At 58.3% G+C, this 57,671-nt stretch carries 53 protein-coding genes, 2 tRNA genes and 1 pseudogene (2 of these 56 only partly in view); 5 read left to right on the top strand and 51 right to left on the bottom strand.

Going from position 1 to position 57,671, the window contains the following annotated elements:
• From B5F39_RS11735 to tpiA, 4 genes are all read left to right on the top strand, one after another.
• On the top strand, positions 1–1,422 hold the 3' portion of the coding sequence (locus B5F39_RS11735; protein ID WP_087367805.1) for an amylo-alpha-1,6-glucosidase. The gene continues 537 nt to the left of window position 1, outside the view; only the last 1,422 of its 1,959 coding nucleotides appear in the window; its start codon lies off the left edge, out of view; the stop codon is at positions 1,420–1,422.
• Between the two features lie 149 nt (positions 1,423–1,571).
• On the top strand, positions 1,572–2,591 hold the full coding sequence (gene gap / locus B5F39_RS11730) for a type I glyceraldehyde-3-phosphate dehydrogenase (RefSeq protein WP_087367802.1): 1,020 nt from the start codon (positions 1,572–1,574) through the stop codon (positions 2,589–2,591).
• 3 nt (positions 2,592–2,594) lie between these two features.
• Complete coding sequence (locus B5F39_RS11725; RefSeq protein ID WP_087367799.1) at positions 2,595–3,785, top strand: phosphoglycerate kinase; 1,191 nt, start codon at positions 2,595–2,597, stop codon at positions 3,783–3,785.
• A gap of 250 nt (positions 3,786–4,035) precedes the next feature.
• The gene (gene tpiA, locus B5F39_RS11720; RefSeq protein ID WP_087367796.1) at positions 4,036–4,821 is read left to right on the top strand and encodes a triose-phosphate isomerase; all 786 of its coding nucleotides are present in this window, start codon (positions 4,036–4,038) and stop codon (positions 4,819–4,821) included.
• 348 nt (positions 4,822–5,169) lie between these two features.
• On the opposite strand, the pseudogene B5F39_RS14720 reads toward tpiA, so the two are convergent.
• From B5F39_RS14720 to B5F39_RS11630, 18 genes and pseudogenes are all read right to left on the bottom strand, one after another.
• Positions 5,170–5,771, bottom strand: a pseudogene (locus tag B5F39_RS14720) (AAA family ATPase).
• A gap of 98 nt (positions 5,772–5,869) precedes the next feature.
• The gene (locus tag B5F39_RS11710; RefSeq protein ID WP_087367793.1) at positions 5,870–6,247 is read right to left on the bottom strand and encodes an HIT family protein; all 378 of its coding nucleotides are present in this window, start codon (positions 6,245–6,247) and stop codon (positions 5,870–5,872) included.
• 2 nt (positions 6,248–6,249) lie between these two features.
• Positions 6,250–6,645: a ribosome silencing factor gene (gene rsfS, locus B5F39_RS11705; RefSeq protein WP_087367790.1), complete on the bottom strand. Its 396-nt coding sequence runs from the start codon at positions 6,643–6,645 to the stop codon at positions 6,250–6,252.
• Positions 6,646–6,649: 4 nt separating this feature from the next.
• Complete coding sequence (locus B5F39_RS11700) at positions 6,650–8,026, bottom strand: LCP family protein (protein WP_087367787.1); 1,377 nt, start codon at positions 8,024–8,026, stop codon at positions 6,650–6,652.
• A gap of 3 nt (positions 8,027–8,029) precedes the next feature.
• Positions 8,030–8,668, bottom strand: coding sequence for a nicotinate-nucleotide adenylyltransferase (nadD, locus tag B5F39_RS11695; RefSeq protein WP_087367784.1), 639 nt, complete (start codon positions 8,666–8,668; stop codon positions 8,030–8,032).
• Positions 8,661–10,052: a GTPase ObgE gene (obgE, locus tag B5F39_RS11690; RefSeq protein WP_087367781.1), complete on the bottom strand. Its 1,392-nt coding sequence runs from the start codon at positions 10,050–10,052 to the stop codon at positions 8,661–8,663. Before obgE ends, nadD begins: the two co-directional genes overlap by 8 nt.
• A gap of 79 nt (positions 10,053–10,131) precedes the next feature.
• Positions 10,132–10,392: a 50S ribosomal protein L27 gene (gene rpmA, locus B5F39_RS11685; RefSeq protein WP_087367779.1), complete on the bottom strand. Its 261-nt coding sequence runs from the start codon at positions 10,390–10,392 to the stop codon at positions 10,132–10,134.
• A 26-nt stretch (positions 10,393–10,418) separates the two neighbouring features.
• Positions 10,419–10,730, bottom strand: a complete 312-nt coding sequence (gene rplU, locus B5F39_RS11680) for a 50S ribosomal protein L21 (RefSeq protein WP_087367776.1) — start codon at positions 10,728–10,730, stop codon at positions 10,419–10,421.
• Between the two features lie 269 nt (positions 10,731–10,999).
• Positions 11,000–11,437 (bottom strand): type II 3-dehydroquinate dehydratase, encoded by a 438-nt coding sequence (aroQ, locus tag B5F39_RS11675; RefSeq protein WP_087367773.1) that lies wholly within the window; start codon positions 11,435–11,437, stop codon positions 11,000–11,002.
• Positions 11,434–12,663 carry a shikimate kinase gene (locus B5F39_RS11670; RefSeq protein WP_087367769.1) on the bottom strand — a complete coding sequence of 410 codons (1,230 nt, stop codon included), beginning with the start codon at positions 12,661–12,663 and terminating at the stop codon, positions 11,434–11,436. Before B5F39_RS11670 ends, aroQ begins: the two co-directional genes overlap by 4 nt.
• Positions 12,663–13,814, bottom strand: a complete 1,152-nt coding sequence (locus B5F39_RS11665) for a bifunctional chorismate mutase/prephenate dehydratase (RefSeq protein WP_087367765.1) — start codon at positions 13,812–13,814, stop codon at positions 12,663–12,665. The genes B5F39_RS11670 and B5F39_RS11665 overlap by 1 nt, the downstream gene beginning before the upstream one ends.
• A 31-nt stretch (positions 13,815–13,845) precedes the next feature.
• Complete coding sequence (gene aroC / locus B5F39_RS11660) at positions 13,846–14,940, bottom strand: chorismate synthase (RefSeq protein ID WP_087367762.1); 1,095 nt, start codon at positions 14,938–14,940, stop codon at positions 13,846–13,848.
• A complete protein-coding gene (locus tag B5F39_RS11655; RefSeq protein WP_087367759.1) occupies positions 14,941–16,176 on the bottom strand; it encodes a 3-phosphoshikimate 1-carboxyvinyltransferase in 1,236 nt (411 codons plus the stop codon).
• The gene (gene aroB / locus B5F39_RS11650; protein WP_087367756.1) at positions 16,173–17,264 is read right to left on the bottom strand and encodes a 3-dehydroquinate synthase; all 1,092 of its coding nucleotides are present in this window, start codon (positions 17,262–17,264) and stop codon (positions 16,173–16,175) included. The genes B5F39_RS11655 and aroB overlap by 4 nt, the downstream gene beginning before the upstream one ends.
• Positions 17,261–18,109: a prephenate dehydrogenase gene (locus tag B5F39_RS11645; protein ID WP_087367753.1), complete on the bottom strand. Its 849-nt coding sequence runs from the start codon at positions 18,107–18,109 to the stop codon at positions 17,261–17,263. The genes aroB and B5F39_RS11645 overlap by 4 nt, the downstream gene beginning before the upstream one ends.
• Before the next feature lie 3 nt (positions 18,110–18,112).
• On the bottom strand, positions 18,113–19,129 hold the full coding sequence (aroF, locus tag B5F39_RS11640; RefSeq protein ID WP_087367750.1) for a 3-deoxy-7-phosphoheptulonate synthase: 1,017 nt from the start codon (positions 19,127–19,129) through the stop codon (positions 18,113–18,115).
• Between the two features lie 382 nt (positions 19,130–19,511).
• The gene (locus B5F39_RS11635) at positions 19,512–19,775 is read right to left on the bottom strand and encodes a metal-sensing transcriptional repressor (RefSeq protein ID WP_087367747.1); all 264 of its coding nucleotides are present in this window, start codon (positions 19,773–19,775) and stop codon (positions 19,512–19,514) included.
• Positions 19,772–22,393: a heavy metal translocating P-type ATPase gene (locus B5F39_RS11630; protein WP_087367744.1), complete on the bottom strand. Its 2,622-nt coding sequence runs from the start codon at positions 22,391–22,393 to the stop codon at positions 19,772–19,774. The genes B5F39_RS11635 and B5F39_RS11630 overlap by 4 nt, the downstream gene beginning before the upstream one ends.
• Before the next feature lie 240 nt (positions 22,394–22,633).
• Between B5F39_RS11630 and B5F39_RS11625 the strand changes: the two genes are divergently transcribed.
• On the top strand, positions 22,634–23,578 hold the full coding sequence (locus tag B5F39_RS11625; RefSeq protein WP_143330737.1) for a hypothetical protein: 945 nt from the start codon (positions 22,634–22,636) through the stop codon (positions 23,576–23,578).
• Between the two features lie 29 nt (positions 23,579–23,607).
• Here the strand turns inward: B5F39_RS11625 and B5F39_RS11620 are convergent, their stop codons facing one another.
• The 33 genes from B5F39_RS11620 to bioD form a co-directional block, all read right to left on the bottom strand.
• Positions 23,608–23,823: a hypothetical protein gene (locus B5F39_RS11620; RefSeq protein WP_087367738.1), complete on the bottom strand. Its 216-nt coding sequence runs from the start codon at positions 23,821–23,823 to the stop codon at positions 23,608–23,610.
• 68 nt (positions 23,824–23,891) lie between these two features.
• Complete coding sequence (locus B5F39_RS11615) at positions 23,892–24,707, bottom strand: MogA/MoaB family molybdenum cofactor biosynthesis protein (RefSeq protein ID WP_087367735.1); 816 nt, start codon at positions 24,705–24,707, stop codon at positions 23,892–23,894.
• A complete protein-coding gene (moaC, locus tag B5F39_RS11610) occupies positions 24,704–25,195 on the bottom strand; it encodes a cyclic pyranopterin monophosphate synthase MoaC (RefSeq protein ID WP_087367732.1) in 492 nt (163 codons plus the stop codon). Before moaC ends, B5F39_RS11615 begins: the two co-directional genes overlap by 4 nt.
• 4 nt (positions 25,196–25,199) lie before the next feature.
• A complete protein-coding gene (gene moaA / locus B5F39_RS11605; protein WP_087367729.1) occupies positions 25,200–26,180 on the bottom strand; it encodes a GTP 3',8-cyclase MoaA in 981 nt (326 codons plus the stop codon).
• A complete protein-coding gene (locus tag B5F39_RS11600; protein ID WP_087367726.1) occupies positions 26,171–28,084 on the bottom strand; it encodes a molybdopterin biosynthesis protein in 1,914 nt (637 codons plus the stop codon). The genes moaA and B5F39_RS11600 overlap by 10 nt, the downstream gene beginning before the upstream one ends.
• A complete protein-coding gene (locus B5F39_RS11595; RefSeq protein ID WP_158096039.1) occupies positions 28,075–29,313 on the bottom strand; it encodes a molybdopterin molybdotransferase MoeA in 1,239 nt (412 codons plus the stop codon). The genes B5F39_RS11600 and B5F39_RS11595 overlap by 10 nt, the downstream gene beginning before the upstream one ends.
• An 84-nt stretch (positions 29,314–29,397) precedes the next feature.
• Positions 29,398–30,045, bottom strand: a complete 648-nt coding sequence (locus B5F39_RS11590) for an SPOR domain-containing protein (RefSeq protein WP_087367719.1) — start codon at positions 30,043–30,045, stop codon at positions 29,398–29,400.
• A 42-nt stretch (positions 30,046–30,087) separates the two neighbouring features.
• Complete coding sequence (locus B5F39_RS11585; RefSeq protein WP_143330736.1) at positions 30,088–31,581, bottom strand: radical SAM protein; 1,494 nt, start codon at positions 31,579–31,581, stop codon at positions 30,088–30,090.
• A 35-nt stretch (positions 31,582–31,616) separates the two neighbouring features.
• Complete coding sequence (gene ftsZ, locus B5F39_RS11580) at positions 31,617–32,930, bottom strand: cell division protein FtsZ (RefSeq protein ID WP_087367713.1); 1,314 nt, start codon at positions 32,928–32,930, stop codon at positions 31,617–31,619.
• Between the two features lie 27 nt (positions 32,931–32,957).
• Positions 32,958–34,307, bottom strand: coding sequence for a cell division protein FtsA (gene ftsA / locus B5F39_RS11575; RefSeq protein ID WP_087367710.1), 1,350 nt, complete (start codon positions 34,305–34,307; stop codon positions 32,958–32,960).
• A gap of 107 nt (positions 34,308–34,414) precedes the next feature.
• The gene (locus tag B5F39_RS11570) at positions 34,415–35,263 is read right to left on the bottom strand and encodes a hypothetical protein (protein ID WP_087367708.1); all 849 of its coding nucleotides are present in this window, start codon (positions 35,261–35,263) and stop codon (positions 34,415–34,417) included.
• Positions 35,250–36,134, bottom strand: coding sequence for a UDP-N-acetylmuramate dehydrogenase (gene murB, locus B5F39_RS11565; protein ID WP_158096038.1), 885 nt, complete (start codon positions 36,132–36,134; stop codon positions 35,250–35,252). The genes B5F39_RS11570 and murB overlap by 14 nt, the downstream gene beginning before the upstream one ends.
• Positions 36,134–37,546 carry a UDP-N-acetylmuramate--L-alanine ligase gene (gene murC / locus B5F39_RS11560; RefSeq protein WP_087367705.1) on the bottom strand — a complete coding sequence of 471 codons (1,413 nt, stop codon included), beginning with the start codon at positions 37,544–37,546 and terminating at the stop codon, positions 36,134–36,136. Before murC ends, murB begins: the two co-directional genes overlap by 1 nt.
• Positions 37,547–37,570: 24 nt before the next feature.
• Positions 37,571–38,659, bottom strand: coding sequence for a UDP-N-acetylglucosamine--N-acetylmuramyl-(pentapeptide) pyrophosphoryl-undecaprenol N-acetylglucosamine transferase (locus B5F39_RS11555; protein WP_158096037.1), 1,089 nt, complete (start codon positions 38,657–38,659; stop codon positions 37,571–37,573).
• Entirely contained in the window at positions 38,634–39,794 is a 1,161-nt protein-coding gene (locus tag B5F39_RS11550; protein WP_087367699.1) for a putative peptidoglycan glycosyltransferase FtsW, read from the bottom strand. Before B5F39_RS11550 ends, B5F39_RS11555 begins: the two co-directional genes overlap by 26 nt.
• 3 nt (positions 39,795–39,797) lie before the next feature.
• Positions 39,798–41,171 (bottom strand): UDP-N-acetylmuramoyl-L-alanine--D-glutamate ligase, encoded by a 1,374-nt coding sequence (gene murD, locus B5F39_RS11545; protein WP_087367696.1) that lies wholly within the window; start codon positions 41,169–41,171, stop codon positions 39,798–39,800.
• A gap of 57 nt (positions 41,172–41,228) precedes the next feature.
• On the bottom strand, positions 41,229–42,242 hold the full coding sequence (locus tag B5F39_RS11540; protein ID WP_087367693.1) for a phospho-N-acetylmuramoyl-pentapeptide-transferase: 1,014 nt from the start codon (positions 42,240–42,242) through the stop codon (positions 41,229–41,231).
• A gap of 41 nt (positions 42,243–42,283) precedes the next feature.
• A complete protein-coding gene (murF, locus tag B5F39_RS11535; RefSeq protein ID WP_087367690.1) occupies positions 42,284–43,675 on the bottom strand; it encodes a UDP-N-acetylmuramoyl-tripeptide--D-alanyl-D-alanine ligase in 1,392 nt (463 codons plus the stop codon).
• Positions 43,675–45,177, bottom strand: a complete 1,503-nt coding sequence (locus tag B5F39_RS11530) for a UDP-N-acetylmuramoyl-L-alanyl-D-glutamate--2,6-diaminopimelate ligase (protein WP_087367687.1) — start codon at positions 45,175–45,177, stop codon at positions 43,675–43,677. Before B5F39_RS11530 ends, murF begins: the two co-directional genes overlap by 1 nt.
• A gap of 29 nt (positions 45,178–45,206) precedes the next feature.
• Entirely contained in the window at positions 45,207–46,898 is a 1,692-nt protein-coding gene (locus B5F39_RS11525; RefSeq protein ID WP_087367684.1) for a penicillin-binding protein 2, read from the bottom strand.
• Complete coding sequence (locus tag B5F39_RS11520; RefSeq protein WP_087367681.1) at positions 46,885–47,292, bottom strand: hypothetical protein; 408 nt, start codon at positions 47,290–47,292, stop codon at positions 46,885–46,887. Before B5F39_RS11520 ends, B5F39_RS11525 begins: the two co-directional genes overlap by 14 nt.
• Positions 47,273–48,223, bottom strand: coding sequence for a 16S rRNA (cytosine(1402)-N(4))-methyltransferase RsmH (gene rsmH / locus B5F39_RS11515; RefSeq protein WP_087367678.1), 951 nt, complete (start codon positions 48,221–48,223; stop codon positions 47,273–47,275). The genes B5F39_RS11520 and rsmH overlap by 20 nt, the downstream gene beginning before the upstream one ends.
• Positions 48,220–48,660, bottom strand: a complete 441-nt coding sequence (gene mraZ / locus B5F39_RS11510) for a division/cell wall cluster transcriptional repressor MraZ (protein ID WP_239391240.1) — start codon at positions 48,658–48,660, stop codon at positions 48,220–48,222. The genes rsmH and mraZ overlap by 4 nt, the downstream gene beginning before the upstream one ends.
• Positions 48,661–49,036: 376 nt before the next feature.
• Entirely contained in the window at positions 49,037–50,005 is a 969-nt protein-coding gene (locus tag B5F39_RS11505) for a mechanosensitive ion channel family protein (RefSeq protein ID WP_087367675.1), read from the bottom strand.
• Between the two features lie 150 nt (positions 50,006–50,155).
• Positions 50,156–51,133 (bottom strand): peptidyl-prolyl cis-trans isomerase, encoded by a 978-nt coding sequence (locus B5F39_RS11500; protein WP_158096036.1) that lies wholly within the window; start codon positions 51,131–51,133, stop codon positions 50,156–50,158.
• A 111-nt stretch (positions 51,134–51,244) separates the two neighbouring features.
• Complete coding sequence (locus B5F39_RS11495; RefSeq protein WP_087367669.1) at positions 51,245–53,707, bottom strand: ATP-dependent Clp protease ATP-binding subunit; 2,463 nt, start codon at positions 53,705–53,707, stop codon at positions 51,245–51,247.
• Positions 53,708–54,226, bottom strand: coding sequence for a UvrB/UvrC motif-containing protein (locus B5F39_RS11490; protein ID WP_087367666.1), 519 nt, complete (start codon positions 54,224–54,226; stop codon positions 53,708–53,710).
• A 12-nt stretch (positions 54,227–54,238) separates the two neighbouring features.
• Positions 54,239–54,724 carry a CtsR family transcriptional regulator gene (locus B5F39_RS11485; protein WP_087367663.1) on the bottom strand — a complete coding sequence of 162 codons (486 nt, stop codon included), beginning with the start codon at positions 54,722–54,724 and terminating at the stop codon, positions 54,239–54,241.
• 336 nt (positions 54,725–55,060) lie between these two features.
• Positions 55,061–55,726 (bottom strand): nucleotidyltransferase domain-containing protein, encoded by a 666-nt coding sequence (locus B5F39_RS11480; RefSeq protein WP_158096035.1) that lies wholly within the window; start codon positions 55,724–55,726, stop codon positions 55,061–55,063.
• Positions 55,727–55,814: 88 nt separating this feature from the next.
• Positions 55,815–55,890 (bottom strand) — tRNA-Glu (locus tag B5F39_RS11475).
• Between the two features lie 7 nt (positions 55,891–55,897).
• Positions 55,898–55,973, bottom strand: a tRNA-Lys gene (locus tag B5F39_RS11470).
• Positions 55,974–56,048: 75 nt separating this feature from the next.
• A complete protein-coding gene (bioA, locus tag B5F39_RS11465; RefSeq protein WP_087367659.1) occupies positions 56,049–57,389 on the bottom strand; it encodes an adenosylmethionine--8-amino-7-oxononanoate transaminase in 1,341 nt (446 codons plus the stop codon).
• On the bottom strand, positions 57,379–57,671 hold the final stretch of the coding sequence (gene bioD, locus B5F39_RS11460; protein ID WP_087367655.1) for a dethiobiotin synthase. Its footprint extends 409 nt past the window's final position; the window shows 293 of its 702 coding nt (coding positions 410–702); its start codon lies beyond the right edge, outside the window; it ends in the stop codon at positions 57,379–57,381. Before bioD ends, bioA begins: the two co-directional genes overlap by 11 nt.

Raw genomic sequence — 57,671 nt, 5'->3', positions numbered from 1 at the left:
CACACGAGCCGCGTATCCGCCACTTCCGGCACGTGGTCGCTGAAGCCGCTCTGGTTCGAGAACCTCATCTACGAGCAGGACGACCGCATCGACACGCCGTCCGTAGACCATCTCTGGTCGCCCGGACTAATCTCGAACGAGCTTTCGGAAGGAGACGTCCTCTACGTGGTTCTTTCGCAGGAGCCGCAAAGCTTCACCGAGAAGCAGCTTGCAGAGATGGAGCGCGAGGCTGCGGCGCGCTTCGAGGATATCCTCGAACAGGCGAACATCCCCGCCAACAACAGCGCGGAGCAGGACATGATAGTCTCGTCGTACCACCTCGTCGACGACCGTGAAGACAGCGTGGCGCCGATATACACCGGCTATCCGTCAGTAGATACGAAACCGCGCGACACCTTTATAGCGCTGCCGGGCCTTCTGCTGGCGACCGGACGCGAGGAAGCCGCGCTCAAGACTCTCAAATACTGGCTGACAGCCGCCGAGAAAAACGGCTGGGTCATGCCGGAGCGCGTTTCGGCGTGCGGCTGTTCGTTCGAGAACGGCGGAGCGGACAACGGGCTCTGGTTCGTCTACGCCGTGGGCAAATATCTCGCCCACGTCAAGGGCGCCGGCTGCGAAGCCGCCGCGCTCGCCAAGGGCGTTCAGGAAATCGTCGACCGTTATCTCAACGGCGTTCCGCAGCTTGACATCGTCTGCGATTCCAACATGCTGCTGAAGCTGACCGTATCCGACACCGCGCGCCACTGGATGGGCGCAGTCGCCGGCGGCGAAACCGTCGTGACCCGCAAGGGCTACCTCGTCGAGGTCAACGCGCTTTGGTACAACGCGCTGAAGACCGCGGAACAGCTCACCGGAGACAAGCAGTACGGAGACGCGGCGGAGAAGTGCGCGAAGTCCTTCAACGACACTTTCTGGAGCTTCGACATGAACGGACTCTACGACTGCGTAGACCCAGAGACTTTCAAAACGGACAATTCCATCAGGCCGAACCAGATACTCGCGGCGTCGCTGCCATACAGTCCGCTCTCGCCCGAGACGGCGCAGAAGGTGATCCGCCTATGCTGGAACGAGCTGTATACCACATACGGGCTCCGCACGCTCGATCCGCGCCACGATAAATTCAAGGGGCGCTTCGAAGGCCGCCTCGACCAGCGCATCAAAGCCTGCTATCGCGGAATGGCGTGGCCATGGCTCCTCGGGCAGTTTATCACGGCCTATTTGAAATATAATCCAACAAGAAAAGACCTCGGATGGATATTCATCCGTCCCTTCACGTCGCACCTGCGCCACGGATGCCTCGGCGGCGTGGCTCAGCTTTTCGACGGAATGATGCCGTACCGCCCGCACGGCGACGTGCTGAGCGCCGCGGCTCTAGGCGAGCTTCTGCGCGTGCTCCACGAAGACCTTGAAACGGAAGAGTAAAGCTTAAGAAAAACTTCGGCTTCACACCACTTCCGGCGGTTTGACCGACAGCGAAAAAAGCGTCAAAATCACCGAGGGAGGGATAAAAGCGTTTTTGTCCCTCCCCGGTGAATATAACGAAGATATACCTATAAGGAGGGTATTTTGTTATGGCCAAGTATAAGGTTGCAATCAACGGTTTTGGACGTATCGGACGCCTCTCGCTACGCGCTTTCTTCACGAACGGGAAGGAAAACGAATTTGAGATAGTCGCGGTCAACGACCTTACTCCGCCTTCTACGCTCGCGTATCTGCTTAAATACGACTCGGTATTCCGCCGTTTCCCGGGCGAAGTGACTGTCGACGGCGATTACATTGTAGTAAACGGTCACCGTATCAAGGCGCTCGCTGAGCCCGATCCCTCGAAACTCCCGTGGAAGGAAATGGGGGTGGATCTCGTTATCGAATCGACCGGACGCTACACCGACGCGAACCAGGCTTCGGCACACATCGCCGCCGGAGCGAAAAAGGTCATAATCTCCGCTCCCGCGAAGAACCACGACGCGACGATAGTCATGGGCGTCAACGAAGAGATTTACGACCCCGCGAAGCACAACATAATCTCCAACGCCTCGTGCACTACGAACTGCCTCGCGCCGGTCTGCAAGGTCCTGCAGGACAAGTTCGGAATCAAAGAAGGACTTATGAACACAGTCCACGCCTATACCAACGACCAGAAGACGCTCGACTTCCCGCACAAGAACCTCTCGCGCGGAAGAGCGGCGGCCCTCTCAATCATCCCGACGAGCACCGGCGCCGCCAAGGCTATTTCCGAAGTCATCCCCGAGCTCAAGGGCAGACTCAACGGCTTCGCGCTCCGCGTTCCGACGCCCGACGTTTCGGTCGTAGACCTCACAGTAATGCTTGAGAAGCCGGCCACCGCAGACGACGTGAACGCCGCGATGAAGGAAGCCGCGGAAACGTACCTCAAGGGGATTCTCGAGTACGAGCCAGAAGACCTCGTGTCTATGGACTTCGTAGGCGACACCCACTCGTCGATATTCGCGCCGCGCCACACCATGGCTATGGGAGACAGGATGATAAAGCTGCTCTCGTGGTACGACAACGAGTGCGGATACAGCAACAGGGTAATAGACCTCGCGAACTACATCCTCAAAAAAGGACTGTAACCCATGCGCCTGAAGACCTTTTCTCCCTCGGACGTTGCGGGTAAAAAGGTTCTGGTCAGGGTGGACTTCAACGTCCCCCTGGCCGGCGGCAAAGTCAGCGACGACACGCGCATAAAGGCTCATCTTCCGACTCTGACGGCGCTGCGCGAAGCAGGTGCGAAGATTGCGCTCGTCTCGCACCTCGGACGTCCCAAGGGAACGGTCAACCTCAAATATACCCTAGAGCCGGTCGGCGAGGAACTTGCGAAACTGACGGGCTGGACTGTGCGTTTCGTACCGGACTGCATCGGCGAGAAAGTTGACGAAGCCGTAGCCGAATGGAAGGACGGGGAAGTGCTTCTGCTCGAAAACGTCCGCTTTCATCCTGAAGAGGAAAAGAACGACACTGATTTCGCGAAGAAGCTCGTGAAGGACTTCGACGTTTTTGTAATGGACGCATTCAGCGCCGCGCACAGGGCGCACGCTTCGACGCGCGCGGCGGCGGAGCTGATACCGTCGTTCTGCGGAAAGCTTATCGAGCGGGAAATAACGATGCTTTCTGCGGCGCGCGACAACCCGAAAAAACCGTTCGTACTGATCCTCGGCGGCGCGAAAGTTTCAGATAAAATAGCCGTCGTCGAGAATATGCTCAAAAAAGCAGACACTATACTGATAGGCGGCGGAATGGCCTTCACCTTCCTAAAAGCGCAGGGACTCGAGATAGGCAAATCGCTCTGCGAAACGGAGAAGCTCGACTTCGCGGGCAAAATGCTTGAAGAAGCGAAGACGCTAGGGGTGAAAATCGTACTTCCGGCCGACGCCGTGGTCGCCCCGGAATTCAAGGCTGACGCCCCGTCGAATGTAGTACCGGCGGACGCGATTCCGCAGGACCAGATGGGGCTCGACATCGGCCCGCAGACGGCTGAAATCTTCACGAAGGAGATACTCTCAGCAAAAACGGTCCTGTGGAACGGCCCGATGGGCGTCTTTGAGATGCCGGCGTTCGCGAAGGGCACAGAAGCGGTTGCGAAAGCGCTTGCCGATGCGACGGCGAAGGGCGCGCTTACAGTGGTCGGAGGCGGAGACTCCGCCGCGGCGATAGCCCTGTTTAAAATGGAAGACAAAGTCTCCCACGTATCGACTGGCGGGGGAGCAAGTCTTGAATTCTTCGAGGGTAAGAGCCTGCCCGGTATCGAGCCTTACGTCATCGGGTAAAGTAAACAAACATAAACGCCTTCATCACAAGTGGGGGCGTTTATTTTATATTTAACGTTATTAAAATTATATGACAAGCACAATGTTACACATTACGCAGCGGCTGCGGAGCGCAGAAAGACGAGACCTGAAATTCATGGTCTGGAAAGGGCAGTGGGACAGGTCTCCTTTTCCGCGCCAGAGACTTAGTGCAGCGGGAACATTTTTCTGACAGTAAATATGTTGACTGGATTAAATGGAGGAATTTCAGATGCGCAGGAAATTTATAGCCGGAAACTGGAAGATGAACCACGGCCCGGCGGCGACAAGTGAATTTTTTAATAAATTCACAGCCGAGCTGAAGGAGGCCGGCGACGTTCTGGAAGCCGCCGCAAAAGGAACGGAAGAAATAGCTCTGTTCGTCCCTGCCGTGTCCCTCCTTACGGCGGTAAACGCCGCCAAGGGAACGCCCGTAATAATAGGCGCAGAAAATATGCACTGGGAAAAGAGCGGGGCCTTCACCGGCGAAACCTCCGGCCCTATGATAACCGAGATAGGCGCTACGCACGTGCTCATAGGACACAGCGAGAGGCGCCATATATTCCGAGAGACCGACGAAGAACTCAATAAAAAGGTACACGCGGCAATAGAATGCGGCCTAGTCGCAGTGCTCTGCGTAGGAGAGACGCTTGAGGAGCGAGAGGGCGGCAAGGCCTTCAACGTTATAAAGAAACAGTTCGCCGAAGGGCTCAAGGGAATAGACGGGGATACGCTCGCACGCAAAATGATAATAGCTTACGAGCCTGTGTGGGCGATCGGCACAGGAAAGACGGCGAGCGACGCAGACGCCGAAGAAGTATGCGGCTTTATACGCAGACTGGCTAAGGAGAGCTTCTGCGAGAATACTGCAGATGAGCTGATAATCCTCTACGGAGGCAGCGTCAAAGCAGACAACACGAGAGGCATAATCTCGCAGCCAGACATCGACGGAGTTCTGGTAGGCGGCGCGTCGCTAAAGGCGGACAGCTTCATGCAGATCATAAAGAACGCTTTATAACGGCGCGAGATAAAAACATAACATGTGTAATATTATATGACTTCAAAATCATAAAATACAATACTTTACTTTAAAATACTGTAATAATCAACACAGAACCCCTCTCGGAAATACCGAAAGGGGTTCTGTGTAACATAACATAAATTATAGGACATTATTATAACGCGCTCCCCATTTGCCTGCGCTTAAAAGAATTGGTTGTTTCAAAAGAGGTTTTCCGGAGCTTAGGTCCCTGTCTTTATAGCCCATGTGTCCGCGCACCTTTCTGGCCGGGCCGCCGTAATAGCAGAATACAGCGCTGTTTCCGCACATTAACAGAATTTACGCCAGCTTTCAAAAACGATGTCGTCAAGTCAGCGCCGTCATGATGCCAGCGCCGTTGAGAAACGCCGCAAGCTTTTCCAGCTTTTGCAGATGCGTCTTTTTATCTATTCTTTCTTTGATTAATGAAACGGTCTCGTCTATGGAACGATTTGTCGTGTCGATTACGAATCTCTCATAATCTCCCAGACGGCAGAACTGTTTCCACATTATTTCCACAAGCTCGGCATTGGTCTTTTTATTCAGTTTGGAACGGCCGACGGCGCGCTTCATAGTTTCTATCCTGCCGGCCATCAGCACGACGTAGTGTACTTCGTATCCGAGTGCGTCGGCCTGTGTCCACGGGGCTGAAAACCACGGTCCGATTATACCATCCACTATTACGTCATATCCTCCGCGCGCGAAGCGTTTCGCAGATTCTAAAAGAGCCTCCGTTACCACAAGGTTCTGTCCGTTGGATTCCGGTAAGTGCGCGGTACAGCCCCCTTGCGCATGTAGTGGTAGAAATCGTCGCTGTGCATACATCATATAGATTCTGCGAGCTCCGATTCATCAGCAACGATCGAATCCACCGTTGTTTTTCCCGTCCCCGGCGCTCCCGTGATGATGACGATGCGTCCGTCGTTCATACATTTCACCGCTTTTCATTTTGTTCTTACGATAAATCCGGCGAAATTTATCGCCGGATTTATCATGTCCGATAATTCTGATAACGTTAGGTATTTTTCTATTCGATGTGGGGCATTTTTTCCGGGATTACGCCGCGCACTCCGCCGAGAGGCGATTTCGTGTCGCCCTTGTAGCGCGGAATTAGATGCATGTGGACGTGCATGACTGACTGCCCAGCGCATTCGTTGCAGTTTACGCCGAAGTTGTATCCGTCCGGAGAATATTTCTTGTCAAGCAGCTTCTTGCCCTTGTGAAGCAGGTCGTGCATCGCGAGTTCTTCTTCCGGCGTTATGTCGAAGTAGTTCTGAACATGCCGCTTCGGTATGATGAGCATGTGCCCTGGATTGACCGGCATAACGTCGAACACGGCGTACGCGAGTTCGTTTTCCAGCACGTGGTCCTTTAAGTCTTTTAATTTGCAGAATATGCAGTCCATGATTATTCGTCCTCGTCGAAGAATCTTTCGGTCGGCGCGTCGCCCCAAAGAGAATCGAGCCTGTAAAAGTCGCGCCCTTCGCGGCTCAGTATGTTCACGATCAGTGCGCCGGCGTCAAGCAGCGTCCATTTCGTGCTGCTCTCCCCTTCCACTCTGTACGAAAGCCCCATCTCGTCCAGAGCCTCCATCGCCGTGTCCTTCAGCGTCCTTCCGTGAAGTTCGGAACGCGCTATCGCGACGATGAATATATCCGCGAAGCCTGAGACCTCGCTCAGGTCGTGCGCCGTGACTTCAAGCGCGTGCTTGTCGGTCAGCGCTTTTATAAGCTGCATATATGGTGCGCAAAAATTTTTCGTCTCCGCCATAGCTGGCTTCATCTCCTTTTTCTGTCGTTCCATTGAATTATTGCCCGCCGCTGATTTTTACCAGCTCGTCAAGTAGTTTTACTATGCGGCCGTAATCGTGTCCAGCTATAAGAGAGGCATAGAAAGCCTGCTGTCCGGGCCTCACTAGGCCGCTCGGTATCTCAAGCAGCCTGCCCATGAGCTTCGCCGTCTCTTTGACGCTTTCCGGCGCGTCCGACGGATAGACTATGTTGCTGTACCGGTAGTCGAAATGTTTGGCGTTTCCTGTATGCACTACGTCCACGCCTATTTTTTGCAGACGCGTAGAGAGCTCGCCCGCCACCCCGCTCTTGCCGGTCCCGTTTAGCACCGCTACGGATTCCGGCATAGACTTGACTATCTCGGCGAGCTGCTCGGCTGTCATCATATTCTCCGCCGCTTTCGCTCCGCCGGCGGTCTGAGCGGATTCGCTCTCTTCAGCCGGAACGCGGTCGCCTGACTCGGCTTCGGTCTGTTCGCCCGTCAGCTCTGCCAGCGGCGCGTTAAGGAAGCGCTTCGCGTCGCGCACGTCGCCTATCCAGTAGCTGAGTCCGTCTATGGTGGCGGGAGTTCCGCGCAGCGTCGAGAAGAGCATCTTGTCCCGCCCGACCTCGTTCTGAATGAAGCCGGCGAGCTGGAGAGCGAAAGACGTCGTCATGTCGGTCCTGAATATTTTCATCGCCTGCGCCGCGAGCTCGGGAAGCCTAATTATTACACGCGGGTCGTAAGCCTTTTTAAGCATCGCCTTGAGGAACTGCTGCTGGCGTTGTATGCGTCCGATGTCGCCGAGCGCGTCTTTTCTGAACCGCACGAATTGCAGGGCAGTTTCTCCGTTGAGCGTCTGGAGCCCGGGCTGTATATTTATATCGAGTTTACCGGCCCTGTCTACGTAGCGCATGCGTTTCGGAACGTCTACCTCTACCCCGCCGAGCATATCGACGAAAGCCGGGAAGCTGTCGTAGTCCACTATTACGTAGTAAAGTATAGGCTCTCCGAGATAGTTGGACACTGTCGCGCGCATCAAGTCCTGCCCGCCGTAGGCGAAGGCGTGGTTGAGCTTCTGCGTGCCGTGGCCCGGTATCATGACGCGTGTGTCTCGCGGGAGCGAGAGGATGCGAATGTCTTTGTCGTCTATATCGACGGTTATGAAAAGTATTGTGTCGGACCGCCTTGAGCCCTCCACGTTGTCCTCGCCCATCAGCAGTATGTTGAATTTGCCCTGTGTTTCGAGGGCGTCGTAGGACGCGCTGTTCTCCGCCGATTTCTTCGCTTCGTCGATCAGCGTCTCTCCCTTTGAATTCCACGCCGTGTAAAGGCGCGCGCCGACTCCCGCCGCGAGCGCGACGGCTCCGAGCAGGATGGCCAGTATTACAGTTTTTGCCGCAGAACGCCTCAAAACCTATTCCCCCGTATTATCCCGATAGAGTGATTTTTTTCTTATGAACTGCTCCACCGGCTGCGGCACCATGAAGCGTATGCTCCTGCTGCGCCGCACGCGCTCCCTAAGCTCCGTGCTCGAAATGGCGAGCAGCGGTATCTCGAGAGGTATTATCTTTTCTCTGAGCTCCGGCGGTATCTCTTCCATTCTCTTATGTGTGTATCCGTAGCGGCTTACGGCGACGAATTTGCACATCGCCATTATTTCTTCAGGGTTTTTCCACGACACGATGTCGAGCACCGCGTCCAGCCCCGTTATGAAATAGAACTGAGTCCCGGCGTATTCAGGCATCGCCTTGAGCGTGCGCAGCGTATCGATGGTATAGCTGCTGCCTTCCCTGTCGATCTCGACGCGCGACACGCTGAAATAAGGGCAGCTCACTGTAGCGAGCTGTGTCATCAGGTAACGGTCCTCCGGCGACGTGACCTTTTTATTGGCCTTGTGCGGCGGGCGGCCCGTCGGGATAAACACCACCTCGGACAGGCCGAAGGCCGCGTGCGCCTCGTCGGCCGCCAGGAGGTGCCCGTAGTGTATCGGGTCGAATGTGCCGCCCATTATGCCGATTTTCCTGGCCTCTGTATTTTCCGGAATATTATTCATCTGCGTCTTCTTCAGCGGGGTCGAAACCGTCGTCGCAGGCCTCGTCCTGAACTGTGCTTCCGGCTTCGTCCTCAGGATAGTAATCGGGGTAAAAGTTGAATTCCTTATATCCGATGCTCACGAGGTCTCCCGGCTGGGCTCCCGCCGCCTCGAGAAGTTCCTCGACCTTATAGCGGCGCAGAAGCTTGGTGAAGCGTGCTACGTTCTCCTCCTGGCTGAAATCGTAGCGCTCCACGGCCTTTTCCAGCCTGTAGTGAAGGACTCGGTAGCCGCCTCCGTGCATCGCTATTATCTGTATTTTCATGCGCTTGCGGTTTGGCAGTTTTTCAGGCGCTCGTTCTTCCAGCGCAAAGAGCCTTACGTTGCTTTCCGGTCTCGGATGCTCGGCGGTGAACTTAGTGATTCTTTTTACGAGCTCCGGAATACCTTCTTCAGTGAGGGCGCTCAGCGTTATGAAGGCGACGCCTTTTTTCTCAAAATATTCCGAAAGACCTTTAGTCAATTCGGGAATGAACTCCTCAGGCACTTCGTCGAGCTTGTTGCCGGCTACGAAATACGGACGTTTTTCAAGCTCGGGGTCGTATTTCTTCATCTCGCCGCGCACCACTTCGAAATCTCCGATTATTGTGTCAAGGTCGCCGCTTTCTAGGCTCAGCACGTGAACCAGCAGCCTGGCTCTGTCGACGTGGCGGAGGAACTCGAGTCCAAGCCCCTTGTTCTCGTGCGCTCCTTCGATAAGCCCCGGTATGTCCGCGATAACTATTCTCTCGTCTCCAGTGTTGATGACGCCTAGGTTCGGAGACAGCGTCGTAAACGGATAATCGGCTATCTTCGGCTGTGCGTTGGATATCGCGGCGAGTATGCTCGACTTGCCTACGTTGGGCAGTCCTACGAGGCCTACGTCCGCGATAAGCCTCAGCTCGAGACGCAGCTTGACCTCTTCGCCCATCTCGCCTTGCTCGCAGAAGCGCGGAGCCTTCCGCGACGAGCTTGCGAAATAACGGTTGCCGCGCCCTCCCCTGCCGCCGCGCGCGGCGACGAAACGGTCGTGGGGCTCGACGAGGTCGGCGCAGCCTTCGCCCGTCTCTGCGTCGTAAATGAGCGTTCCGCACGGGACGTATATTATCTTGTCTTCTCCGGCTCGCCCGTTCCTCGCGGCGCCTTTGCCGTGGTCGCCGTTCTCACCCTTGATGTGGTGCATGTATTCGAGGTCGGCGAGTGTCTGAAGGTTCGACGTCGCCTCGAATATAACGCTGCCTCCGCGTCCGCCGTTGCCGCCGTCCGGGCCGCCGTTGGGCTTGAAGCGCTCGCGCAGGAAGCTCATACAGCCGTTGCCGCCGCGTCCGGCCTTGACGGACATAATCAGAGAGTCAACGAATTTCATCTGTTCACCTCTTATAATACCAGAAAAGGGGGCCTGCTCCAGCGAGGGCCCCCACTACAAAATCAAACGATGGATAATATTAGAGCGTTTCCTGCTGCTCGATCGTCACGTACTTGCGGTCGGCCTTCGTCTGGAAGCGTACCGTGCCCGGCACGAGCGCAAATATCGTGAAGTCGCGTCCCAGCCCAGTATTGCGCCCGGGGTGGTACTTCGTCCCCCTCTGACGGAGGATTATCGTTCCGGCGTTGACGAACGAGCCGTCTCCGCGCTTGATGCCGAGGTATTTCGGCTGACTGTCGCGGCCGTTGGTTGAGCTTCCCTGACCTTTTTTATGAGCCATAATTCAATATCCCCTTTACGTAGAAACTAACCGTTGATAGACTCGATCTGAACGAGCGTGTACTGCTGGCGGTGTCCGCGGAATTTGCGGTAGTTTTTCTTTCTGCGGTACTTGAAGACTATGACCTTGTCGTTCTTGCCGCTCTCGACGATCTTCGCGCTGACGGAAGCGCCCTCGACGTAGGGAGCCCCGATGACCGCGCCTTCGTCCTTTCCGAGAAGGATGACCTTGTCGAAGGTTACGACAGAGCCGTCCTCGGCGTGAATCTTTTCTACCTTGAACTTGTCGCCCTCGGAAACTCTGTACTGCTTTCCGCCCTGCTCAATAACTGCGTACATTTATCTGTTTACCTCCTCCGCTGTGTGTCAGGCAGCCCTTTGGACTTTTGAAGCCCGCACCAAGCGTATTCTAAAACTAGAAAATTATAGGGATAAAAACGCCGGCTGTCAATATTCGATGCACGGAGCTCATCTACGAAAGCGTGTCGCGGATGCGCGAGGTTTTTTTTGCGCACGCCTCCGCAGCGGCGTTTTACGGGCCGCTCGTCGAACGCGGAAAATTTACGGCGCTTTACTGCGCGGCGTACGCGCGCAAAACGCGGCGGGAATTATTTCCCGCCGTGTCTCTCCGCAAGATATTTTATCGCGGCGCGGTAGCCCTCAAACCCCATGCCGCTGAATCTTTTCTCGCATGCCATGCCGGCGTACGATATTTGGCGGAACGGCTCGCGCGAGTCTACGTCCGATATATGCACTTCGACCGCAGGAAGAGCGACGGCCTTGAGCGCGTCGAGTATCGCCACGCTCGTGTGCGTATAGGCGGCCGGATTGATGACGATTCCGTCCGTTTTGCCGAAGGCCGCCTGTATCTTATCGACTATCGCGCCCTCGTGGTTCGACTGGAAGAGCTCCGCTTCGACGCCGAACTCTGCGGCGCTCTCACGGATGAACCGCTCGAGGTCGGCGAAGGTATTTTTGCCGTAAATGTCGGGCTCCCTTATGCCGAGCATGTTGATGTTCGGCCCGTTTACAACGAGTATTCTCATAATCCGAGCCTCCTTATGATTTCGCCGGCGGCCGCCTGAGCGCTCGTCTCATTGTCTACGGCGGCGTCGGCCAGCGCTTCGTATATCGGCGCGCGTCTGCCGTACAGCTCCTCGATCGGAGTCGATTGAGAGACCGGCCGGCCCGCCGAGGGAAGTTCACCTATGTCGCGGCGGATATATACGATGAAGGAATTCTGACGCATCGCGTCGCGGTTGTCTTCACGAAGCACGGAGCCGCCGCCTGTCGCTATAACGAGCGAGGACTTCTTGGCCTCGCGGGCTATGACAGAGTGTTCGAGTTCGCGGAAGGCCTCTTCGCCGTCAGACGCGAATATATCGGGTATGGCGCGCCCGCTCTCCTTTACTATCAGCTCGTCAGTGTCGGCGAAGCCGCGCCCGAGGGCGCGTGCGAGCAGCTTCCCCACCGTCGTCTTGCCGCAGCCAGGCATTCCTATCAGCAGAATGTTCTTAGTTCGCTTCTCTATCAGAGAAGTGATCTCGTCAACTTTTTCGTCCGGTATGCTTCGTCCGAGAAAAAGCTCCGCCGCCGCCTTCGCCTGAGCGACGAGCATAGCCAGTCCGTTCGCGAAGCACAGTCCGCGCTTCTCCGCGTCGAGCAGAAGCCGCGTCTTCGACGGATTGTATATGATGTCGGCGACTGCCTCAAGGTGCGGGAACGGGTCGAGCGAAAGCGGAGCCGCCTCCACATTCGGGTACATGCCGACAGGAGTCGTGTTCACTATAACCCGGGCGCCGGCGTGGCGCTCGAGATTGCCGTAATTGTCTTCGCCGCCGCGTGAGACTACCGTCACGCTTCGCGCGCCGAGGTCGCCGAGCGCCGTCCTGACAGTGAGCGACGCGCCGCCGCTGCCGAGTACGAGCGTCTTCTTGTCCTTGACGTCGATTCCCGCAGTGCGCAGCATGTGGACGAATCCGTAGTAGTCCGTATTGTAGCCGCGCAGCAGCCCGCCAGTGTTAACTATCGTGTTCACGCTTCCGATGCGCGCGGCCTCAGGGGAGAGCCAGGCGCAGTACGGCATGACATCCTTTTTGTACGGGACGGTGACGTTCAGCCCCTTGAACGCGCCGCGTTTGAGGAAACCGGCGAGTTCGCCGCGCTTAAGCTCTATCAGGCGGTAATCGTAGTTCCCCAGCTCGCCGTGGATATAAGGGGAAAAGCTGTGTCCGAGCTTCTCCCCGATAAGGCCGTATCCGGCTTCCGCCATCAGCAGAGGACCTCGTTATAGGTGCCGAGATAGCGCAGATACTCGTTCTCGCTCTCGAGGTCGCGGAAAAGCTTCTCCATCTCGGGCGCGTAGACCGAGCATTCAAGGTCGAAATAGAACATGAATTCGGACTCGCGGTCTGGAAGCGGGCGGCTTTCGAGTTTGCGGAGGTTGATGCCGAGCGCGTAGAACTTCGACAGCACGTTGTAGAGCGATCCTGGCTTGTGCGGCAGTGTCATCATGAGCGACGTGCGGTCAGCGCCGGGATATACTTCAAGATTTTTTGAGATGCAGATGAAGCGCGTGTAATTGTTATCCTGATCCTGCACGTTGGCCTTCAGCACGTTGAGGCCGTACTCCTCGGCGCAGAAGCGCGACGACAGCGCCGCGAGGTCGGAGCGGTCGGATTCGGCTACCGTGCGCGCAGCGACTGCGGTGTTCTCGGCGACCGTAGCTTTGACGTTCTTCAGTCCGGCTAGGAAGTTTTCGCACTGGCTCAGAGCCTGGCTGTGCGAGAGCACCTCGCGGACGTCCTCGAGCCTGACTCCGTGCTTCGCGAGCAGGTTATGGCTGACCTTCAGCCTGACGGAGCGAACTATGTAGAAGTTGTGGCGCGTCATAAGGTCGTATATCGCGTTGACGGAACCTGCGGTGCTGTTTTCTATGGGCAGTATTCCATACTGGCACATCCCGCTTTCAACGGCTTTGAAGACATGTTCGAAAGTGTTGAAATAGAGGATCGTAGGCGCCTTGAAGAGGCTGTCGCAGGCTATCTGGGAGTTCGCCCCCTCTATGCCTTGGCAGGCGACTGTCGGACGCTGCGGAAAGAGCTTCGGCGTCATGTCGAGCGTCTTGCGGATGCTTTCGTATGTGCTCGACGGCACGCCGTTGCAGAAATTCTGGTAGGAGCGCGTGGTCGCCATGATTGTGCGGTAGACGGACTGCGCGTAGTCGGCGAGGTCGTCTCCGGCCTGCTGTCCGATCTTCGCGAGGACGGCGCGCTCGCGTCCAGCGTCGAGTACTGGGAGGCCCTTTTCCTTCTTATACGCGGCGATGTCTTTCGTCACTCCCATTCTTTCACGGTAGAGCTTGACTATCTTTTCGTCGATTCCGTCGATTTTCTCACGCAGTTCTTCCAGTTTCTTTGACATTTTGTATTTCCTCCTTGAAAGTTTCCATTTTTTATAATTTATCCGCGTTGCGTTCAAGCAGCGCGTCCAGCGCTACCACGGCTGCGGCGGCCTCGACTACCGGGACGGCGCGCGTCACGACGCACGGGTCGTGACGTCCGGTGATTTGAAGCTCTTCCTGCTCCATCCTGGAAAGCGAGACAGTTTTCTGCTTTTTCAGTATCGAAGCAGTAGGCTTGAAGGCGACGCGGAATATCACCGGCATTCCGTCGCTTATGCCGCCGAGGATGCCCCCGGCGTTGTTCGTCCGCGTGACTATTTTGCCGTCTTCGGCCGCTATCTCGTCGTTGTGCTCTGATCCGCGCATAAGCGCCGCGCCGAAGCCAGAGCCGAACTCCACGCCCTTTACCGCCGGAATGGCGAAAAGCGCCGCCGCGAGCCTGCTCTCAAGTCCGCCGAATATCGGCGAGCCGACGCCTGCGGGCATCCCCGTCACGATGCATTCTACCACTCCGCCTACGGAATCGCCCTCTCTTTTGGCTTTAAGTATCGCGTCGCGCATCCTCATCCCCGCTTCCCCGTCGAGCGTGGGAAACTGCGCGGATTTGACTCGGCCGAGGACTTCTTTCGATTCGCCCATAGGGTCGAAGCGCGCGTCCTCTATGCCGGCAATCGAGAGTATGTGAGCGCCTATCTCAACGCCGCGCCGCGACAATATCTGCGCGCAGATCCCGCCAGCTATGCAGAGCGGAGCCGTCAGCCGTCCCGAGAAATGCCCTCCCCCGCGTACGTCCTGGAAGCCTCCGTATTTTATCTGCGCCGTCAGGTCGGCGTGCCCTGGGCGCGGAAGGTCGCGCAGCTTGTCGTAATCTTTGGAGCGGGTGTCGCCGTTTCTTATGACGGCTGCCAGCGGCGCTCCGCATGTGACTCCTTCGTTCACGCCGCAGAGTATCTCGACCCTGTCGGCCTCGCGGCGCGCGGTCGTTTCGGCTCCGCGTCCCGGCGCGCGGCGTTCCATGAAAACGCGCAGCGCCTCCTCGTCCACCGCCTCGCCCGCGGGCAGTCCGTCTATCGTTACTCCAACGCACTCCGCGTGCGATTGTCCGAATATAGTTACGTGTATCTCTTTACCGAAATATGAGCTCATCTATATCTCCTCTATTGAGCCGCCGAGACGTTTGTACTCATCCCAGAAGCTCGGATACGATTTGTTCACGCACTCAGCGCCGTCGAGAACGACCGGCTTCTCGCATCTCGTCGCTGCGACCGCCGCCATCATCGCTATGCGGTGGTCGCCGAAGCATGACACCTCCGCGCCGCCGGCAAGTGAATCGGAGCCGTATATCGCGACGCCGCTCTCCTCCTCGACGGCGCGGCCGCCAAGCGCGTTTATGACCGCCGTCACCGACGCGAGCCTGTCGCTCTCTTTCATGCGCAGGCGCGCCGCGTTGCGGAACACCGTCACCGCGCCGCGTCCGCGCGCCGCCGCGGCTGCCGCCATCGGGGGCAGGAGGTCGGGACAGTCGGAAATGTCGAATTCAATGTCTGAAAGCCCGTCGCCGGACAGCCGTTCCGCCATAGCCAGGCCGTGCGCCCTGTCGCCCTGAGCCGAATCCATGTCCATGCCGCAAAGCTCGACTGACGAGCCGAGCAGATCCGCTGCGTTCCAGAACGCCGCCTGCGACCAGTCGGCCTCGACCGACGCGCTGAAAGGAATGTAATGCTGCCCGCCGCCGGCGAAATACCCGCCGTCCTTTTCCTTTATCGCTATTCCGGCCTTAGACTGTGAATCGACGGTCATCTCGACGTACGGAGCCGATTCGAGCGCAGTCGATGCGCGCAGAGACGAATCTCCCGGCAAAAGCGGCAGGGCGAAGAGCAGTCCGCTGAAAAACTGACTCGACACGTCGCCGCGCAGCGAATATCCGCCCGGCTCAAGCCTGCCTGATACTTCGAGCGACTTCGTGTCGTAAGAGAACGATATACCTTTTTCAAAGAACAGGTCGAAGTACGGTCCCTGCGGGCGTTTCATAAGCCGGCCCCTTCCGGTGAAGCGTCCGCGTCCGTAGAGAGCGAGCGCTATCGGGATGAAGAAACGCAGAGTCGAGCCGCTTTCGCCGCATTCGAACATCCGTCCGCCGTCACCCCCGCGTCCGGCCGTGCCTGTCACTTCGATAGTCCCCTCGTCCGTGTGTTTCCATTCCGCACCTATGCACTCTAGGCATTTGAGCGTAGCATTGATGTCGTCTGAAAAAGTAAGGTTCGATATGACCGAACGGCCGTCCGCGAGTGCGGCGCATATAAGCATCCTGTGCGCGGCGCTCTTGCTCGGCGGCGGCGTCACCCGCCCGCACAGCGAGCGCGGCGCTATTTTAAGCTTCATTCTGCGCCCCCCTGCGCCGCGGAGGCGAGAGATAGAAAGCGCTCGCGATCTATCGGGAAGATTTCGGCTTCGCCGAGCTTCTTCAGCAGAATGAGCTTCACGGCGGCGCCGGAGGATTTCTTGTCCACAGACACAGCCTCGCGCATGATCTCAGGCGGGCACTCTATAACTTCGGGCAGTTTATACTCTTTTAAAATCGAACGTATTTGTGTTTCTATATCACACGGCGTAACTCCAAGCGCGGCTCCGACGCGCGACGCCGATACCATGCCCGCCGCGACGGCCTGGCCGTGCGTCCATTTTTTATAGCCTCCCGCGAGTTCGTAGGCGTGCCCCAGCGTATGTCCGAAATTCAGTACCATGCGCGCTCCCGTGTCGCGCTCGTCTTCCATGACGAGCGCGCGCTTGATGTCGCAGCACGTGTAGATTATCTCTTCTATTTCATCCATCACGCCGGCCCTGCCGCCTAGGGCCGCGAGCCGGCCGAAAAGCCCCGCGTCCCTGATGCAGCCGTATTTTATTACCTCCGCCATGCCGTCTGAGAAAATCTTATCGTTCAGCGTCTCGAGGCACTCCGGATCTATCAGCACTGCCTTCGGCTGCCAGAACGCCCCGGCGAGGTTCTTCCCGGCCTTCAGGTCTATTCCGACCTTGCCGCCGACAGATGAATCGACCTGCGCCAGCAGCGTCGTAGGAACTTGTATGAAATCCACGCCGCGCAGCGCGGTGGCCGCCGCGAAGCCGGCAAGGTCGCCCACCACTCCGCCTCCGAGCGCGACTACGGCGTCGCTCCGCGTGAAGCCGAAGGACATCATATCCTCCCACAGCTCGCGCAGCATTTCCGGCGACTTCGATTCCTCGCCGGCCGGGACCGCGTGCAGGCGCACCTTGTATCCCGCGTTTTCAAGCGAGGCGACGGCGCGCTCGCCGTAAATTCCGCCGACAGTAGTATCCGTCGCCACGAACACGCGCCGCGCCTTCGGCATAAGCTCCGCGCACTTCGACGGCAGAGCGTCTAGGGCTCCGCGCCTTATCTCTATGTCGTACTCCCTGCCCGGGAGCGCGACCCTCAGCGTCCTCCCCTTCATCTTCCGGCCCTCTCTTCGCACTCGACGCCCTTCGCGAGAAGCGATGCAAGACGCCGCCCGTCAGACGCTTCGAGCGCTTCGCGATATTCCGACAAATGTTTTATCATCAAGTCTATCTCGTTCATAAGAAAATCCCTGTTGTCTATAAAAAGCTCAGTCCACATAGAGGGATTGAGCTTCGCGACTCGTGTCAGGTCTGCGTAGCTCCCGGCCGAATATCCGGCGTGCTCCTGCGCGCGAGGGCTCTTGACGTAGGCGTTGGAGACTACGTGGCACATCTGCGAAGTGAAGGCTATCATCTCGTCGTGGTGTTCGGCGGTCGTTATAGTGAACCTGCCGAAGCCCGCCGGCGCGAGCAGCCGCTCCGCCTTTTCCGTAAGCCTGTAGTCCCCGCCTTCCGGCGGGACAATTATCATGGACGCGCCCCTGAACATATCGGCCCTGCTGTTTGCGAAACCGGAAAATTGTATCCCAGCCATCGGATGACCGCCGAGAAAGTCGAAGCCGTGCTCGCCGGCAAGCGCGAAACCGGCCCTGCATACGTCCCTCTTCACGCCGCAGCAGTCCATCACGAGGCCGCAGCCGCTGAGATAAGGCGCGGTCTCGGTCAGATACCGCACCGCTGCGGCCGGATACAATGCGATCAGCAGCAGATCGCATTCCCTGGCTTTTTCCGGCGTCAGCACGCCAGAAATCGCTCCAGCTTCCGCCGCCGCTTTCATGGTATCAGCGTCGGCGTCGCAGCCGAGCACGCGCGCGCCGCCAGCCGCATAGGCGCGCGCGAATGAGCCGCCTATCAGCCCGAGCCCCGTTATCCCTACGGTAAGCCGCTCTTTACCCGGCATGGTCTAGTCTTCCGCGAGAGCGGCCGCACGCACGCGGCGCACGGCCTTCACGACGTCGTCGAACTGCTCTGGGCGAAGCGACTGCGCGCCGTCGCAGAGCGCGTGCTGCGGGTCGTTGTGTACCTCGATGATAAGGCCGTCAGCTCCGCAGGCCGCAGCCGCCATCGACATGCTCTTGACATAGCGCGCGACGCCGGTAGCATGGCTCGGGTCCACTATCACGGGAAGGTGCGAAAGCTCGTGCAGAACGCAGACGGCGCTCAGGTCGAGAGTGTTGCGCGTCGCCGTCTCGAAGGTGCGTATGCCTCGCTCGCAGAGTATTATGTTCTCATTGCCGTTCGACATAATGTACTCCGCGCTCATCAGCAGTTCCTTGATTGTGTTCGCGAGGCCGCGCTTTATGAGAATAGGCTTGCGCGTCTTGCCGAGCTCCTTAAGAAGCTCGAAGTTCTGCATATTGCGCGCGCCGACCTGTATCACGTCCACGTCCTCGAAAAGCGGAAGGTGGTTCGCGTTCATGATTTCGGTGACGATCGGCAGCCCGGTCTCCTTTTTGGCTTCCAGCAGAAGGTTGATGCCGTCGGCCTTCAGCCCCTGGAAGTCGTAGGGCGACGTGCGCGGCTTGAAGGCGCCTCCGCGGAGCATCGTCGCGCCGGATGCCTTGACGCTCTTCGCGACGGAGATTATCTGTTCCTCGCTCTCCACCGAGCACGGGCCGGCGATTATCGCGAAATTGCCGTGCCCGACGGGAATCTGATCCTTCCCGACCTTTATCACTGAATCGAGCGGGTGGAACTTCCTGTTCGCGTTCTTGAACGGCTCGGAGACGTGCTTCACGCTCTCCACTATGTCGAGGCCGGAAAGCAGCTCGTCGTCCAGCTTGCTGATGTCGCCTATCACGCCGATGACTGTCGTGTAGTCGCCCTTTGAGATATGCGTGCGCAGCCCCTGCGCCTCTATCCACTGCACAAGGTCGCGCACCCTTTCCTCTTTTGCCTCCGGTTTGACTATGATTATCATTTCAATATCCCTCCTGAAAAATCTCCGCGCCTTGCGCGGCCAATAAAAAAAGCCTGCGGTGAAGTTGTTCATTCACCGCAGGCTTTGATTTCTCTGATTTCGTTTGTCTTGAGAAAAGCGTTTCGCAGCAAAAGACACCTTCACTTATTCAGCTTTGGGGGCTAAAAAAGTAAAAGTATCCAAAATAAAACTGGTAAGCTGCGAACTGCTTCATTATCAATAAACTCTCCTTTTGTACGGGATTGACCCGACGGTGAAAATCCTAGCACCGCAAAACTTTGTTGTCAACAGGAAATTTATAATAAAAAGCCGACGAAACCGAGCGCCGGCAAAAGCCCCGCCGTTACGGCGCGCGGCGCGAAACGGCAGGGGCCGCGTCCTGTTACTGCGCCATTTTTTCGAGCAGCGTCAAAGCCTCTTCCAGCTTCGGATTCGGCTCGTCTGTCTGAAGCGCCTCCTTCACGCAATGCCTGATATGCGCCTGCAATATATCCTGATTCGCGCGCTTAAGGAGGGCCTGCGTCGCTAGAAGCTGATACGAAATGTCGACGCAGTAGCGGTCCTCCTCTATCATTCGCAGAATACCGTCGAGCTGTCCGCGCGCTATCTTTATTTTGCGGCTTACCTCGGCTTTGTCGGCCTTCATTCCGTCTCCACGCCTGTGACTTCGTATCCGGCCTCCTTGACGGCCTTCGCGAGAACCGAGCCGTCAACGTCCGTACTCAACGTGACCGTTGCAGTCTTTGTCTCCAAAGATACGTCAACGTCCTCTACGCCCGCCACATTCTTCAGAGCCTGCGTTACGTGCTTCACGCACATCTGGCACATCATGCCCTCCACATGCAGAACCTTTTTCATTTTCGCATCTTCTCCCTTCGTCTCTTTATTGACTTCAGCGCCGTCTTCTACGGCTATCGCCTCGACGCGGCACTCTTTTGCGGAATTTCGCGCTTCTCCGCCGTCCCCGGAGGCGGCTTGGAACTTCGGCTTGAACAGCCGCAGCCGCAAAGCGTTCGACACGACGAAGACGGAGCTGAAACTCATAGCGAGCGCGCCTATCATCGGGCTCAGCTTCAGGCCGAACGACGGATAAAAAACTCCGGCCGCGACCGGAATGCACAGCGTATTGTAAAAGAGAGCCCAAAACAGGTTTTCTTTTATATTGCGTATGACCGCCCTGCCGAGCTGTATCGCGCCCGCCGCGTCCAGCAGGTCGCTGCGCATGAGCACGATGCCGGCGGACTCGATCGCCACGTCCGTGCCGGCGCCTATCGCTATGCCTACGTCGGCGCGCGCGAGCGCCGGAGCGTCGTTTATACCGTCGCCCACCATCGCAGCCTTCACACCCGACTCCTGGATGCGGCGCACCTCCTTCTCCTTATCCTGCGGCAGCACCTCGGCTATAACCTCGTCGGCTCCGACCTCGCGCTGTATGGCCCGAGCCGTGCGCTCGTTGTCGCCAGTCAGCATGACGACCCTTATCCCCATCGCGTGAAGCTCTTCCACCGCGCGGCGGCTCGTCGGCTTCACGACGTCGGCGAGCGCTATCACCCCGGCGAATCTCCCGCCGTAAACGAAGAAGAGCGGCGTCTTGCCTTCGTCGGCAAGCTTTTGCTCAAGCTTGCGCTCCTTGTCGCCGTACAGCCCGTACTCCTCCATCAGCTTTCTGTTGCCGCCGCGCCACTCAGTTCCTTCTATATAACCTCCGACGCCCTTGCCCGGCTCCTGTCTGAAACCCTCGACCGGTTTTAAGGGCAGTTTATCACAGGCGGCTTTCGAAACGATCGCGACGCCAAGCGGATGCTCAGAATACTTTTCAAGCGACGCGGCGAACGTCATGAATTCATCCGCGCTCATATCGGAGCGGTGGATCACGTCCGTCACCTCCGGCTCGCCCTTCGTGATGGTCCCGGTCTTATCCAGCACCACGGTCTTTATGTCGTGCGCCGTTTCAAGCGCCTCCGCCGATTTTATAAGAATCCCGTTCGTGGCGCCGCGTCCCGTCCCAACCATAATAGCCGTCGGAGTGGCAAGGCCGAGCGCGCACGGGCAGGAAATCACGAGCACCGCGATTGCACGCGAAAGCGCGAACTCAACGCCGTAACCCAGAGCGAGCCACACTGCGGCCGTGACCAGCGCGACCGCGATGACCGCTGGGACGAAAACGCCGCTCACCTTATCCGCGAGCTTGGCGATAGGAGCCTTGGAGCTCGTCGCCTCATCCACAAGCTTCACGATACGCGCCAGCGCCGTCTCGTCTCCGACTTCCGTCGCGCGCATCCTGAGGTAGCCGGACTTGACAGTCGTCGCGCCTATCAGCTTGTCGCCGGGCTGCTTCTCAACCGGGATGCTCTCGCCGGTGATGGCCGACTCGTCCACGGCGGCGTGCCCTTCCGTCAGAACGCCGTCCGCCGGGACCGCCTGCCCCGCGCGCACGACGAGGACGTCCCCCTTCTCCACCTCTTCGGCGGGAATCTCCGTCTCCTCGCCGCCGCGCACGACGACGGCGGTCTTGGGCGCAAGGTTGATAAGTTTGTTCACCGCGTCCGACGTACGCCCCTTAGCGCGCGCCTCGAAGAACTTGCCGAGGGTTATCAGCGTCAGAATCATTCCCGCCGACTCGAAATACAGATCCATCGAGAAATGCGACGCCGTCGTGAAATCGCCGCGCCCGAGCGCGAAAGCTATCTTATACAGCGCGTACACACCGTAGACGAGCGCCGCGCCGGCGCCGAGCGCGATAAGCGAATCCATATTCGGCGCCCCGTGAGCGAGCGACGCAAAACCCACGCGGAAAAACTTGAAATTGATAAACAAAATCGGGACGGTCAGAATAAACAGCGTCAGAGCGAAAACCATAGCGTTCTCCGCACCGTGGAAAAAAGCCGGGAGCGGCCAGCCCATCATGTGCCCCATAGAAATATAGAAAAGCGGCGCGGCGAAAACCGCCGACGCGACAAGCCGCCGTTTCATCCCCTCGTACTCCTTCATCGCCGCGTCCACCGGTGCGGGCGCGGATTTTGAAGCAGCCTTCGCGGCCTTCCCTCCGGCGGCGCGCAGCGAAGCTCCGTACCCTGCCTTCACGACGGCGTCTACGATTCCGTCCGGGCTAAGCGCGTTCTCGTCGTACTCGACAGTCATACTGTTCTTCAGGAGATTCACGGAAACCTCCTTCACACCAGGAAGCTTCGCGACGCTCTTTTCCACGCGCGCGGAACATGCCGCACAGCTCATGCCGGTAACGTCGAAATAATCCTTTTTCATATTCTATGCCTCTTTTCATCATAGCTCTAATACCTACCCCTAGTGGGGGTATATGGATTATACTTCGCTAACGCTCTTTTGCATAGCCCCGAGCAGCCGGCTTTTGGAAACTTGACCCAAAGCGGCACAGAAATCTATAATTTCAGCGCTGTCCGCGTGCGGGAACGCGGACGGGCCTCGCGTATATTAACAATATGACGGAAGGATTCAATGCCGCGCATGCGTGAAACTGAAAAAATAATGGAATACGCAAGGCTCTCCAGAGCGTCGTATAAAGATCCCTCAGAGATGAAAGAATTTCTCGCGTCGGACCCGACTGGCATGAAGTACACGTTGGCCGGCTACCGCGACGAGGAGGCAAGCGGCTTTCAGTGTTATCTTCTGCGTGACCTCTCGGACGGCGGTTATGTGTTCGCCTTCAGAGGCACGGAGTTCATACGCGAGCCGTTCAAGGACACTATACTCACCGACGCGCGCATGATGCTCATCGGCCCGCCGCGGCAGATGTACGACGCGCTCGCGTTCGCGGCAGAAATGGAGAAGAAATTCGGATTTTCCGGACACAGCGCGGTCTGCACAGGCCACAGCCTCGGCGGGACGCTCGCAGCTATGACGGCCTACGTCTTCGGCTTCGAGGCGTACGCCTTCAATCCATACGGAATAGGCAGACTGACCCGTTCGGCGGACTGCGGCGGAAATATAGCGGAGTTTATGAAGAAGCTCGGCGTTACGGTGAAAAAGAGCCGCGAGAATATACACAGCTTCGTCAACATCGGCATGTTCGAGCAGGATTTCGTCGCGGGGCTGCTGACCTCCGCGACTGCGTCGCACCACGTCGGCAGCGTCCATTACCTGAAGGACGCGCCAGGCAACTGGCTGAGCATAGCAGACAAGCACACAGTGGCGAAAACGCTGGAAAATCTCAGCGAAAACAGATGGGCCGACGAGTCCGACGCGCGGAACTGCCTGCTGCGGCGCTGCGGCGAATGGCTCGGACAAAGCGGCGTCGCCCGTAATGTCCGCTCGGCGTTCTCCGCCCGCAGGAAAAGGACGCTGAAACGCAGGCGCCGTATCAGGCGCTGCATGAAAGCTCTGGAAAAACAGCTTTTGCGCAAAGGTGCGGCGAAGCGGCGTATATACGATATAATCGCGAGATATTACGGAACGCGCGGAAAAGAAAAGTAATCTGCGCCGGCTGCGGACAAGCCTGAGCGTCAATCATTTTTCGCCGCTTCCATGCGTTCGACGTCCGTTATCCTGATTATCATAACTTCCCTGCCGCTTACCAAAACTGATTCGTCCTCGAAAAATTCATCGCAGAAAACGCCTTCCACTGCGCCGCCGTCTCTCGTGAATACTTTGACGCAGCGGTCGTAAAGACGCCGGTATTCTTCGTGAAAGGCTTCGGAAAGCGGATAACTCGCCGGCATTACCGATAAATATTCAGACGGGGAACAGCCGCGCTATTAAGCTGACGCGCGGCTGTTCTCCGTATTTTTCAGTGCTTATGTCCGCCGCATTCGGAGGCTTTGCCTGTGAGCGTCTCGACCGCGTGGCGCAGCCCTCCCGCTATCGCGCCGAAGCACTGCTCCACTCCGCGGCGGCTCCCCGGGAAAGCGACGGCGAGCGTGCGTCCGGTGATTATGGCGACGGAACGCGTGAGGAATGAGCGCTCCGTGTATTTCAGCGTCTCTATGCGCATCATTTCTCCGAAGCCCGGGACGGTCTTGTCCGCTATCGAAAGCAGCGCCTCGGGCGTGTTGTCGCGCTGCGAAAGCCCTGTGCCGCCTGTCGTAAGAACGAGGCTTATGCCGGCCTCGGCCCACGCCATGACAGCGGCGCATATCTCTTCCGGGTCGTCTGGGACGATTTTCTTGTCCTCCGTCACGCATCCCTGCATGAAGGCGAGATGCTCGAGCTCCGGCCCTGCGGTGTCCTCTCGCTCCCCCCTGCTGCCCTTGTCGCTGACCGTGAGCACGGCAGTCCTTATCGCGGGCCATATCTCGGCCTTCTCTGATACGCCGAGGAATCCGGCCCGGCATACGCGGAAGCGCCCGTCCTGCCAGCGCAGAAGGGTGTCTCCGTCCTTGCCTACCGAGAGGAAGTCCCCTTCTTTCAGTTCGGCTTCGCGCGGAAGCACGACGGTCATCGCTCCGGCGCGTTCTTCGCCGTCAAGCGGATCTCCCGCGCGGGCCCAGAGCACCTGTATCTCTACGTCGTTGATACATACGTTTCCGTCCCTGTTTGTGCTGACGTAGCAGAGAGTGTGGTCGCCTATCAGCGACGGCGCGTACAGCCTGAGTATTCTCATCATTCCCCGTAGCCCCTTCCGGCGTTCCATTCGCCGCTCTTGCCTCCGGTTTTGCGGAGCAGGCGGATGTCCTTGATTATCATTCCCTTGTCTATCCCCTTGCACATGTCGTAGAAGGTCAGCGCCGCTACGGAAACCCCAGTAAGAGCCTCCATCTCTACGCCCGTGACTTCGGATGCCGATGCCTCGCAGGTGATTTTGAGCGCTTTCTTTTCGTGATCAAGCTCGCAGCGTACCCTTACGTTGTCAAGCCGTATCGTGTGGCAGAGCGGTATAAGGTCGGGCGTGCGTTTCGCCCCCATTATGCCGCCGAGCTCGGCTATGGAGAACGGGTCGCCTTTCTTGACGGCTCCATTGGAGACGGTCTCGTATATCGAGTCAGGGAGGTACAGCCAGCCCTCCGCCCACGCGGTGCGTTTTGTGACGGCTTTACCGCTCACGTCTACGAGCGTGGGCCGGCCTTCCGCGTCGAAATGAGTATATTCGCCCATGATTTCAACCTCCGATTCCCGACATGTGGAGCGTCCCGGTCTTTACGTCGCTCCAGCAGCGCGGCTTCTCTCTTGCCGCATTGAGCAGCGCTTCGCGGAGCGTCGCGGCGTCTCTGCTTTCTATTATAGCTTTAAGCGGCGTCTCGTTCTCGCTGAAAAGGCACGTCCGAAGCCCGCCTTCAGCAGAAACTCGCAGGCGGTTGCAGCTCCGGCAGAAGTGATTCGTCACTGCGTCGATGACGCCTATTCTGCGCCCGGTCGCCTCATTCATGAAATACTGCGCCGGGCCGTCCTCTTTCGAGCCGCCGTTTTCTTCTTTGATCCAGCGTCCTCCGGGGAGCATCGACAGGATTTCCTCTCCGCTTATGAAGGCGTCCTTGGACCACACGTCGTCCTCTAGCGGCATGAATTCTATCAGCCGGAGCAGGAGGCTGTTTTCTTCGGCGAACTCCAGCAGCCGCCCCACTTCCCCGTCGTTGAAGCCGCGTATCAGCACCGTGTTGAGCTTTATGTTCGTCAGCCCGGCGCGCCGCGCGGCTCTGATTCCGGCGAATACGCGCCCGATGTCGCCGATCCTAGTTATGCTGCGGAATTTCTCCGGCTCGAGCGTGTCTAGGCTTATGTTGAGGGAGCCGAGCCCCGCTTCGGCAAGACCGTCCGCGTATTCCTCAAGCAGCGAACCGTTGGTCGTAAGGGCAGTTTTTGCCTGCGGCATAGCCGCGTGAAAGTCCTTCAAAAAAGGCACCAGTCCCTTTCTTACAAGCGGTTCGCCGCCGGTAAAGCGGAATTTCCTTACGCCGAGCTCCGCGAACGCGGCGCACAGAAACGCTATATCTTCGTAGCGAAGTATGTCCCTGTGGCTGAGGCACTTGACACCCTCTTCCGGCATACAGTAGGTGCATCGGAAGTTGCAGCGGTCGGTCACGGATATGCGGACGTAGTTAAGCCTGCGTCCGAAGCCGTCTACAAGCTCGTTTAAGGCCATCTGTATCCGCCCATTTCCTCCACTTTCGAGCGCCATTCCGCGTCGTTCAGGCTGTCGAGCACGGCCGCGATGCCGGGATGGTTCATGTATTCCTCCGGGATCACGAGCTCGTATGGTTCTTCGGTCAGCGGGATGAAGTCGAGCCCCAGAGCGTCGGCGGCGGATTTTATGCCGAGCGTCGCGTCGGCGAGCCCGGTGTAGACGCGGTTCGCCGCCTCCATGTGCGTCGTGCATATCTGCGAGTAGCCTTTTATTTTATCCGGCGTCACTCCGTGCTTTTTCAGCAGATGGTCGAACAGGACGCGCGTGCCGGCTCCCGGCTGGCGGTTCGAGAAAACTATGTCTTTTTCGCAGAGGGAGGCGAAGTCATGGATTCCTTTCGGATTTCCGCGCGCTACGATGATTCCCTGCGTGCGGTAGAAGACGAGCACGCGGTTCCATTTTCTGCCGCCGGAGAAGCGCTCTATGAAAACGTCGTTGTATCCGCCCGTTTCCTCGTCGAGCAGATGCGCCGCCGCGAAGTGGCATTCGCCGCGCGAAAGCGCCGCAAGGCCGCCCATGCTCCCGACGGTGCGCGAGGCGAAGTCCGCTCCGCGCCTCCGCACAGGCGTCACGAGAAGCTGTATCGCGGGGTCGTCCGAGCCCTGGAAGAGCGCGCGCCTGTCGTAGTCCACTCTGCGCGTCATCCAGAGGTTTATTTCAGTTTCTTTCTCGCATTCGAGAGCCGACGGCGGAAGCATCGCTATCGCGTCGGACTCGGCGAGCGCCCAGAGCACGCTTGCGCCGGATGTGAGCGCCCACGCGTAGAGCTTTTCGCCGACGCGCGCCGTTTTCACTCGCAGCCATTCCTCTATTCCGGCAGGGGACGAATGCTGCACGAGCAGCTTCGCCGCTCGGCTTCCGAGAGTTCCTACGGCTTCCTTCATCATCTCCGTATATTCGGCGGCGCGTCCAGTGAGCAGGCGGAGCAGCGGATAGACGAGCGACCAGAGCGTTACGGCCGTGGACATTGGGAATCCCGGCAGGCATATCACGGGTCTGCCGTTTATTGCGGCGGCCATGGCAGGACGGCCCGGCTTGACGCGCACGCCCCGGAAGAGCACTTCTCCGAGCGATTCAAAAACTTCAATCGTGTGATCACGCCTTCCTTTTGCGGAGCCCGCTCCGACGAGGACTATATCGTAATCTTTCGCGCCACGTTCAACGTATTCTTTCAGAATTTCAAGATTGTCCGGGAGTACTGGGGAAACGTCTATCGAATATCCCCAGCGGCGGAAGGAGGCGGAGATAAAGAGCGAATTGCTCTCGGCGACCGTCCCAGAGCGCTGCTGCTCGCGCGCGAGCCATTCTCCGCGCGGTATTATCTCGTCACCGGTCGGGATGAAGAGCGTCTTCGGCGAACGGTAGACGGGGACTTCGTCTATCCCCGCGCAGAGAAAAAGGGAAATCAGCGCGGGAGAGACGATCTCGCCCTCGCGCGCGATTATCTGCCCGGCCATGACGTCTTCGCCGAGCGGCCGCACGTTCGCGGACGGGGTAAGAGGCTTGAAGACGGAGATGGTGCCGCCATCCGTCGAAGAGTCTTCCACCATGAGGACGCAGTCAGCCCATTCCGGCAGAGCCGCGCCTGTGTTCATCCACTGCCAGTTCCCCTCCGCGACTTTCGCCGGCGTCGCGGCCGACGCGCCGGCGGTGTCAGACGAACGCAGAGCATAGCCGTCTACCGCCGACGCCGCGTAATGAGGCACGTTGCGCCCGGCTAGGACGTCTCCGGCCAGCGCCCGGTCGAGCGCCTCCGTTATCTCCATCTTCGTTTTGAATTTATCCGCGTCTTTCCCGAATCTGTTTTCTAAAATCTTCCACGCTTCTTCCAGCGTTATATGTTCCGGAAAATTCAGCGCCATAGCCACACCTCCGCATATTCTCCCGCGCGCGCGGTCTCGCGGTCTTCCGGTATCCTTATGAAGCCGCACGCGCCTGACAGTATCGATATATACCCAGATTTCGCCGCCAACGGAGAGACTGTCCCGTCCGCGTTCAGCGAGCATGGAAAGAACTCTTCCGGCCCCGTGCGCGCCGCGAGGTCGCAGGCCAGAGGCATCAGAGTCCTGGTCCAGCACTCGCGTTCATCAGCGCCGATAAGGCGCAGGAGCAGCGGCAGAAGCACGGTGAAACCGACGGTAAAGCAGGAAAGCGGATGCCCCGGCAGACTGACGGCGAGCTTGCGCGCGGCAGCGTCCGCCGCTATCAGCGTAGGCTTGCCAGGCGCGATGTTGATTCCGCGCACGAGCAGCCCTGGCTCCGGCAAGGATTCAAAAAGCCGCGAGCAATGGTCGCGCACGCCGACCGACGAGCCTCCGCTCAGTATCAGCACGTCGCATGCGGCTAGCTCGCAGCGGAAGCGGCGCTCGAATTCAGCGCCGTCGTCCGAGACTATGCCTCTGTATTCGGCGGGAAATCCGAAGCGGGACAGCAGGGCCCCGACGCTCCATCCGTTCACGTCGCGCACCGCTCCGAGCGGCGGATTCTGTTCCTCAGCCGGGACTATCTCGTCTCCGGTCGAGAGAATAGAAATCTTTATATCATGTACGGGCAGTTTTGCCGCCCCTATCGCGGCGAGCACGCTTACCGTCCGAAAATCTACGAGGCTTCCGGCTGGGAGCAGCTCCTCGCCTTCGGCGACCTCTTCGCCTTTGCCTATGACGTTTTCTCCGCCCTGTACGCCGCGCCGTATCTCGACCCAGCCTCCGGCTTCTGATGTATCCTCGAGCATCACTACGGCGTCGGCCCCGTCGGGCAGCATTCCGCCGGTCGGGATGGGGCACGCTTCGCCGAGCGAGAGCGTGAAGCCGGGCGCTTCTCCCATCTTCACTTCGCCTTTCTTCGATAAAAAAAGCGGGGTCCCCGGCGTAGCGCCTGCCGCGTCCATGTGGTTCACGGCGTAGCCGTCGCGCAGGCTGCGGCGGAACGGCGGATACGGCGCTGGGCTCGTCACAGCCTCCGCGCAGCGGCGTCCGGCGGCTCCGCGGAGCGCTACTTCCGTTTTCTTACAGTTCCACGGGAAAGCGAGGCGTTTTTCTATTTCGTCGAGCGCCGCTTCGCGCGGCGCGACCTCTTTTACAAAACCCGCCATAGGATCAGCGACCTTTCGTATGCGTTTTAGCATAAAGAACGCCGGCTTCTCTCCCGTTGATCGGAAAGAGGCCGGCGTCTCCGTTTATTTTACCGATACTACATAGACGGGGAATCCGGCGGCGGCGAGCTTCTGCGAAAGCGCCTGCGCGTCCTTCTTGTCCTTGTGTCCGCGCACCCTCACTTTATAGAAGGGCTGCCCGTCGAGCTTCTCGTCTACAACGTAGGCGGAATAGCCCTTTTCGCGCGCCTGTTTCACCGTGAGTTCCGCGCCGGAACGCGCACGGAAGCCGCCTATCTGCACATCCCACCTCGGGCCGGAGCTCTGCGCCGGCTTCGGCTGCTGCGTTACGGCAGGCTTCGGCTTATCCGCAGGCTTTTGAACCGGCTTCGACACGACCGGCTTCGGTTTTTCGGCGGGCGCCTCGGGCTGCGCCGGTTCCGGCTTCGGCCGCTGCGGCGCGTCAGGCGTTATCGTAACAGGCTCGTCCATGTCAACCGGCGGGAGCTCGTCGCCGTAGTCGTCGTCGGGGACATACGGCTCCGCGACGGACGGCGTTTCCGGCACGCTCGGAAGCCGGCCTCCCTCGCGCGGCGGCGAGAAGAAGAAAAGCTTTATGCTGAAATAAAAGAGCGCCAGAGCCATAATGACGGCGACCGGCATTATAAGACGCCCGAGGATGTTCGAGGCCGTGCTCTTTTCTTTGAAATTTCGAGACCTGCGAGTAACCATGAAGAGAATACCTCCGTAGCGATTCAGGACGCGCCGCGTCCGCTAGATGAACTTCGCGATTTCCTCCGCCGCCTCTTCCCTGTTCGCTTCGGGCAGGCGGGCGCCGCCGTTTTCTACGGCGGCGGCGAGGGCCGCGCTCTCTTTATATCCGTACCATGCGAGGCGGAACTCAGCCTCGGCTTCCTTGATTCCTGTGAGACGAAGCTGCGGAGTCTTCTTCGTTATGCTCCGCACCTCCTTCTTTATTTTCTCATACTTTGCTTTAATTGTGCGGCTCCCGGCAAAATTTTCCCCGCTCCACGGAGTCCGCGGCTTCGGGACGAAAGGATTGACCGAAAGTGTGAGGGCGAGCCCCGTTTCGCCGATTATGCGGCGGCACATTGAAGCGACGGCCTCTATATCGCAGTCGGTCTCGCCCGGGAGCCCCGTCATAAGGTAGAGCTTCGCCTTGTCGATGCCGAGCGAACGGGCCATGGCGAGTTTTTCGACGACGAGGTCGTTGGTGAATTTCTTACCGCACGCGAAGCGCAGGCGGTCGCTTCCTGTCTCCGGGGCCACCGTCACGCTGCGCCGTCCGCTCTCGGACATCGCCGTTATCATATCCTCCGTGAGCCTGTCGAGACGAAGCGAGGCGAAGGAGACGCCCGCCCCCTTTTCCCTGAGCTTGGCGAGAAGCGGCGTGATGAACGGATAGTCCCCCGCTTCGGGCGTGACCAGCCCGACCTGCGGAACGTCGAAGCGCGCCGTCACGTCGTCAAGCGCCTTCCCGACCGCCTCGAATTTGCGGAAGCGCATTCTCCCGAAGCATCGAGGCAGAGTACAGTAGGCGCACGAACGCGCGCATCCGCGCTGAAGTTCGATCAAAAGCGTCTTGCCGAATGTTCCGCGCGGGGTCGTCCATACGCTGTGCATCGGATATGGACCGTCGAGAGAGAGCTCACGCGCGATGCGCAGCTTTGAATTTCCAAGTCCTTCCCTGACATGTACCGGAGGGACGAAGACGGTCGGAACGGCTGCGAGCTCGCGCCACAGCTTCTCCCGGCTTCCGCCGCCGTAACGGCGCAGGACTCCGGCTATCTCGCCCATAACGTCCATGCCGTCGCCGAGCACTACGAAGTCGCAGACGCCAGACGCGACGAGAGGGTTGATGTAGGTCAGCGCGCCGCCCATGCCGACGACGGGGAAACCGCCCTTTTCGCGCTCCTCCGGCCTGAGTGGGACGCCGGCGCCTTTCAGCCATCTGAAGAATACCGGCACGTCGCACTCGTAGGCGATGCTGGCCGTTATTACTGGAAAGCGCTCGAGCATCGTATCGGCGTCGGCGGAACGGTAAGGAACCGGCGAAGCGAAGAAACGCTCCGCCGCCGCGCCGAGCTCGCGCAGCGTCTGAAAGACGTACTGATAGCCGAGGCTCGCCGCGCCTATGGAATAGTCCGCCGGATAAAAGAGAGCCCAAGGCAAATCTCCTCCCTTGGGCAGTTCTTTTATCCATTCCTCGTCTCTTCGGTACTCTTCCCAGCTCTGCCAGGCGGTCACTCTGGCTGGACGGGCGACGGACGGACGCGTTTTTTTCAGGATTCGCGCCTCCGTCTCAGGAAAGACGGCGTGTCGTACTGATCGACCGGCGCGCCGCTTTTTTTGAAGAGGTCGTCGTCGCCCTGCTGGACCGTAATCGTCTTGACCGGCTCTGCTTTTCTGGGCTGCGGCTCGGGCTGCTTCTCCGCTTCCTGCGCCTTCGGCTGCTGCGGAGACATTCTGGCGGCGGTATAGTTGTTAAGGTTCTTCACTGCCGCGATGTCCAGCCCCTGCGTTGTGACGCCGGTCGAAGCCGGACGCTGCTGCGCCGCCTGCCTGTGCGGGAAGGCAGTTCTGGCCTGCGGCTGAGGTTCCGGCGCCGGTTTTTCGTCCCTGTCGCCGTCGAAGCCAGTCGCGATGACGGTGATCTGTATGGCGTCTTCCATTTCCGGATCGAAGACGTGGCCCCAGATGATGAAGGCGTCCTCGTCCGCGGCCTCTGTGATTATGCTTATCGCCTCGTTTATCTCGTGGATGCCGACGCTCGCGCCTCCAGTGATGTTGAAGAGTATGCCCTTGGCGCCGCTCATCTTGCAGTCCATAAGCGGGCTGTTTATAGCGTTATAGGCTGCGGTAGCCGCGCGTTTCTCGCCGTAGCCCTCGCCTATGCCCATTATCGCGGTTCCGGCGTTCGACATTATAGTCTTGACGTCGGCGAAGTCCACGTTGACCAGGCCGGGACGCTTGATGAGGTCCGTAACGCCCTGCACTGCCTGGTGGAGCACGCCGTCAGCCATTTTGAAGGCGTCGTTGACCGAGGTCTTCTTGTCGGTGACGTTGAGCAGTCTGTCGTTCGGTATGATGATGAGCGCGTCTACTTTGTCGCGGAGCTGCTCGATGCCCATGTTGGCCTGACGTATCCTGCGCCGTCCCTCGAAGGTGAAGGGCAGAGTCACGACGGCGACTACGAGAGCGCCGGCTTCTTTGGCTATCCCGGCGATGACCGGCGCGGCTCCCGTGCCGGTGCCGCCGCCCATCCCCGCCGCGACGAAGACCATGTCGGCCCCTTCGACGACTGAGCGAAGCTCCTCGCGAGACTCCATCGCGGACTTGCATCCGATTTCTGGGTCAGAGCCTGCTCCGAGCCCCTTCGTAAGCTCCTTGCCGAGGATGATGCGGCACGACGCCTCAGACAGCTCTAGATGCGCTATGTCTGTGTTGGCGGCGATGAATTCCACTCCTGTCACTCCGCCGCGTATTATGTGGTTGAGGGCGTTGTTTCCCGCCCCGCCGACGCCTACGACTTTGATTACCTCGCGCGCCGGGAAATTCGATTTATCAAGCTGAAAAATTTCGGACATTGAATCCATGGCTAAAACCTCCGCACAAAAAAGCCTCTAAAAGAGATCCTTGAACATATCGCCGATAGACTTCAGAGGGTTGAAGCCGCCCTCTCTACGTTCCTTCGGCCCCGGTGCCGAGCTTTCGCCCGACGGAGGCGCGTAGGCCGGCATCTTGGGCGCTTCGGCCTTGCCGCCGCCTATCGCCGGGTTGTCGAGATAGCGGAACGGGTCGCGCTCTCTCGTCAGGATGTACTTGATGATGCCGGCCGCCGACGAATATTCCTGCGTGTTGCGTCCCGGAGGCATACGGTTCGCGTCCACAGGCATCGCCACCCTCGCCGGGAGGTCCATCATATCGAGCATGAACTCGTCTATCCCCTCGGTTTTCGAGACGCCGCCCGTCAGCAGTATCCCGCTTGGAAGCAGCGCGACGCGCGACGCTTTTATCTGCGGCTTTATAAGATCGTTGGCCAGCTCCTCGAGCCTGCATCTGACTATCTCGTACAGGTCGGACTTCGATATGTCGAAGTCGCGCGAGCTGTGCGTGAAGCTTATCGTCTCGTCCGGGTCGAAGTCGCGGCGCAGCGACACGGTGCGTTTGAGCTCCTCAGCCTTGTTGAGCGGCAGGCGCAGTACGCTGCCGAGGTCGTTCGTTATATGGTCGCCTCCTACCGGCAGAAGGCCGAGATGCTTCGGACGTCCGTCGGCGAAGACGGCTACGCCCGTCGTGCCTCCGCCGATATCTACGACTGCGGCCCCGGCGAGCGCGTCCTCTGGAGTGAGGACGCCGAGAGCTGAGGCGAGCGGCTTTATGACGAGGCCGTTTACGTCGAGGCCGGCGCGGCTGACGCAGTTCATGACGTTCTGTATCGTGGCTGTCGGCACTATTATCGACTGGACCTCGATGTCGAGGCGCATCGCGTTCATCCCGAGCGGGTCGTCTATGCCGACGTTGCCGTCGAGCGAATATTCGACGGGAATCGTGTGGAGTATGCTCTGATTGGCGGGAACTACGACGTCGGCCTGCGCCGCGTCGATGACGCGCTCGATGTCGAGCCGCATGACTGGGCGCGGAGTGCGCCCGAGCGAAACCATACCTTTCGAGCGGACGCTCGTGACATCGCCGCCGCCGAAGGAGACCGTGACCTCGTTTATATCCTGCCCTACCATGTTCTGCGCGTCGCTGACGGCCTGGCGCACGGACTTGACGGCTTGGTCGAGATTGACGATGAGCCCCTTCCTTATGCCGTTCGACGGAGCCTGTCCGACGCCGATTATCTGAGCTTCGTCCCCCTCCGCGCCGCGCTCCGCGACGACGACCGTGACCTTGCTCGTGCCGAGGTCGAGGCCGACGAGAAGATCGGGCTCTATATTCTGACGGTAGCTTGATGTTTTCTTAAACAAATTAAAACCCCTCTCTCTAGGGATGAACTCTCTCTATTATTTTACATTATAACTCTTTTTGTATAAACACATTCGCGGCATTGCGCGGCGTGACGAGCTGCAATTTGTCATTTTTTCCCGCTTTCGGCCTTTTTCTCCTCCTTCTTGTCCGTTCCGGTGTTGCGGAGCAGTATCTTGTCCTTGTAAGTGCAGTCGATAAAAATATCCGGCGGCATGTTTTCAGGCGCGCCGTACAGCTTCCGCACGGCGAGGACAGATTCAGCCCAGCGCCCTGCGTCGTCCGGAAGCAGCACTTGCGCGCCGTTGTCCTTGGTTCCGGGGCGGTATAATATGAGGCGCACGACTGGCGTCCCTTCCTTCACTCCTGCCTGGACGTATCTGACGTACGGCGTGAGCTTCAGCGCGCCGAGCTGAGAGTACCATCGCGAAATGAGCGCGATCGGAAGGCTCGAGTGGAAGACGTTCCCTTCTGAGCCGGCCATGTCTATGGGAGTCGCGCGGTCCGAGCTCCACGCCAGCACAGGAAGCTTGTCCGCGCCTCCCCTGTCGATAAGCCTGTTTTCGGCCAGCGATGCGAGCCACAGCTTGCCCTCGGCCGAAAGATACCAGAAGCGCCCGCCCCAATAGACCCTGTAGACCGGGACGAGCGGACGGACGCCGACGAGAAATTTGCCCCAGCCTTTGAGCGAGACGTCTATCTCCACCGGGTAATAAGCTTCGATGAGCTCCTTGTACTCCCTTCTGTGGAGCCAGAAAGAAGGCCAGAAGCGCTCTCGCTCGGACGGTATCGTCCCCCACACGACGTACTGAGGGAGGGCGTCCAGCGGGTCCTGTTCAATGAGACTGACACGCGAGACGGCGAAGCGCGCCTCAGCCGCCGCCAACAGCCCGGCGGCGAGCGCGCACAGGATTATCAGAAATTTTTTTAGCCTCCGCCTGCGCCTAAAACGCCCCAAAGAATTTGATTTCATATTCCAGCTTTACCCCGAACACCGCACGCACTCGCGCGCGGCATTTTTCCGCGAGCGCGAAGATGTCGGACGACGAAGCGCCTCCGCGGTTCTCTATGAAATTGGCGTGGCGCTCGGAGACGAATGCGCCTCCGACCGACAGCCCCTTGCATCCGCACCTGTCGAGCAGCATGCCGGCCGCGCCCTCCGGCGGATTCTTGAATACGCAACCCGCCGTTTTCGCTCCTATGGGCTGCCCTTTCTTGAGAGAAGAATAATGTCTTATATTTCTGATAATGTTATCTTTGGTTGAATAAGGAATGCGCAGGAACGCGCGTGTTATCAGAAACGGCGCGGCGCTTCCCCACGGCGAAGCGCGATAGCTCCATTTTAGCTCGCCGGCCTCCCATACGCGCAGTTCGCCGTTTCTGGATACAGTCTCTATTCGCTCGACGAGCGGAGCGAAGCTGACGCCGCCCGCCCCGGCGTTGCCGCATAGCGCGCCCCCGACCGTGCCTGGGATTCCGGCGAGAAATTCCAGCCCGCCGAGATTTTTTTCTACCGCGAGCGCGAGCAGCTTTTTAACGGGAAATCCGGCCTCTATCCATGCGCTGACGAAGCCGCCGGCGCCGGCGAACGACGCCGCCGTCATGCCGGAGCACGATACGACGCCGGCCGCGAGCAGGCCGTCCTGCACGAGCACGTTCGAGCCGCCGCCAAGCACGTAGACATCGCCCTCAGAGGCCGCGCCGGAACGCACGAACGATACGGCTTCCTCAGACGAGCGCGGCGCGGCGAGCCAGAGGCAGCTTCCTCCGCTTCCCCACGTGTTGAGCCCGCGCAGAGGGCAGTTCTTGCGTATCTCGCATGCCGCCATCAGGCCGATATCTCCCCGAGTTTTGCGGCTATCTTCTGTCCGAGCGTTCCGACTGAGCCGGCCCCTATCGTGAGTATAATATCGCCGGAGCGGGCCGCCTTGCATACAGAGGTGATGAGGTCGTCGAAATTTCCCGAAAGCTCGTAGTGCGAGCGCATGTCGTCGGAGGCGGCGTCGAATATGAGCTGGGACGACACGCCCTCCATCGGGCGTTCGTCCGAGCCGTATATGGGCAGTATGAAGGCCCTGTCGGCAAGCGAAAGAGCCTCGGCGAATTCTTTGTAGAGCGCGGCGGTACGGCTGAAGCGGTGCGGCTGGAAGACGGCGACGATGCGCCTGTCCGGAAATATTTTGCGCACAGTGCCGAGCGTAGCGGATATTTCGTTAGGGTGGTGTCCATAGTCGTCGTAAATCATGATGCCGTTGACCTCTCCGGTCTTCTGGAGGCGGCGCTTCGCCCCCTTGAACACCTTGAGCCCTTTGAGTACGGCGTCGTGAGGTATCCCCATCTCGTGCGCCGCTGCGTAGGCAGCGAGCGAGTTGAGCACGTTGTGCTCGCCGGAGACCGAAAGCTCCACGACGCCGAGATCTTCACCGTCGTGAAAAAGGCGGTACGCCACGCCGCCGCCGGCATGGTGGCGCACTTCCGCCGCGCCCCAGTTCCACGAGCGCCCCCAGCCGTAGGTCTCTATCTCGCCGCCGATGGAATATTCCTCGCGCAGCCGGCGGATGCCGCCGTCCTCCATGCACACGATTATCTTTCCCTCTTTTTTCGAGTTGGAGAGAAATTCCGCGAAGGCGTCGGTCACGGATTTAAATGTCATATAATGGTCGCGGTGGTCCCAGTCTATGTTAGTCACAACGGAAATCTCTGGATGGAAATATACGAACGAGCGGTCGCTCTCGTCGAGCTCGGCTATCATGTAGTCGCTCTGTCCGAGTTTAGCGTTCGTCCCTATCTGCAGGACGTCGCCGCCAATCGCTATCGTCGGGTCGAGCCCGGCCTCTTCGGCCACAAGCGATATCATCGATGAAGTCGTCGTCTTCCCGTGCGTGCCGGCGACTCCGACTCCGCGCCTGACGTTGAATATCCGGCTCAGTATTTCAGCGCGGCGCGCGACCTGGATGCCCTGCTGCCACGCCTTGAGTATCTCTGGATGGTCGTTCGGTATCGCGCTTGAATAGACTAAAATGTTCGGCATGAATTCGTCGATGTGCTTGGCTTCATGTCCTATAATTACGGGAATATTACGTTCCTCGAGGTGCTTTATGTACGAAGTGCGCACAGTGTCGCAGCCCGAGACTTTGCAGCCGATCTGGTCGAGCAGCAGCGCAAGGCCGCTCATGCCGGCGCCGCCGATCCCCATAAGGTGGATGCTTTTATTTTTAAGGTTCACGTCCCTGTTTTCCATCTCAGCGTTTTTCTCCCTTCGCCCTCAAAACGCGGGAAAGAGCAGGCTCCACAGATTTTCGCAGATCGCGCCGCCGCGCCCGCCGGAACCTCCCGCGATTTTCTTTTTCCCGTCATGTATGCCCTTCAGCTTAATAAGCGCTGAAACAAGCGCTTCATATCCATCGTCCTCAGTCCATATCATTCCGTCGTTCTCCCCCGCGAAAGCGAGCGCGTTGAAGTACTGGTGGTTGTCGGCGGCCTTCATCCACGGCACTACTAGGGCCGGGATGCCGAGCACCGCCGCCTCGGTCAGAGTCGAGCCTCCTGCGCGCGTCACAAGCATATCAGCAAGCCCGTAGAGCTGCGCCGCGTCCCAAACCTTCGGCAGAAGCCGCACGTTGGGCGACGGGCTTTCGATTTTCTCCGAGACCGCGGCGAATAAAAACGTCCACCGCGCGAAGGCTTCTTCCTGCGCGGCCCGGCACAGCTCGTCCTTCACGCTGCGGCTGCCGAGCGAGCCGGTCATCGCAACGACGACTGGGCCGTCCGGCGCTTCGCCGTCCAGCCCTAAATTTATCCACGCTTCGCCGCGCGCGGGGAGCGCAAAATCGCGCACGGGCACTCCCGCGCGGATAAATTTCTTTTTCGGAAGCGGATCGCACTCGCTCCACCCGCTGTATATCTCCATCCCGAGCTTCGCCGCGAGGCGCGTCGCCTTGCCGGCGCGCGCATTCTGTTCGTGAAGCGCGCATCTCACTCCGGCGCGGCGGCATGCCGCTATGACCGGCAGCGAAAGATAGCCGCCGAATACCAGAGCGGCGTCCGGCGCGAAGTCCCTCACCAGCGACGACGCCATTCCGTACGACGTGGAAAGGGCGCGAAGCCTCGCCGCCTTCTGCGCCGGTCCTCGTCCCGCGAGCGGCGAACCGTCGAGCGGCAGCACGGACGGTTCCGCTCCCGCCGCCGCGTATATCTCGCGTTCGAGCGGACGGGAGCCGCAGATATAGCGCACATCGCACTCCGGATGTTTTTTATTTATCCACGCGCCGAAGGAGAGCGCGGGCCATATATGTCCGCCCGTGCCTCCCGCGGCGAGAATAAGCCTCTTAGGCCGCCGTTCTTGCGCGGTCATCGTCCTCATCCTCCAAGTAGCTGTCCTTCTCGAGCCGCAGTATCAGCCCTATTCTGGCCCACATAGTCACAAGCGAGGTTCCGCCGTAGCTGATAAACGGCAGCGCCATCCCTTTGAGCGGCATCATCTTCGTGACGCCGGCGATGTTTATTACAAACGGCAGGAGTACGGTTAGAGTTATGCCCCATATCAGAGATGCCTTGAAATCGTCCTGCGTGCGGAAGTATGCCGCGCGCGTCTGCAAAAGCCAGAATCCGAAGAGCGCTAGAACGCACATGGTACCTACGAAGCCGAGCTCCTCGCCTATCGCGGCGTATATAAAGTCGGTGTAAGCCGCAGGAAGATAGTTCAGCTTCTGGAAACCGTGACCGAGCCCCGCCCCCCACACTCCGCCGTTGGCGAATGCTATGAGCCCCTGAATGGCTTGGAACCCTTTGTTGAGCGGGTCCTCCCACGGGTCGAGGAAGGCGAATACGCGCCTCATGCGGTATGGCTCGAGCAGTATCAAAAGAGGAAATGCTACGCCGCCGACAAGGCCGCCGGCGATCAGAGGATAGCGCCAGCCTATGCGCTCAACGAACATGCCCATGGCGACGACGAATACGAGTATAGTCGTTCCGAGGTCGGGTTGTGCCAGGAGCGGCAGAGCCGTAAAAATTATGAGGACGAGTATGCGGCAGAAAATCTTCATCGGGTCTCTGTCGCCGTCGCGCGTCAGGAGCTTCGCTACGTGAAGCGCGAGCGCGAGCGCTAGAAGCTCGCCGGGCTGCAGCGAGACGCCGAGCCCTGGAAGCCTTATCCACCGGCTGGCGCCGCCCGCCGCGTCGCCGATTCCCGGGATGAGCGGCAGCCACGAAAGCAGCCACATGAGCAGATAGAGCGGCGCGGAAAGCCTGCGCCACACGCGCACGGGCACGGAATATACGAAGAACATGCCGCACATAGCGATGGCGAGCCAGCGAAGCTGGCGCAGCCCCGTCTGAAACGGCGTCCCAGTCAGCACGAACGAATTGGGGCTCGTCGTGGACGTAATCATGAGGATGCCGATGCCGCTGAGTATCAGCGGTATCACCCATATGAACGGGTTCGCCCTGTATCTGTGTTCGGACGGCTCATCCGGCCCGCGAAGCGCCATTGCCTAACCTTCCGTCTTTATTATATCTTCCACGACGCGGCAGAAGTCCTCGCCGCGCGCCTTGTAGCTTGTATACATGTCCCAGCTCGTGCAGGCCGGCGAAAGCAGCACCGTATCGCCTTCCTGGGCGAGCTTCCACGCGCTGCGTACGGCCTCCTCCATGCTGCGGACTAGTCTGTAGTTTTCAAACCCTGCGACGGAGAGCGCCGAGGCGATTTTTTCCTTTTCGGTACCCAATATGACCGCGGCGCGCGCGTTCTGTTTCACCGCTTCGGCGAGCGGCCCGTATTCCTCGCCCTTGCCCTGCCCGCCGAGGATCATCACCTTCGTGCCCGGCAGCGACGTCATCGCAGTGACCGAGGCGGCGACGTTCGTTCCCTTAGAGTCGTCCACGAAAGTCACGCCGCGCAGTTTTCCGGCGAAGGCGCAGCGATGCTTCGGCGGCACGAACGAGCCGATCAGCTCCGGCGTCAGCTCGCGCGTGTTGAATATGGCGAGAGCACCGGCGGCCATCGCTGCGTTCTCAAGGTTGTGCTTCCCCAGCAGTTTTACGTCGCCGAACAGGAAGAGCCTGCGCTTCATGCGGCAGCCTCCGCCGTTTATCCACGCCGCCCCGACCCCTTCGTCGAGATATATTCCCCGCTCGTGCGGGTCGTCCTCGTGCCACGAAAGCGGGAAGCGCTCCACGCCTTCTTTTATATGAAGCGCATCTTCGTCGCGCTTCTGGTAAATCGCCGCGCCGCCTGGCGCGAGGCAGTTTATGAGATTGGCCTTAGATGCCACGTAATTTTCGTATGAACCGTGCCAGTCTATATGGTCGGGCGCGAGATTGGTGACTATCGCGAGGTCGCACATGAATTCGCGCGCCCAGTAAAGCTGGAAGCTCGAAAGCTCCAGCACGATGAAGTCGTAATCGCGTCCCGCCGCGTGCGCGACGGCGTTGCCGATGTTGCCGCCCGTCATAACGGAATATCCGAGTTTTTCGAGGAAATAGCCTATCATAGAGGTCGTGGTCGTCTTCCCGTTGCTTCCAGTCACGCCGATGACTATGCCGGAGAGATAAGGATTTACGAAGTCCAGCTCGCCCGTCACTTTCATACCGCGCCTTAAAGCCTCGGCAACGATCGGCGCCTTCGGCGAAATTCCAGAGCTGACGACGATCTCGTCGGCGTCGAGCGCGCGCTCCGTGTTCCCGCCGCATTCGCAGGAAATCCCTGCGCTTTCAAAAGCTTTCCGCGTTTCTTCGGAAAGTTCCTTAGCCTCAGATACGAATACTGCAGCGCCGAGTTTCGCCGCGAGCTCCGCGAGGGCGCGCCCGCTCACGCCCGCCCCGACGACCGTTATTTTTTTGCCTTTAACCTGCGATTCCTCATACATCTGACATCACCAGCAGCTTTCTTTATTCAGAACACCAATTTATAATGATAGCTCAAATCAGACGAGAAGCACAATATAGACCGTGCACAAAATCACGACGCCTATAAGGTGGATTATCCAGAAGCGCGTAACTATCTGCGTCTCCGTCCAGCCCGACATCTCAAAATGATGGTGTATCGGGCTCATCTTGAATACCTTCCTGTGAAAGCGGCGAATCGCTATTATTTGTACGGCGACGGAGAAAATTTCCACGCCGAAGAAGAAGCAGACCGGAATAATATAAAATACGACGCCTGAGCACACACAGAGCGACAGCATAAGCCCCGCAAGAAAATGCGCGCCGACGTCGCCCATAAAGACCGAGGCGGGGTTGCAGTTGTGCCACAGGAATCCCAGACAGAGCGCTATCGCCATCGCGTTGAACATTCCGGCGGCAGGGTTGCCGAAAAGCGCCGTAACGGGCAGAAGCGCGGTAAAGGTGATAAAAGAGCATCCGGCGGCGAGCCCGTCAAGACCGTCTGTCACGTTGACGGCGTTCTGAAGGCCGACGCCGATGAACGTCACTATGGCGACGAAGACCGGGAACGAGCGTATGACGCCGATCCCGGCATAATCCGTATAGAAGAACATCCACGCAGCCCACGGCAGAGTCACGGCGATCTGCAGCGCCAGCTTCTGCAAACTCGTGAATCCGTCGCTCGAATGGCGGCGGTATTTCAGCCATTCGTCGGCGAAGCCGACGGCGGCGGAAAGTATCGGATAGGAAAGTATCGCTGCGGAGCGCGTGACGAATTCCCCGTATCTGCCCCAAAAAGACGTTTCCATATCGCTGAAGCCGAAAAACATGTCGTTGGTGAGGTACATAAGCACGGGCACGCATAGCAACGCGACCGCAACAAAAACGACGCCGCCCATCGTGGGAGTCCCGAGCTTCGTCTTTTCGTGCCACGCCGGGCCGTATAGCTTCGTCACCTGCTCTATTTTTTCTTTGTGCATCACCTTTATCCACCATTTCTGGAGGAATATCTCAGCGAAAAATACGAACAACATAAAAGCAACAATAAGAACCATCGTCGTGCCTCCGTAGTCAAAAGCCGCCCTGCAGAGGCCGCTTAGCGCTCAGTCAGCGCGGAAACAACTTTCTTCAGACCGTAGGAATTCGACCCCTTGACGAGGACGAGCCGTCCGTCAAGCCCGTCTTTCACGACGAGGCCGGTCATCTCGTCGAGCGATCCGCAGAGCCGCATATTCGGGGCGAGCGGAGCGCCGCACTCGGCCCATTCCGCGCCGAGAAGAAACACCGAATCGAAGCCGGAAAGCATCGAAAGTATGTCGCGGTGATACTTCGCCGCGCTTTCGCCGAGCTCGCGCATTCCGGCCAGCGCCGCCGTTTTCTTTAGGCCGAGGCTGTGCGCCGCCTCCTCCGCGTTCTGCACCGCGGCCTTCATAGATGCGGGGTTGGCGTTGTATGCCTCGTCTATCACCCAGCCTCCTGCCGCGCGCCTGCAAAGGCCGCGTCCGCCGAGCTGCTTCATCGAGGCGAAGCCCGCCGCCGCGTCCTCGGCGCTTACGCCGCAGTCCATCGCCGCGGCGATGGCGAAGCATATATTATACGCATGCTGCCTGCCGAAGAGCGGCGCGGTGAAGGCGTATTCCGTCCCTTCGAAGCGGCATGAGACGGACGTCGCTGGACCGCCTTCGCCGAGGGCGACGGCGCAGCTTTCAATCGACAGATCAGCCCCGCCGCCGTATCCGACGCCTGTTTTTATAACGTTATCATAATTATGGGACATAACATCGCGCAGCAGCGAGTTGTCGTAATTGTAGATGATTTTGCTGAGTTTTGAGCTTCCGCATATTTCGAGCTTCGCGCGCAGAACGCCCTCTACGCTGCCGAAGCCTTCAAGATGCGCCGGGACGACCTCCGTGATCACGACCGTTTCAGGCGGGAAATATTTTACCATCTCGGCTATCTCGCCGAAGTGGTTCGTCCCGAGCTCAAGTACGAGCACTTCCGTATCCTCAGGCATCGAAAGCGCCGTCAGCGCGCAGCCTATGATCGTGTTGAAGCTCCTTACCGCCCCGTGCACCCTGCGCTTCGACGCGATCGCTGCCGTCGTCAGCTCGCGCGTGGTGGTCTTCCCTACGCTGCCCGTTATCGCTATGGTTTTGGGCGTGACACGGCGAAGATACTCCGCGGCTATAAGTGCCAGGGCTTCCTCCGTGCGGCGTTCCGTTACTATGAGCGACACCGCCGGGAAATCGTTCGGGTTTACCCCTGCGCGTTCGAGCCCTTCGCGCTCGGCGAGAATCACCGCCGCCCCCTGCTCCGCCGCCTGCTTTATATATAGGTGCCCGTCGGTTTTGGCCCCGCGTATGGCTGCGAAGCCGTCGCCGCCGCGTACCTCGCGGCTGTCGCATCTCCACTGACGCGCGGCGTCCGTATCAGGACCGTAATGGACGCCGCCGCACGCCGCCGCCGCTTCGGCCGCCGTAAAGGCCATTACAGCAGCCTCCTTCCGCGAAGCCGGCACCAGTCTTCGACCACTTCCTTATCGACGAGGTGTATCGGGCCGTCCTTGAGTATCTGCTTCGTTTCCGGCCCGCGCCCCGCTATCACGACCACGTCGTCCGCGCCTGTCATATCGAGTCCCTCATATATCGCCTCGCGGCGGTCGGGCGTGACGCTGTACGGAGCGTCGTGTTTCTGGACGCCGGAGAGTATCTCCGAAATTATCGCCATAGGCTCCTCGCTGCGCGGATTGTCTGAGGTCACGACGACGTAGTCGGCGAGGCGCGAGGCTATCTCGCCCATTATCGGGCGCTTCGTCCTGTCGCGGTCGCCGCCAGCGCCGAAGACTACGATAAGTCTGCCCTTGCATATAGGGCGCACGGCGGTGAGCACCTTTTCGAGCCCGTCCGAGCTGTGCGCGAAATCTATCACGCAGGTGCCGCCGCCGTCGATCTTATAACGTTCTAGCCTCCCCGGCACCTGCGGCATTTTCTCTAAAGCCTCGAGCGCGCTGTGCACGGATACCCCGACAGACCAGGCGAGCGAAAGCGCCTGAAGCGCGTTCAGCACGTTGTACGCGCCGAGCAGCGGAAGCTTCAGCCCGCGTCCGCCGTTATTGCCTGGAGCCTTCACCTCTATCTCAAGGCCGTCGAGTGAAAAGTTCTTTATAGAAGCGGAGAAATCCGCGCTTTCGTCGAGCATTCCGTAAGTTATCGCACGCTTGCCAAGCTCTTTCGCCAGCCTGCGGCCGTACTCGTCGTCTATATTGACGGCGGCCTGCCAGTTGTTTCTCATATACCTGTCGAAAAGTATTTTTTTCGCGGCGAAGTAATCCTCCATCGTGCCGTGAAAATCGAGATGGTCTATCGTAAGGTTTGTAAATCCCGCCCTGTCGTAGGCCGTGCCGCTGATGCGCCCCTGCACGAGCGAATGCGACGAGACCTCCATGACGCACGCCTTGCAGCCGTTGGCCTCCATGCGCGCCAGCAAGTTCTGGAGGTCGGCTCCTTCCGGCGTCGTGTGTTCAGCCTCTTCTATCCTGCTTCCGTCATCGTAGACGACCGTGCCGGCAAGTCCCGTTTTAATCCCGGCGTGTCCGAGGATGGCCTGCGTCATGAAGGATGAAGTAGTCTTCCCGTTCGTACCCGTGACGGCTATCATCGTCATTTTTTTCGACGGTTCGCCGTGGAGAAGCGAACATACGCATCCCATTGCGGAGCGCACGTCGGGCGTTATTATCTGCGGAACCGCCGCCGCGCTCTCGCGCTCGCACAGGACCGCGGGCGCTCCTTTCGCGGCAGCCTGCTCTATAAAATCGTAGCCGTCGGAATGGTCTCCCTTCGCGGCGGCAAACATAAGCCCCGGCGCAGCCTTCCTGCTGTCGCAGACCATGCCTTCTATTTCAACGGAATCTATGTCGCAGCCCTCCGGTATATGTACGTGCTTGCGGAGCGGGCTTTTATCCAGAATATGGACGAGCTTTCTGAAATTCATGACAACATCTCCTTTTGTTCTGCTTTTCTCTACATATTTTCAGGCGAAATCTGCACTATGTCTTCAACTATGGATTTGAACACAGGCGCGGCGATCTGGCTTCCGTAGTATTTTTTGCCCTTAGGCTCGCCTATGCTTACCAGCATTACGTAGCGCGGCTTTTCGACCGGCCAGAAGCCAACGAACGAGGCGACGTACTGCCCTTTGGTATATTTGCCCGACTGGGCTATCTGCGCCGTTCCCGTTTTGCCGGCTATTTCGGTCTTATCTGTATTCGCCAGCTTTCCTCCGCCTTCCGACACGACGCGGCGCATCGCGTGCCTTATAAAATCAGCAGTTTCCTTCGAAATAACCTGATAGCGCACCCTGCGCTCCCCCTTATGGATTATCTTGCCCGTGCTGTCGCGCACCTCTGACACGACGTAGGGCTTCAGCAGTTTGCCGCCGTTGGCTATACATGAAATGGCCATGACCTGCTGAAGCGGTGTGACCGCTATCCCCTGTCCTATAAAAATGTTGGCGGGGACGGTGCCTATCCATTCCTCGGGCTCCTTTATCAGACCCGATTCCTCGCCTGACATCTCAACCTCGCTCTTCTCTCCGAAACCGAACTGCCGGAGCATGCCGTAGGCCTGATACTTAGGCACGTTCATCGACATCAGCGACATGCCGATGTTGCACGAATTCATCAGCACCTGCTCGAGGTTCTGCACGCCGTGCGCCCTCTTGTTGGCGTCGCTCATCGTTTTGTCGAAAAGCTTCATCGTCCCCCTGCAATTGTATGTGCTGGAGCGCGAGGCCGCTCCTGTCTCCAGCGCTATCGCCATCGTTACGGGCTTGAATATGGATCCAGGCTCGAATACGCGCCCGAGCGCGTTGTTGCGCACTGCGTCGGTATTCGCTAAATTTTTCCTGTCGTTTGGATTCAGCGTGGGATAGCTCGCGAGCGCGACTATTTCTCCAGTATACGGATCGACGCATACTCCGGCTGCCCACCCGGCCTCGACGGCCTTGGCCCCGTCGCTGAGACGCCACTCGAGTATCTGTTGTATACGCGAGTCTATCGTAAGCTTTATGGAACCGGCGGTATCTTTGACGATGCCGGATTTGCCGCCCATTATGTCCATAGTGCTGCCTTTGGAGTCGCGCGTCATGAAGCGGGTGCGCGGAGGCGAATAGAGTATATGGTTCCAGGCGAGCTCTATCCCAGCCTGTCCGTACTCGTCGATGTCACAGAAGCCGAGGACGTGAAACGCGAGGGATTCGTGGGGATAGTTGCGCTGCTTTTCGGAAAGAGTATAAAGGCCTGGAATCTTTTTGGCTTCGAGCGCCTCCGCCTTATCGTTCGGCAGATTGCGCCCTACCCAGTGGAAACGGCCGGGAAGATTTTTTGAGAACTTTTTTACCGCCGCGGCGCCGAAGAACGGCCCCAGCTCCTTGGCGTTCTCTGTATCCCAGTATTTAGGGTCTATAAAAAAGCTTTTAGTTGGAATCGATATGGCGAGCGGTATGCCGTGCCTGTCTTCGATGCGTCCTCGCGACGCGCTTACGGCGACGTTGGCCCAGTACTGTTTCTGAGACTGCTGTACTACACGGCGGTCGGGCCAGAGCTGAACCTTCGCGGTGCCGGCCGCAAGTACGCACAGCGCGGCGAGAGCCGCGAACCATATAGAATGCGAACGTCTCGGCCCGTCATCCTGAGGACGTTTAATCCTTGGCATGAGCCCTGTTCACGAACGGGTTCAGGTTTTCTATGAGACCGCCTTTTTCCGCCGACGCCGTCATGAGTCCGGCGTTAGCCATCAAGACGGCCTTCTGCTCTATTTTTACCACTCTTATATTTTCGGCGTTGTTCATTCCAAGATTGGTTCGCGCGTAGCTGTATATCCTCGCCGGCGAAAGAAGCTGCGCGTACCGGCGCGACAGCGCGAGGTTCTCTTCACGGCAGGCCTCTATGCGCCCGGACGTTTCAGATATGCGGTGCTCAAGGTATAGCCCGTAGAGACGGAGCGTTCCGAGAGCCGCCGCGCATAAAAAGACGCACAGAAAGCTTAATACGAACAACGAAGAATGCCTGTTGGTCTCACATTCGTGCTTATGCCCGTTTCGGCGCATCCTCGGCCCCTCCCCTCTCGTCTTCTTCGTCAAATTTTTGAAATACCCTCATTTTGGCGCTGCGCGATTTGTGGTTCGCTTCAGTCTCTTCTCCGGCCGGAAGAACGGCTTTTCTGGGATTAGGCTCCCCTTCGCCCTCTTCCTTCCATTTTCTGAACCTGTGCTTGACCATCCTGTCCTCCAGCGAATGATACGAGATGACGATGATCTTTCCGCCTGGACGCAGAATGGAGAGAGCGCCGTCCAGCGCTTCGTCGAGCGCGCCCATTTCGTCGTTTACCGCTATGCGCAGCGCCTGAAAGACACGCCGCGCCGGATGTCCTCCCATCCTCCGCTGAACCGGGGCGGGAAGTATCTTTCTGATGAGCTCGACAAGCTCGCCCGTTGTGCGCAGCACGCCGCCGCGCTCACGGTTTCTGACTATCCCCTTCGCTATCTGAAAGGCGTAGCGTTCTTCCCCGTAGTCTCTGAATATCGCGGTCAGCGAGGCTATGTCGGAACTTTCAAGAATATCGGCCGCAGTCCGCCCATCAGACCCGTCGCCAGAATTCATTCTCATATCGAGCGGGCCGTCGTTCTGGAACGAAAAGCCGCGTCCGGCTTCGGTGAGCTGAAGGTTTGATACGCCGAGGTCAAAGAGCACGGCGTCGGCGCCTTCGAAGTCCCCTTCGTCCGCGAGTCCGCCTATGCGGCGGAAGTTATCCGCGATTATCTTCCAACGTCCCGCAAACGGAGCCAGGCGTTCGGCGGCGATCGCCCGCGCTTCAGCGTCCTGGTCGAAGCCGTAAAGCTTCGCGCCGGCATGCTCTTCAAGCACGCGCGAGCTGTGCCCCGCGAGGCCGAGCGTCGCGTCTACAAACACGTCCATCCGCTCAAGCTCCGCGACGGCGGCCAAAACTTCGTTCAGCATGACAGGCGTATGCTCTTTCATATCTCTTCAAGCTCCTCGGCCATATCGCTGAAATCAGCCAGAACCTCGGCGCGGTGTTCCTCCCACTTAGCCGTATCCCAAATCTCTAGATGGTCCTCGGCTCCTATCAGAGTAACCTCCGTGCAGGCTCCGGCATAATCGCGCAGTATCTGGGGTACGAGTATCCTTCCGGCGCCGTCTATTTCCTGCTCCGTCGCCATAGAAAGCAGGACGCGTCGAAAATCGCGGGCTTTTTTCTTAAACGACGAGAGATCTTTCAGCTTTTCAAGAAGCTCTTCCCAGCGCTGCACTGGGTAAAGCGCTATGCAGCGGTCGATACCGATGGTCGCTACGACCGACGAACCAAGCTCGCCGCGGAACTTGGAGGGCAGCACAGTCCTGCCCTTTCCGTCGATCTTGTGGTTGTAGCTTCCCACCAGCATCAATAATGCACCCACTTTCCACCACTTTATCCCACTACGCTACACATTACCCCCTAGGGGGTCAAACCGCAACGCTTTGAAATATAAAGCAATAAACAAAATTAAGTCTGTAGTACTATTATTTTAGAAGCATGAATTTTCTCAGTCATAGTGCGGTTTTCTATATTTCAGTCACTTAATGTTGTCTAAAAGTATGCATACAAAAGTTTTTTGTAATTTTTTATTCTTTAAGCGAAGCTTAAATATACATTAAAAATATGTGCGTAAAAAACTCTTGGCGGGAAGCCGTTTACGTACGAAAGCAAATAGGCGGCATAAAAGAGAAGGCGGACAAAAAAGAGCGCGGCTGCGCCGCGCCCGGTGTTATATTGTGAAGGCTGTATGCGGTAAATTAATCTTTTCCCACTGATCCTGCGTCCGTCCGTTCGCACCGCGCCGCTTCCGAAGCGGAGCTTTGAACGGGTCTGTTTATGTAGTTGCTGGCCGCGGGATAGGCGAAGCGTATGCCCGCATCGGAAAAACGGGCGCGCAGCGTCTCCCTGAACTTGTATCCTACCTTCCACTGATACCCAGGCGCGGTTTTTATAAGACAGCGGAATTTCACGCCGTCCGGCAGATAGTCGGTGATGCCGCTGAAAGCGTACTGACTGTAAATCTGCGGGTCGCCTGAGTTTATAGTTTCTTCAGCGAGCGCCGTCATTATCTCCTTCGCCTTGGCGTAGTCGTCCTCGTATGGTATCGTCACATATATCGCTGCATACGACCAATCCTTGGTGTAGTTTATGACGTCCTGTATCGTGCTGTTCGGAATCATGATAAGGTTTCCCTCCAGGCTGCGGAGACGGGTAAGGCGCAGTGTGAAGAGTTCGACCGTGCCCTCGTAGCTTCCGATGCGCACCCAGTCGTTGACGTTGTACTGGTCCTCGACGACTATCAGCACGCCGTTGATTACGTCCTTAATGAGGCTCTGGGCCGCCAGTGAAATGCCGAGTCCGGCTATCCCGATACCGGCGAGCACGGGGCGGATGTTGATCCCTATCGCGGCGAGTATGGCGAAGCACATGGCGAGCCCCAGCATCGCGCGGGCGAGCTGCGTCGTGAGCTGGCGCAGCGTCGCCATCCTGTATATGACTATGTCGACTCTGCCCTCTTCCGCGCCGCGCATCGACAGTTTGGCGCGGTCCTCCGCTATGCGGAAAAGACGGCGGATGACGCGGCAGGCGGCCCTGTCCAGAAATATCCATAGCACAAGCGTAAAGACGACGAGCACTATCGTCGCCATGTTTTTCAGGATGAATTCAGCGAACGCCTCTCCGCTCGCGAGCGGCAGACGGCTCATTACTTCCTCAAAAACCGACAACACTCACGCCTCCTCTGTATTTGTCTGCGGTGCCGCCGTCTATTATACCAAGCGCCGCGCCGCCGCGCGACACCATATAAAAGCATGAAGCCCGGCGTTTTAGGGCCGGGCTTCATAATATCTGAATCTGAAGATTCGTAACGTGATCCGCTACTGCTTTTCGGCTTCCGGCGGCGTTACGTCGCCTGACGCCGGAGCGGCGTTTTCCTCCGGGAGCTCCAGGGCCGGTTCGACTTCCGGCGCCGCGGGAATGCCGGCGAGGTTTTCGAGCGCCGCTTCGTCAACTTTGACGCCGAGTTTTTCACGAAGCGCTTTCAAGTCCTCGTCGATGTAGTACATCTGCATGCGCTGTTCGACCTCTTTGCGCGCCTCGTCAAATGTCAGTTGTTTCTCGGGACGGCGCTCAAGCACTTCGAATACATGCCAGCCTAGGTCTGTCTTGACAGGGGCGGAAAGCGATTTGAGCTGCGCTTTCTCTATCTCGGAGGCGAGCGGCTCCGGCATCATGCCTTTTTCGACCCAGCCGAGGTCTCCTCCGCGCGCCGCCGTGGTTGTGTCGCGGCTGAATTTTTCAGCCGTCTTGGCGAAGTCCTTGTCTTTGTAGATGTCGAGTATGGCGTTGGTCGCCGAGCTTTCCGACGAGGTAAGGATGTGACGCACGTGCGCGCCTGCGGCCTGGACGAATTCGTCCTTATGCGCGTTGTAGTAATTCTTCAAAGCCTTTTCACTCATGTCCCATTTGGCGCTGCGTTCCTGTATGTACGCCTCGACCAATAGTTGTACGCGCTGCCATTTCAATCTGAAGGCGATGTCATCGCGCTCGGCCAGGCCCTCGAGCCGCGCGCCTTCCGCAAAGAGCAGAGTGTCCGCCATCTGATTCGCCATTTCCACTCTGTCGGCGAGCGTCGATTGGGTGAGCATAAGCCCCACCATCATCACGTTGCCGCCGGCGGAGCTCTGAAGCAGCTGCAGCATTTCCCTGTCGGTCAGAGTTTCTTGTCCCGCCGTCACGACAGGCTTCGGCGACTCGGCTGGCGCGCTCTTTTCTTCGGCGAAGCCGGCGGAGGCGAACGCCGCGGCGCATAACGCGGTCAAAATACCCGCGAGAACTTTCTTCTTTACTGACATACTGGTCTCCCCCTTGAATACGTTAGGCTTTCGTCCCGGATATGCTAGCATAAAAAAACGAATCCGAGAAGGATGGCCTTCCCGGATTCGCCATGACGTGCGCTTTACGCGCTATATTTTCTCAAAATCGAGGCGTTCGCCATCCGACGTGACCTTTATCCTGTCGCCTGAGCTTACCGCGCCTTCGAGCAGGCGGTTTGATATTTCGTCCTCCACCATCCGCTGAATTGTACGGCGAAGCGGCCTGGCTCCATATTTGGGGTCGTAGCCCTTGTCGAGGATGTATTTTTTCGCGCTTTCGTCCGCCTCTATCTCGACGCCGTTGCTGCGCGCGCGTTTGACGACTTCGTCCAGCATGACGTCTACTATTTTCAGAAGTGTTTCGCGTCCGAGCGGCTCGAATACGAGTATTTCGTCTATCCTGTTCAGGAATTCGGGGCGGAACGCTTTGCGCGCCGCCTCCATAACGGTCTCGCGCATCTGCCGTCTGCCGGCGGCCTCCGCACTCTCCGTGCCGCCGAAGCCGAGAGCCCGCGTCTTCATGTTCTCCGTCACGCCGACGTTGCTCGTCATGATGACGACGCAGTTTCTGAAGTCGCTGACGTGGCCCTTGCCGTCGGTCAGCCGTCCGTCCTCGAGCAGCTGGAGCAAAATGTTGAATACGTCCGGATGCGCTTTCTCTATCTCGTCGAACAGCACCACGGAGTACGGGCGGCGGCGCACAGCCTCGGTAAGCTTGCCGCCCTCCTCGAATCCGACGTACCCAGGCGGCGCTCCTATCAGCTTGGCCGCCTCGTGGCGCTCCATGTATTCGCTCATGTCTACACGTATCATGGCGTCCTCGCTGCCGAAGAGAAACTCCGCAAGCGACCGCGCCAGCTCCGTTTTGCCGACCCCGGTGGGTCCCAGAAATAGGAAGCTGCCTACGGGGCGTTTCGGGTCTTTCATTCCGCTTCTGGCGCGGCGCACGGCTCTGGCTACGGCGTGAAGCGCCTCGTCCTGCCCAATGACGCGTTTTCTGAGCTCGTCCTCCATGCGGAGCAGGCGGCGGCTCTCTTCTTCCGTAAGCTGCGTCACGGGGATGCCCGTGCTTTCCGCGACTATTTCCGCTATATCCTCGGCCTTTATCTCCGGCTTCAGCTTGTTCTGCTTTTCAGTCCATTCCCTGCGCCACTGCTCGCTCTGCTCCTTGGCCTTACGCTCCTCGTCGCGCAGATATGCGGCTTTCTCAAACTCCTGCGCCGCCGCGGCCTCCTCTTTTTCCTTTCTAAGGTCGTCTATGCTTCTCTCGAGGGCCTTTAGCTCGTCGGGAGCTTCGAGCGTCTTTATACGCGCGCGCGCGGACGCTTCGTCGATCAGGTCTATCGCTTTATCCGGAAGGAACCTGTCTGTAATGTAGCGTTTCGATAAAGAAGCCGCAGCCTCCAGCGCAGCGTCGGTTATGCGCACTCTGTGGTGTTCCTCATATCTGTCCCGGAGCCCCTTCAGTATGAGCACGGTCTCCTCCTCACTCGGCTCGTCCACCTGGACGGGCTGGAACCGCCGTTCGAGCGCCGCGTCCTTTTCGATATATTTACGGTACTCGTTTATCGTCGTCGCGCCTATTACCTGGAACTCTCCGCGCGCTAGGCACGGCTTGAGTATGTTCGCAGCGTCGACGGCGCCTTCGGCTCCGCCTGCTCCGACGATGGTATGTATCTCGTCTATGAAAAGGATGATCCCCTTCGTCTCTCTGATTTCCTTGACGAGCCGTCTCATGCGCTCCTCGAATTCGCCGCGGTATTTTGTGCCGGCGACGAGGTTCGCTACGTTGAGCTGCATGACGCGCTTGCCCTTAAGCACCTCCGGGATGTCGCCCGAGTTGATCTTTTGCGCCAGCCCTTCGGCCACAGCCGTCTTTCCAACGCCGGGCTCGCCGATGAGCACCGGATTGTTTTTAGTCCGGCGCGAAAGTATCTGAACGACGCGCTGTATCTCCTTCGCGCGTCCTATGACCGGGTCGAGCTCGCCGTTCGCGGCCATCTTCGTCAGATCCGTCGCAAGCTGATCCACCATCGGCGTGTTCGACGGCGTTCCTCGCCCCGCACCCTGCTGGCTTTGACGCTGCTCCTTAGGAGCGCCGGAGCCGACCGTTCTGCCGCCTTCGCGCAGCTCCGCGATAAGAGCACGGCATCCCGCGAGCGTCATTCCGTGCGCCTCGAGCACCTGCGCCGCCATTCCGCCTTTTTCCGCGAGTATGGCGAGAAAGATATGCTCCGTACCGATGTAGTTCATGCCCATGCGCCGCGCCTCGCGCATCGCGAGGTCGATGACGTACTTGGCGCGGGTGCTCATCGGAAGGTCGCGCGGCTCCGTGTAAGGAGTGCCGACCCCGGCGTTGCGCTCTATCTCGCTCACGATGGCCTCCGGCGACGTCCCGTTATATGCGAGCACCCGCGAGATTATGGTGTCGTTGTCATAGAGCAGCCCAAGCAGTATATGCTCGGTTCCTATGACGTCATGCCCCATTCTGAGGGCCTCTTTTTGTGCTATTTGAAATACGCGTTTTCCGCGTTCCGTAAAATCCTGAGCCATCTATACGTTATGTTCTCCATTCGCTTCATTTATGTCGGTATTTTTTATGTCGGTATTTTTGAGTTCCGCCATTCTGTCGCGGAGCTTCGCGGCTGTTTCGTAGTCCTCAGCCTTCACGGCCTCGCGCATTTTGCGCTCGAGCGAAAACATCTCCTCCTCGGCGGTCATGATGCCTTCTTCCGCCGCCGGGGCCGCGTTCTCGACAGGCGCGGTTTCATCGTCTTTACGCTCGAACATGGAGTCCGGCAGCACGCCGCCGCAGTGCGGGCATACGCGCCGGTTTTCCTTTTTGTGAGCGTAGGCGCTGCGAAGCGCCGGCATGACCAAATCCCTGAACGCCTGATCTATCCCCATCAGCCCTTCGACCGAAAACGACATCCTCATTAAATTGGTTGCGTCGTCTATTTTGAAATACTCTCCGGCGCATTCCCTGCAAAGGTGCTGCACGTGCCGTTCACCGTTCACCACATTGACGAGGTGTATCTCCGCACGTCTTGTTCCGCAATGTTCACAAAGCATATGACCCGCCTCCTAACTAAGCGCAAGGCTAGTAAGTAATTTTTTGAGCAGTGCCGCTCTCATTATCTCTCTTTTATGTATCGAAATGTCATACAGATTTTTGCCGTTCTCTTCCTGGTCGCGCAATGCCACCTCTATTATGAGGCGCTCCCTCGCGGATATTATTTTTCTGTTTTGCAGATTCATCAGAAGCCTGCGGGAATCCTGTTCGGAAATTTTGTTGCCTACAAGGTCCTCCAGGTGGACGGCCTCTTCGTCGCAGCTTTTGAAGGTGAGCTGGACGACCCGAATATACCCGTGGCCTCCGCGCTGACTCTCGACTATAAAGCCGTTCTCCGGCGCAAACCGGCTCCTGAGCACGTAATTTATCTGGCTCGGCACACATTCAAACAGCTCCGCGAGATCTTTCCTCCGAAGCAGAATCGTACCCCCGCCGTTTTCTTCAAGAAGATGGCCTATATATTCCTCTATCCTTCTCGTAAGACTTGACGCAGCCACCGCGCTCACTCCGTTTCAAATTTTTTGTCCGCCGGGCTCTGTCGTGCGGGCCCGCGCGGGAAGGGATGCAATCCAGCAAGCCTGCCTGAATCATGGAAAAGGCGGCGTTTCGCGGGCTTAAAGCGCAAGCCTGGTATTTCGTCTGACAGCACGCTCCAGCGCCCTTCCGCCGTGCTTTGTTTTCAGAATGTTTTCATTCTGTCCATGTGAGGTATTCTACTCTATTATCACAAAAAGGTCAACAAAGGACAAATAAAATTTTCTGCCCTTCGCTGACCTTTTACGGCATGTGTAAAATTATGTATCCCGCTGTAAGCCCAGCCCGTTCAGCAAGCGCTACGAGCTTTTTATCACACCGGAACTCCATGCTGCGAGGGCGTCGGAGAGTTTGTCAAAATCACCGGCGCGCGCCTCCCCGTTTCGAAAAGCGTCGAAACCAGCCAAAATCTCAAGATCCGCTCCGCCGGCGACAGGCGTCAGCTCGCTTACTTTCTTGAGGAATATTCCCGTCTCGCAATAGTGCTTTACGCGCGCAGTGAAAAAGGCGGCTTTATAGAGCGCGGAAAGCGTCTCCATGTCCCTCGCGTAAAGGCGGTTGTGGCAGCATCCGTGATAGATGGCGCAGGCTCCGTCCTTGAGCGCCTTTTCCGCAGCCGCCTTCCAAGAGGCTGGCGTTATGAACCCCAGCGAACCGTACAGAGGCGCGGTATCGTGATAAAGAAGGAAAAGTTCCGAAGGACTCCAGGCGCGAAGCTCCTCCGCGCCGCAGATGAAACCGCACGCCTTTTCGGAGTACGGCATTGAGGATATTATCCCGGAGTAGAGCTCCAGCTCCCTCCCGGTCAGCTCCGCGAGCACTACCACGAGGTCGATGTCGCTGTCCGCGGCCGCCTCGCCGCGTCCCCGGCTGCCCTGAAGCCCGGCAAAAACCAGCGCGTCTCCGAAAACTTTTTCAAGCTTGCTCAAAAACTCGCCGCACCATTCGTTCAAGTTGATTTCCACAGTTGCCTCCCCTTTCCTATCTTCGAAGCCATAAATACGAAAAAGCGGGAAACATCCGCAAATGCTTCCCGCTTATTGAGGCCTGAAATGGCGGTCCTAACGAGATTCGAACTCGTGTCGCCGCCTTGAAAGGGCGGTGTCCTAGGCCTCTGGACGATAGGACCGCAAAAGTGGTGAATCGCCCGGGATTTGAACCCGGGACACCCGGATTAAAAGTCCGGTGCTCTGCCAACTGAGCTAGCGATTCACTCGCGCATCACGAGGAGATATTTTACAGCATTTTACGATTTTGTCAACACGTTTTATCTTACGAATTCGCATCTCACCCAAGCACTGCGTCCAGCGCGCTCTTCGCGCGGGCCACAGCCTCTTCGAGCTCCCTTTCCGTTATAGTCAGCGGCGGATTGAAATATATGACGTCGCCGAGCGGACGCAGGATAAGGCCGCGTTTGAGAGCTTCTTTGTAAATTGCGTAGCCGGTGCGCTTTTCACCGTCGAAACCTTTTTTCGATTTTTTGTCAGCCACCAGCTCTATCGCGTTTATGAGGCCGATATGGCGGATTTCGCCGACGTTCGGATGCGCCGCGAATGTGTCGTTCAGCAACTCGTTGAGATATTTCGCGCGCGGCGCTGCTTTTTCTATTGTTTTATCTTCTCGCAGGATTTTCTGCACGGCGAGCGCAGCCGAGCATCCGAGCGGGTTGCCGCTGTACGTATGGCTGTGCATGAAGGCCCTGCCTTCGCGATAGTCCGCGTAGAAGGCGCCGTATATTTCGTCGGTCACCACGGTTATAGCCATCGGCATATAGCCGCCCGTCAGCCCCTTCGATATGCACATTATGTCCGGACTTACTCCGGCGTGGTCGAAGGCGAACATTTTCCCCGTGCGTCCGAAGCCGGTCGCTATTTCGTCGGCTATGAGCAGCACATTGTATTCATCGCAGAGCGCGCGCAGCTTCGTCAAATATTCTGCCGGATAGATGCGCATGCCGGCGCTGCCCTGCAGCAGAGGCTCTACTATGACGGCGCAGCATTCGGCGGCGTGTTCCTCGAAGAGCCGTTCCGCGAAGGCGAAACACTCGACTGAGCAATTTCCGCGCTCTCTGCCGCATGGGCAGCGGTAGCAGTCAGGCGCTTCTATGCGTTCTACGTCCATAAGCATCGGCTTGTATATCTTCGCGTAAAGGTCGAGGCAGCCGACGGAGAGCGCGCCTATCGTCTCGCCGTGATAGCCGTCAGAGAGGCAGATGAATTTAGTTTTTTCCGGGCGCCCGGTCTGGTGCTGGTACTGGAAGGCCATCTTCAGCGCGCATTCGACGGAGGCTGAGCCGTTGTCCGAGAAGTTGAACTTCGTGAGGCCGCGCGGCACGACTTCCGAAAGTTCCTCGCACAGACGTATCGCCGGCTCGTGCGTGAAGTTCGCGAATATCACGTGCTCGAGGCGGTCTATCTGTTCTTTGACAGCGGCGTTTATCGTAGGATTGCAGTGCCCAAGAAGGTTGCACCACCACGAGCTGACGATGTCTATGTACTCTTTGCCGTAAACGTCGTAGAGGTACACGCCTTTCCCATGGTCTATCACTATCGGCGGCAGATCCTCGTAGTCCTTCATCTGCGAGCACGGGTGCCAAATGTGTTTCAGGTCTCTCTCCTCAAGCGTCAATTTCTTCCGCCTCCTTGAAAAGTCCGCAAAGTCCCTCCGCGCTTATGGACAGCTCCGTGTCGCCGCGTTTCACGCATGCCGCGACGCGCGCGCCGGCGAGCTCTTCTATCATATATTTGTTGTCCCTGTGCATGATTTGTGTTTCGTCGTAGTCGTTCATGATTATGCCGCGGACTTCTATGCCGTTCGCGCGCGCATACCCGGCGGTCAGGACTGCGGAATTTATCGAGCCGAGGCCCGAAGGCGAAACTATCACGACGGAGAGGCCGCAGGCATTGATTA

Origin of the sequence: Cloacibacillus sp. An23 (assembly GCF_002159945.1) — a bacterium.
Lineage (GTDB): Bacteria > Synergistota > Synergistia > Synergistales > Synergistaceae > Caccocola.
Note: the sequence above shows the minus strand (reverse complement) of the source record. Positions and strands in the feature narration are given on the sequence as shown.

Coding starts and splice junctions, on each gene's coding strand:
- B5F39_RS11555 (WP_158096037.1), bottom strand. CDS start 38,659: ATGACCGCGCAAGAACGGCGGCCTAAGAGGCTTATTCTCGCCGCGGGA.
- B5F39_RS11670 (WP_087367769.1), bottom strand. CDS start 12,663: ATGGCGGAAGCCGGATACGGCCTTATCGGGGAGAAGCTCGGACACAGC.
- B5F39_RS11665 (WP_087367765.1), bottom strand. CDS start 13,814: ATGTCAAAGAAACTGGAAGAACTGCGTGAGAAAATCGACGGAATCGAC.
- B5F39_RS11725 (WP_087367799.1), top strand. CDS start 2,595: ATGCGCCTGAAGACCTTTTCTCCCTCGGACGTTGCGGGTAAAAAGGTT.
- B5F39_RS11620 (WP_087367738.1), bottom strand. CDS start 23,823: ATGCCGGCGAGTTATCCGCTTTCCGAAGCCTTTCACGAAGAATACCGG.
- B5F39_RS11490 (WP_087367666.1), bottom strand. CDS start 54,226: ATGCTTTGTGAACATTGCGGAACAAGACGTGCGGAGATACACCTCGTC.
- obgE (WP_087367781.1), bottom strand. CDS start 10,052: ATGAAATTCGTTGACTCTCTGATTATGTCCGTCAAGGCCGGACGCGGC.
- B5F39_RS11630 (WP_087367744.1), bottom strand. CDS start 22,393: ATGAAAAAGGATTATTTCGACGTTACCGGCATGAGCTGTGCGGCATGT.
- B5F39_RS11590 (WP_087367719.1), bottom strand. CDS start 30,045: ATGGTTACTCGCAGGTCTCGAAATTTCAAAGAAAAGAGCACGGCCTCG.
- murF (WP_087367690.1), bottom strand. CDS start 43,675: ATGGCCTTTACGGCGGCCGAAGCGGCGGCGGCGTGCGGCGGCGTCCAT.
- rsfS (WP_087367790.1), bottom strand. CDS start 6,645: ATGGAACGACAGAAAAAGGAGATGAAGCCAGCTATGGCGGAGACGAAA.
- B5F39_RS11600 (WP_087367726.1), bottom strand. CDS start 28,084: ATGGCGCTGAATTTTCCGGAACATATAACGCTGGAAGAAGCGTGGAAG.
- B5F39_RS11595 (WP_158096039.1), bottom strand. CDS start 29,313: ATGGCGGGTTTTGTAAAAGAGGTCGCGCCGCGCGAAGCGGCGCTCGAC.
- tpiA (WP_087367796.1), top strand. CDS start 4,036: ATGCGCAGGAAATTTATAGCCGGAAACTGGAAGATGAACCACGGCCCG.
- B5F39_RS11710 (WP_087367793.1), bottom strand. CDS start 6,247: ATGGACTGCATATTCTGCAAATTAAAAGACTTAAAGGACCACGTGCTG.
- B5F39_RS11550 (WP_087367699.1), bottom strand. CDS start 39,794: ATGGCGCTTCGCGGGCCGGATGAGCCGTCCGAACACAGATACAGGGCG.
- gap (WP_087367802.1), top strand. CDS start 1,572: ATGGCCAAGTATAAGGTTGCAATCAACGGTTTTGGACGTATCGGACGC.
- aroC (WP_087367762.1), bottom strand. CDS start 14,940: ATGAGCTCATATTTCGGTAAAGAGATACACGTAACTATATTCGGACAA.
- ftsZ (WP_087367713.1), bottom strand. CDS start 32,930: ATGGATTCAATGTCCGAAATTTTTCAGCTTGATAAATCGAATTTCCCG.
- B5F39_RS11635 (WP_087367747.1), bottom strand. CDS start 19,775: ATGAAGGCCGACAAAGCCGAGGTAAGCCGCAAAATAAAGATAGCGCGC.
- moaA (WP_087367729.1), bottom strand. CDS start 26,180: ATGGCCTTAAACGAGCTTGTAGACGGCTTCGGACGCAGGCTTAACTAC.
- rsmH (WP_087367678.1), bottom strand. CDS start 48,223: ATGAAAGAGCATACGCCTGTCATGCTGAACGAAGTTTTGGCCGCCGTC.
- murD (WP_087367696.1), bottom strand. CDS start 41,171: ATGTATGAGGAATCGCAGGTTAAAGGCAAAAAAATAACGGTCGTCGGG.
- B5F39_RS11625 (WP_143330737.1), top strand. CDS start 22,634: ATGGAATACGCAAGGCTCTCCAGAGCGTCGTATAAAGATCCCTCAGAG.
- B5F39_RS11525 (WP_087367684.1), bottom strand. CDS start 46,898: ATGCCAAGGATTAAACGTCCTCAGGATGACGGGCCGAGACGTTCGCAT.
- nadD (WP_087367784.1), bottom strand. CDS start 8,668: ATGAATAATATTCCGGAAAATACAGAGGCCAGGAAAATCGGCATAATG.
- B5F39_RS11495 (WP_087367669.1), bottom strand. CDS start 53,707: ATGGCTCAGGATTTTACGGAACGCGGAAAACGCGTATTTCAAATAGCA.
- B5F39_RS11530 (WP_087367687.1), bottom strand. CDS start 45,177: ATGAATTTCAGAAAGCTCGTCCATATTCTGGATAAAAGCCCGCTCCGC.
- murB (WP_158096038.1), bottom strand. CDS start 36,134: ATGGCGGCATGCGAGATACGCAAGAACTGCCCTCTGCGCGGGCTCAAC.
- aroB (WP_087367756.1), bottom strand. CDS start 17,264: ATGAAGGGGAGGACGCTGAGGGTCGCGCTCCCGGGCAGGGAGTACGAC.
- moaC (WP_087367732.1), bottom strand. CDS start 25,195: ATGGGCGAATATACTCATTTCGACGCGGAAGGCCGGCCCACGCTCGTA.
- B5F39_RS11615 (WP_087367735.1), bottom strand. CDS start 24,707: ATGATGAGAATACTCAGGCTGTACGCGCCGTCGCTGATAGGCGACCAC.
- aroQ (WP_087367773.1), bottom strand. CDS start 11,437: ATGAGAATACTCGTTGTAAACGGGCCGAACATCAACATGCTCGGCATA.
- aroF (WP_087367750.1), bottom strand. CDS start 19,129: ATGATAATCATAGTCAAACCGGAGGCAAAAGAGGAAAGGGTGCGCGAC.
- B5F39_RS11500 (WP_158096036.1), bottom strand. CDS start 51,133: ATGTCAGTAAAGAAGAAAGTTCTCGCGGGTATTTTGACCGCGTTATGC.
- murC (WP_087367705.1), bottom strand. CDS start 37,546: ATGGAAAACAGGGACGTGAACCTTAAAAATAAAAGCATCCACCTTATG.
- rplU (WP_087367776.1), bottom strand. CDS start 10,730: ATGTACGCAGTTATTGAGCAGGGCGGAAAGCAGTACAGAGTTTCCGAG.
- B5F39_RS11540 (WP_087367693.1), bottom strand. CDS start 42,242: ATGGTTCTTATTGTTGCTTTTATGTTGTTCGTATTTTTCGCTGAGATA.
- B5F39_RS11520 (WP_087367681.1), bottom strand. CDS start 47,292: ATGCGCCGAAACGGGCATAAGCACGAATGTGAGACCAACAGGCATTCT.
- B5F39_RS11645 (WP_087367753.1), bottom strand. CDS start 18,109: ATGCCGGGTAAAGAGCGGCTTACCGTAGGGATAACGGGGCTCGGGCTG.
- B5F39_RS11655 (WP_087367759.1), bottom strand. CDS start 16,176: ATGAAGCTTAAAATAGCGCCGCGCTCGCTGTGCGGGCGGGTGACGCCG.
- rpmA (WP_087367779.1), bottom strand. CDS start 10,392: ATGGCTCATAAAAAAGGTCAGGGAAGCTCAACCAACGGCCGCGACAGT.